The organism is Succinivibrio dextrinosolvens (genome assembly GCF_900116345.1).
Classification (GTDB): Bacteria; Pseudomonadota; Gammaproteobacteria; order Enterobacterales; family Succinivibrionaceae; genus Succinivibrio; species Succinivibrio dextrinosolvens_B.
Map to the genome: position 1 here is coordinate 1 of NZ_FPAH01000014.1, position 57,671 is coordinate 57,671.

General features: G+C 39.6%; 50 protein-coding genes and 1 tRNA gene (1 of these 51 running past the window's edge). 36 read left to right on the forward strand and 15 right to left on the reverse strand.

Annotated elements, in window-relative coordinates:
• The coding region (locus BM308_RS06045; protein ID WP_143075391.1) for a zinc ribbon domain-containing protein at positions 1-210 on the forward strand (210 nt) is incomplete at its 5' end.
• A 63-nt stretch (positions 211-273) separates the two neighbouring features.
• Here BM308_RS06045 and BM308_RS06050 read toward each other — a convergent pair.
• A complete protein-coding gene (locus tag BM308_RS06050) occupies positions 274-1,104 on the reverse strand; it encodes a transporter substrate-binding domain-containing protein (protein ID WP_074943721.1) in 831 nt (276 codons plus the stop codon).
• A 278-nt stretch (positions 1,105-1,382) separates the two neighbouring features.
• Between BM308_RS06050 and BM308_RS06055 the strand changes: the two genes are divergently transcribed.
• Both BM308_RS06055 and BM308_RS06060 read left to right on the forward strand, forming a co-directional pair.
• Positions 1,383-2,027 (forward strand): M15 family metallopeptidase, encoded by a 645-nt coding sequence (locus tag BM308_RS06055; protein WP_074943723.1) that lies wholly within the window; start codon positions 1,383-1,385, stop codon positions 2,025-2,027.
• 319 nt (positions 2,028-2,346) lie between these two features.
• On the forward strand, positions 2,347-4,053 hold the full coding sequence (locus BM308_RS06060) for an IS1634 family transposase (RefSeq protein ID WP_074943725.1): 1,707 nt from the start codon (positions 2,347-2,349) through the stop codon (positions 4,051-4,053).
• Between the two features lie 59 nt (positions 4,054-4,112).
• Here BM308_RS06060 and BM308_RS06065 read toward each other — a convergent pair whose 3' ends face one another.
• Positions 4,113-5,582, reverse strand: coding sequence for an alanine/glycine:cation symporter family protein (locus BM308_RS06065; protein ID WP_074943809.1), 1,470 nt, complete (start codon positions 5,580-5,582; stop codon positions 4,113-4,115).
• A 274-nt stretch (positions 5,583-5,856) separates the two neighbouring features.
• Here BM308_RS06065 and BM308_RS06070 point away from each other — a divergent pair, with 274 nt between their 5' ends.
• Positions 5,857-9,423 (forward strand): HD domain-containing phosphohydrolase, encoded by a 3,567-nt coding sequence (locus BM308_RS06070; RefSeq protein WP_074943726.1) that lies wholly within the window; start codon positions 5,857-5,859, stop codon positions 9,421-9,423.
• 125 nt (positions 9,424-9,548) lie between these two features.
• On the opposite strand, the gene BM308_RS06075 is transcribed toward BM308_RS06070, so the two are convergent.
• Positions 9,549-10,193 carry a DedA family protein gene (locus BM308_RS06075; protein WP_074943728.1) on the reverse strand — a complete coding sequence of 215 codons (645 nt, stop codon included), beginning with the start codon at positions 10,191-10,193 and terminating at the stop codon, positions 9,549-9,551.
• An 81-nt stretch (positions 10,194-10,274) separates the two neighbouring features.
• Positions 10,275-10,742 (reverse strand): tRNA (cytidine(34)-2'-O)-methyltransferase, encoded by a 468-nt coding sequence (locus tag BM308_RS06080; protein ID WP_074837864.1) that lies wholly within the window; start codon positions 10,740-10,742, stop codon positions 10,275-10,277.
• A gap of 237 nt (positions 10,743-10,979) precedes the next feature.
• Between BM308_RS06080 and BM308_RS06085 the strand changes: the two genes are divergently transcribed.
• The 8 genes from BM308_RS06085 to BM308_RS06120 all read left to right on the forward strand — a co-directional run bounded on the left by BM308_RS06085 (position 10,980) and on the right by BM308_RS06120 (position 24,013).
• Entirely contained in the window at positions 10,980-14,822 is a 3,843-nt protein-coding gene (locus BM308_RS06085; protein ID WP_074943730.1) for a DNA translocase FtsK 4TM domain-containing protein, read from the forward strand.
• Positions 14,823-14,831: 9 nt separating this feature from the next.
• Positions 14,832-15,443: an outer membrane lipoprotein periplasmic chaperone LolA gene (lolA, locus tag BM308_RS06090; protein WP_074943732.1), complete on the forward strand. Its 612-nt coding sequence runs from the start codon at positions 14,832-14,834 to the stop codon at positions 15,441-15,443.
• Entirely contained in the window at positions 15,424-16,851 is a 1,428-nt protein-coding gene (locus BM308_RS06095) for a replication-associated recombination protein A (RefSeq protein WP_083425476.1), read from the forward strand. Before lolA ends, BM308_RS06095 begins: the two co-directional genes overlap by 20 nt.
• A 391-nt stretch (positions 16,852-17,242) precedes the next feature.
• On the forward strand, positions 17,243-18,550 hold the full coding sequence (serS, locus tag BM308_RS06100; protein WP_074943733.1) for a serine--tRNA ligase: 1,308 nt from the start codon (positions 17,243-17,245) through the stop codon (positions 18,548-18,550).
• Entirely contained in the window at positions 18,550-19,056 is a 507-nt protein-coding gene (locus BM308_RS06105; protein WP_074943735.1) for a CvpA family protein, read from the forward strand. Before serS ends, BM308_RS06105 begins: the two co-directional genes overlap by 1 nt.
• A gap of 6 nt (positions 19,057-19,062) precedes the next feature.
• On the forward strand, positions 19,063-20,580 hold the full coding sequence (purF, locus tag BM308_RS06110; RefSeq protein ID WP_074943737.1) for an amidophosphoribosyltransferase: 1,518 nt from the start codon (positions 19,063-19,065) through the stop codon (positions 20,578-20,580).
• 257 nt (positions 20,581-20,837) lie between these two features.
• A complete protein-coding gene (locus BM308_RS06115) occupies positions 20,838-21,803 on the forward strand; it encodes a TAXI family TRAP transporter solute-binding subunit (RefSeq protein WP_074943739.1) in 966 nt (321 codons plus the stop codon).
• Between the two features lie 83 nt (positions 21,804-21,886).
• Entirely contained in the window at positions 21,887-24,013 is a 2,127-nt protein-coding gene (locus BM308_RS06120; RefSeq protein WP_218152538.1) for a TRAP transporter permease, read from the forward strand.
• Positions 24,014-24,112: 99 nt separating this feature from the next.
• On the opposite strand, the gene BM308_RS06125 is transcribed toward BM308_RS06120, so the two are convergent.
• From BM308_RS06125 to BM308_RS06140, 4 genes are all read right to left on the reverse strand, one after another.
• Positions 24,113-24,871 (reverse strand): L,D-transpeptidase family protein, encoded by a 759-nt coding sequence (locus BM308_RS06125; RefSeq protein WP_074943741.1) that lies wholly within the window; start codon positions 24,869-24,871, stop codon positions 24,113-24,115.
• A 54-nt stretch (positions 24,872-24,925) separates the two neighbouring features.
• Entirely contained in the window at positions 24,926-25,345 is a 420-nt protein-coding gene (locus tag BM308_RS06130; RefSeq protein WP_083425477.1) for a rhodanese-like domain-containing protein, read from the reverse strand.
• A gap of 201 nt (positions 25,346-25,546) precedes the next feature.
• Positions 25,547-26,842 (reverse strand): ATP-binding protein, encoded by a 1,296-nt coding sequence (locus BM308_RS06135; RefSeq protein WP_074943743.1) that lies wholly within the window; start codon positions 26,840-26,842, stop codon positions 25,547-25,549.
• A 564-nt stretch (positions 26,843-27,406) separates the two neighbouring features.
• A tRNA-Val gene (locus BM308_RS06140) sits at positions 27,407-27,484 on the reverse strand.
• A 221-nt stretch (positions 27,485-27,705) separates the two neighbouring features.
• Between BM308_RS06140 and thrS the strand changes: the two genes are divergently transcribed.
• From thrS to BM308_RS06215, 15 genes are all read left to right on the forward strand, one after another.
• A complete protein-coding gene (gene thrS, locus BM308_RS06145; RefSeq protein WP_074943745.1) occupies positions 27,706-29,676 on the forward strand; it encodes a threonine--tRNA ligase in 1,971 nt (656 codons plus the stop codon).
• A 94-nt stretch (positions 29,677-29,770) separates the two neighbouring features.
• Positions 29,771-30,268, forward strand: a complete 498-nt coding sequence (infC, locus tag BM308_RS06150) for a translation initiation factor IF-3 (RefSeq protein WP_037972402.1) — start codon at positions 29,771-29,773, stop codon at positions 30,266-30,268.
• A 73-nt stretch (positions 30,269-30,341) separates the two neighbouring features.
• Positions 30,342-30,554, forward strand: a complete 213-nt coding sequence (gene rpmI / locus BM308_RS06155) for a 50S ribosomal protein L35 (RefSeq protein ID WP_031491618.1) — start codon at positions 30,342-30,344, stop codon at positions 30,552-30,554.
• A gap of 17 nt (positions 30,555-30,571) precedes the next feature.
• The gene (gene rplT / locus BM308_RS06160) at positions 30,572-30,931 is read left to right on the forward strand and encodes a 50S ribosomal protein L20 (RefSeq protein WP_074837842.1); all 360 of its coding nucleotides are present in this window, start codon (positions 30,572-30,574) and stop codon (positions 30,929-30,931) included.
• A gap of 534 nt (positions 30,932-31,465) precedes the next feature.
• Entirely contained in the window at positions 31,466-31,933 is a 468-nt protein-coding gene (locus BM308_RS06165) for a type III secretion system chaperone (protein WP_074943749.1), read from the forward strand.
• A gap of 18 nt (positions 31,934-31,951) precedes the next feature.
• On the forward strand, positions 31,952-33,253 hold the full coding sequence (locus tag BM308_RS06170) for a hypothetical protein (RefSeq protein WP_074943751.1): 1,302 nt from the start codon (positions 31,952-31,954) through the stop codon (positions 33,251-33,253).
• A gap of 432 nt (positions 33,254-33,685) precedes the next feature.
• Positions 33,686-33,988 carry a hypothetical protein gene (locus tag BM308_RS06175; RefSeq protein WP_074943753.1) on the forward strand — a complete coding sequence of 101 codons (303 nt, stop codon included), beginning with the start codon at positions 33,686-33,688 and terminating at the stop codon, positions 33,986-33,988.
• Between the two features lie 140 nt (positions 33,989-34,128).
• Positions 34,129-34,392 carry a type III secretion system export apparatus subunit SctS gene (gene sctS / locus BM308_RS06180; RefSeq protein WP_074943755.1) on the forward strand — a complete coding sequence of 88 codons (264 nt, stop codon included), beginning with the start codon at positions 34,129-34,131 and terminating at the stop codon, positions 34,390-34,392.
• A 15-nt stretch (positions 34,393-34,407) separates the two neighbouring features.
• The gene (gene sctT / locus BM308_RS06185; protein WP_074943757.1) at positions 34,408-35,208 is read left to right on the forward strand and encodes a type III secretion system export apparatus subunit SctT; all 801 of its coding nucleotides are present in this window, start codon (positions 34,408-34,410) and stop codon (positions 35,206-35,208) included.
• Positions 35,209-35,226: 18 nt separating this feature from the next.
• Positions 35,227-36,411, forward strand: coding sequence for a type 1 periplasmic-binding domain-containing protein (locus tag BM308_RS06190; protein ID WP_074943759.1), 1,185 nt, complete (start codon positions 35,227-35,229; stop codon positions 36,409-36,411).
• Between the two features lie 129 nt (positions 36,412-36,540).
• Complete coding sequence (gene lgt / locus BM308_RS06195) at positions 36,541-37,257, forward strand: prolipoprotein diacylglyceryl transferase (protein WP_074943761.1); 717 nt, start codon at positions 36,541-36,543, stop codon at positions 37,255-37,257.
• Positions 37,258-37,399: 142 nt separating this feature from the next.
• Positions 37,400-37,747: an STAS domain-containing protein gene (locus BM308_RS06200; RefSeq protein WP_074943763.1), complete on the forward strand. Its 348-nt coding sequence runs from the start codon at positions 37,400-37,402 to the stop codon at positions 37,745-37,747.
• A 17-nt stretch (positions 37,748-37,764) separates the two neighbouring features.
• Positions 37,765-38,196: an ATP-binding protein gene (locus tag BM308_RS06205; RefSeq protein WP_074943765.1), complete on the forward strand. Its 432-nt coding sequence runs from the start codon at positions 37,765-37,767 to the stop codon at positions 38,194-38,196.
• Positions 38,197-38,256: 60 nt separating this feature from the next.
• Positions 38,257-40,221 (forward strand): SpoIIE family protein phosphatase, encoded by a 1,965-nt coding sequence (locus tag BM308_RS06210; RefSeq protein WP_074943767.1) that lies wholly within the window; start codon positions 38,257-38,259, stop codon positions 40,219-40,221.
• A 1-nt stretch (position 40,222) separates the two neighbouring features.
• The gene (locus tag BM308_RS06215; RefSeq protein ID WP_074943768.1) at positions 40,223-42,214 is read left to right on the forward strand and encodes a SpoIIE family protein phosphatase; all 1,992 of its coding nucleotides are present in this window, start codon (positions 40,223-40,225) and stop codon (positions 42,212-42,214) included.
• A 257-nt stretch (positions 42,215-42,471) separates the two neighbouring features.
• Here BM308_RS06215 and BM308_RS06220 read toward each other — a convergent pair whose 3' ends face one another.
• The 7 genes from BM308_RS06220 to sctU form a co-directional block, all read right to left on the reverse strand.
• The gene (locus BM308_RS06220; RefSeq protein ID WP_074943770.1) at positions 42,472-44,553 is read right to left on the reverse strand and encodes an IS66 family transposase; all 2,082 of its coding nucleotides are present in this window, start codon (positions 44,551-44,553) and stop codon (positions 42,472-42,474) included.
• A 278-nt stretch (positions 44,554-44,831) separates the two neighbouring features.
• On the reverse strand, positions 44,832-45,182 hold the full coding sequence (gene tnpB, locus BM308_RS06225; RefSeq protein WP_074943772.1) for an IS66 family insertion sequence element accessory protein TnpB: 351 nt from the start codon (positions 45,180-45,182) through the stop codon (positions 44,832-44,834).
• A 2-nt stretch (positions 45,183-45,184) separates the two neighbouring features.
• Entirely contained in the window at positions 45,185-45,820 is a 636-nt protein-coding gene (locus BM308_RS06230; protein ID WP_074943773.1) for a hypothetical protein, read from the reverse strand.
• 95 nt (positions 45,821-45,915) lie between these two features.
• Positions 45,916-46,701 carry a hypothetical protein gene (locus BM308_RS06235; protein ID WP_074943775.1) on the reverse strand — a complete coding sequence of 262 codons (786 nt, stop codon included), beginning with the start codon at positions 46,699-46,701 and terminating at the stop codon, positions 45,916-45,918.
• 531 nt (positions 46,702-47,232) lie between these two features.
• The gene (locus BM308_RS06240) at positions 47,233-48,024 is read right to left on the reverse strand and encodes a hypothetical protein (RefSeq protein WP_074943777.1); all 792 of its coding nucleotides are present in this window, start codon (positions 48,022-48,024) and stop codon (positions 47,233-47,235) included.
• Positions 48,025-48,231: 207 nt separating this feature from the next.
• Positions 48,232-48,708 carry a type III secretion system stalk subunit SctO gene (sctO, locus tag BM308_RS06245; RefSeq protein WP_074943779.1) on the reverse strand — a complete coding sequence of 159 codons (477 nt, stop codon included), beginning with the start codon at positions 48,706-48,708 and terminating at the stop codon, positions 48,232-48,234.
• Complete coding sequence (sctU, locus tag BM308_RS06250) at positions 48,708-49,754, reverse strand: type III secretion system export apparatus subunit SctU (RefSeq protein ID WP_074943781.1); 1,047 nt, start codon at positions 49,752-49,754, stop codon at positions 48,708-48,710. Before sctU ends, sctO begins: the two co-directional genes overlap by 1 nt.
• A 318-nt stretch (positions 49,755-50,072) precedes the next feature.
• On the opposite strand from sctU, the gene BM308_RS06255 reads away from it, so the two are divergent.
• The 9 genes from BM308_RS06255 to BM308_RS06295 all read left to right on the forward strand — a co-directional run.
• A complete protein-coding gene (locus tag BM308_RS06255; RefSeq protein ID WP_074943783.1) occupies positions 50,073-51,188 on the forward strand; it encodes a TyeA family type III secretion system gatekeeper subunit in 1,116 nt (371 codons plus the stop codon).
• Entirely contained in the window at positions 51,167-51,568 is a 402-nt protein-coding gene (locus BM308_RS06260; RefSeq protein WP_074943785.1) for a type III secretion system chaperone, read from the forward strand. Before BM308_RS06255 ends, BM308_RS06260 begins: the two co-directional genes overlap by 22 nt.
• Positions 51,558-51,938 carry a type III secretion apparatus assembly protein SctX gene (locus BM308_RS06265; protein WP_074943787.1) on the forward strand — a complete coding sequence of 127 codons (381 nt, stop codon included), beginning with the start codon at positions 51,558-51,560 and terminating at the stop codon, positions 51,936-51,938. The genes BM308_RS06260 and BM308_RS06265 overlap by 11 nt, the downstream gene beginning before the upstream one ends.
• Positions 51,939-51,946: 8 nt before the next feature.
• Positions 51,947-52,321: a hypothetical protein gene (locus tag BM308_RS06270; protein WP_074943789.1), complete on the forward strand. Its 375-nt coding sequence runs from the start codon at positions 51,947-51,949 to the stop codon at positions 52,319-52,321.
• A gap of 17 nt (positions 52,322-52,338) precedes the next feature.
• On the forward strand, positions 52,339-54,435 hold the full coding sequence (sctV, locus tag BM308_RS06275) for a type III secretion system export apparatus subunit SctV (RefSeq protein WP_074943791.1): 2,097 nt from the start codon (positions 52,339-52,341) through the stop codon (positions 54,433-54,435).
• Positions 54,436-55,054: 619 nt separating this feature from the next.
• The gene (locus BM308_RS06280; protein WP_083425479.1) at positions 55,055-55,582 is read left to right on the forward strand and encodes a SycD/LcrH family type III secretion system chaperone; all 528 of its coding nucleotides are present in this window, start codon (positions 55,055-55,057) and stop codon (positions 55,580-55,582) included.
• 15 nt (positions 55,583-55,597) lie between these two features.
• Positions 55,598-56,641, forward strand: coding sequence for a type III secretion system translocon subunit SseC family protein (gene sctE, locus BM308_RS06285; protein WP_074943793.1), 1,044 nt, complete (start codon positions 55,598-55,600; stop codon positions 56,639-56,641).
• A 17-nt stretch (positions 56,642-56,658) separates the two neighbouring features.
• Entirely contained in the window at positions 56,659-57,534 is an 876-nt protein-coding gene (locus tag BM308_RS06290; RefSeq protein ID WP_074943795.1) for a hypothetical protein, read from the forward strand.
• 3 nt (positions 57,535-57,537) lie between these two features.
• On the forward strand, positions 57,538-57,671 hold the start of the coding sequence (locus tag BM308_RS06295) for a type III secretion system chaperone family protein (RefSeq protein ID WP_074943797.1). 298 nt of this gene lie beyond the right edge of the window; only the first 134 of its 432 coding nucleotides appear in the window; the start codon lies at positions 57,538-57,540; its stop codon lies off the right edge, out of view.

Here is a 57,671-nt window from a genome sequence, read left to right on the forward strand (position 1 = left end):
AATACCAGCAGAACCTGTCCTAAGTGCGGTCATATCTCCAAAGATAACCGAAAAACTCAGGCTGTGTTCTGCTGCAAAAGCTGTGGATATACAGCCAATGCAGATGAAAATGCAGCGAAAAATATCCTAAGGGAAGGTCTATCCCGGCTAGCACAGGAAGTGAACTCCAAAAGGAGTCAGCACTGTGAACCCACCGAAGCTGAACAGTAATGTCAGCAGTAGGAATCCTCTTGTTTCAGCAAGAGGAGGATGTCAAGATTTCTAATCTGTACTCTATTTTCCAAGATACTCTGAGACCAGTCTTTCCAGGGTTCCGTCGTCATGCCACTTTCTGATGAGAGCATCTATGAATGTGGATAAATCTGAGCCCTGTCTTGTTACTATTCCATATTGCTGAGGGGAAAACTCTTCGTTCAGAAGTTTTAATTTATCATCTGTAAAGGAGCTAAGAATAACTTTGTCGCAGCAGAATGCTTGAACATGGTTTCGTTCCATTGCTTCTAAAACAGCCTGATTGCTCTCGTAGCATTCAAAGGCAATCTTATCGGTCCACAGTTCAGGCTTGAATGACCATTCATCAAACTGAGAGTCATCTATTAAGCCTTTTGATATCATGTATTTTACAAGCTCTTTTGCTGAGTTTGAGTTCTTGATAATTCCGACTTTTTTCCCAACTAAATCTGCAACAGAATTCAGGTCGGAATTCTTATGTACGAGAAGCGTAACATTTGATTCAAAATAAGGAGATGAAATATCGTATCTTAATTTTCTATCGTCAGAAATTGTATAGGTTCCGATCATACAGTCAGCATAGCCTGAATCAAGAATACTCTCTCTATTGGCTGAAGTGATGGTAATAAAAGTAACCTCAACATCCTCGCCAATCTCTTTTGCAATCATACTGGCGATAGTAGGTTCTATTCCTTTATATTCTCCAGATCTTTCATCCTGCATAGAAAGAAATCTTACATCATTTTTTACTGCAACCTTAAATTCTTCGTAATCTTTTATGGTTTGCAAATGACTTTCTTCAGCAAAGGAATGGAAACATAAAGTCAAACCTAGTAAACATGAAAATACAAGTGATACTTTTTTTTTAGACATTTTGGTTCCAGAAAAAAAACAAATACCTATTATTAAGTCTATGCCTCTATCGGACATATGGTAAATATATTTTCTGTGGATTGTGATTTATTGCAAATGTTAGTCTTAAGAATGAATGTATGATTTATCTGATTGATTCATGAGCTGAAAGTCTATGACTTTGTAGAATTCAATGAGGTATGACGAATATGGATAATCGTATAAAAAAAGCTTTGTCTGTTTTAATTTTGTCATGTGTCATAACTGCGTGTACTTCTAGGGAATTCAATAGTTCATCTATGAAGAACCTAAGAGCCGGTTCCATTGTTCTTTCCGAGAATATAGGAAAAAACAGGTTTAACGAACTGTTTTCCTATTCTCAGATCCCAGATAATATCTGGGCGGAAATGCAGGGGAAGACATATAAGGAAAATCCTTATATAAAACGAGAAGACTTAAGTTATATTAATTTTTTGCACCATGATTTTGATGGAAACATCCGAGTTGGTGAGATGATCTGCAATAAGGCTATTGCAAAAGATCTTAGTGAAATATTTTATGAGCTTTACTTAAACAACTACCAGATTGAGCGGGCTGTTCTTCCTGACTACTACGATGCTGATGATGAAAAACAGATGCAGGCAAATAATACTTCAAGCTTCTGTTACAGAGCTGTTTCTGGGACAACAGTTCTTTCCAATCATGCGAAGGGAATGGCTGTTGATTTGAATACTCTCTACAATCCATACTGCAAAGTTAGAAATGATGGCACTCTCTTTGTTCAACCTAAAACTGCTGCTCAGTACTGTGATCGTACCGCTGTATTCGGACATAAAATCGATAAGAATGATCTTGCCTATAAACTCTTCACCAAACATGGTTTTAGCTGGGGAGGTGACTGGAAATCCGTTAAAGACTATCAGCATTTTGAAAAAGAAAAGTGAGTCATAAATGAAGAATAATTAGGAAATAAGAAGGGAGGCGATTTGCCTCCCTTTAATGTGAAAATAAAAACGCTAATTAAATAAAATTAGTGAGTCAGTTCCTGATTCTTATTTCTTCTAGCTTTATGAGAATGTCTTCTTCTAGCCTCAACCTTAGCAAGTCTGCCGGTTAAGCTCTCTCCCGTCTTTGATACTTTAATTTAAAAAATGTTAAGTAAACCGCGATAGAAAGCGGTTTTTCTTTATAAATACGTGTTGTGTATGCGTAATGTATATGTTATAATCCAATTATCGCATATGGGTAGATTGGAATCGGCTTATGTTTATTCGCAGAATTAAAAGAGCTAATGGTCAGGTCAGTATTGTTCTGGTTGAAGGATATAGAGAAAACGGTAAGGTTAAGCAGCGTACAGTTGAGTATCTGGGAACAGAATCAGAACTTACTAAAAATGATCCGGAGGCTGTTAACAAACTCATCAATAAATATAAGAAGGCCCAGAATTCCAAAGATGCCTTTATCAAACTGACTATAAATCTGGCAGAAAAAATCTCTGATGAGAATACAGTTCGTAACTATGGATATTTTTACCTGGATAAAATGTTTATAGAGCTTGGTCTTGATAAGTTATGCGATGAGATTCAGTCAGGCTCAAAGATAGAATACTCTCTCAAGGACTGTCTTAAACTCATGTGCTTTATGAGAGCCCTAAAGCCTTCATCAAAGAAGACCTGTCAGGAGAAGGGATGTGATTACTTCTTTGAGGATTTCAATCTCAGACTTGAACATCTGTACAAATCACTAACCTTATTTGATGAGAACAAGCAGAACTTTGTAGACAGGATCCACTCCTCACTCTGCGAAAAATACAACAGAAAGACAGATATTCTTTACTACGATGTAACCAATTATTTCTTTGAAATAGATGCTGAAGATGAGCTCAGAAAGAAAGGCTGCTCAAAGGAGCATCGACCTTTGCCAATTGTACAGATGGGACTGTTTATAGATAATCAGGGACTTCCTGTTGATTACTATCTGTATGAAGGAAATCAGAATGACTGTACCACGCTCAAGCCATCCTTTGAAAAAATCAAGAAAACCTACAAGGCAGATAAAGTAATTATTACTGCGGATAAAGGCTTAAACAACGGACCAAATCTGGGATATATTCTCTCCAATGGTAACGGTTATATTGTCAGCCAAAAGATAAGAGGAGCAAGTAAAGCTCTTAAAGACGAAGTTCTGAATGAGAATGGCTGGCATACTAACCTCAGTGGGGACTTTAAATTTAAGGAATTCAACAGAACCATTGATGTTGAGGCACCTGACGGACAGAAAATCAAACACGAACAGAAAGTTGTCTGTATCTGGTCTAAAAAATATCAGCTCAAAGAAAAGTCAGCACGTGATGCCTTACTGGAAAAAATCACACTTCTGGCTAATGATCCGACAAAGTTTAAACAGAGCTGCCATAAAGGCATGAGAAAGTATATTGAAGAGGTCACTGTAGAGAAATCTACCGGTAAAGAAAATAAGAGCGTAAAAGTATCAACTTCTCTTAACTATGAAAAGATTGCCAAAGATGAAGCTCTGGATGGATACTATCTGATTGTAACCTCTGAAACAGAACTGTCTCTGTCTGAGGTTATAGAGAAATACCGTGGCTTATGGCGCATTGAACAGTCATTCAGAATTACCAAATCAGACATTCATGGCAGACCTGTATTCGTCAGAACACAGGAGCACATCAATGCTCACTTCCTTACCTGCTTTATTACTCTGACTATCTTAAGAATGCTGGAGATTAGACTTAATCGGAAGTACTCTGCAAAATCTATTATTGACGGCTTAAATTCAGCTGTTGCTGTTGATATAGGTAAAGATATTTATCAGATTAACAGAAGAGATGAAGTTGTAGATGAGCTTGATAAGCTTTATGGACTGGACTTTTCAAATAGATATGTCAGAAAAGAAAATCTGGCAATTCACCATTCTGAAATAATAAATTCTGTGTACACAACACCTTAAAAATCGATAAATGGCATCACTAAGCCATTTATCAGATTTAAGTATCAAACTCGGGAAAATTAGTGAGTCAGTTCCTGATTCTTATTTCTTCTAGCTTTATGAGAATGTCTTCTTCTAGCCTCAACCTTAGCAAGTCTGCCGGTTAAGCTCTCTGAAGGACCGTAAATTGGATCCTGTCCTGCCAGATATCTGTTCTCATAGTCATTTACAGCCTTGATAATCAGCTTGTACAGTCCGATAACGGCGATGATGTTTGGAATAACCATCAGACCGTTGAACATATCTGCAAGCTCCCATACAAGTTCTACCTTAAGCATAGAACCTGTCATCAGGAAGCAGAGTACGATAACAGAGAAGATATTGATGACTTTGTAGCCGAACAGATATTTTACGTTCTGTGCCGCAAAGAAATACCATCCGACGATAGTGGTGAATGCAGCGAAGAACAGACATACAGCAACGAAGCCTGAACCAGCATCACCCATACCCTTAACGAAAGCAGCCTGTGTCAGCATAATACCGGTGGTCTTACCATCTAAAGAACCTGTTACCATGATAACCAGAGCGGTTGCGGTAAGAACAACGAAAGTATCGATGAACAGACCAACAATAGCGGCAAGACCCTGTTCTACTGGATGCTTAACTCTGGCGACAGCGTGAGCATGTGGAGTTGAACCCATACCAGCCTCGTTAGAGAAAAGACCTCTTGCAACACCATATCTGATTGCTTCCTTTACAGTTGCTCCTATTACACCGCCAGTAGCTGCTGAAGGAGAGAATGCACCAACAAAAATAGCTTTGAAAGTTGGGATAATTTCAGCGTAGTTAGTTAGCATGATGTAGATTGCACCAAGCACATAAACAGAAGCCATCAGAGGAACTAATTTCTCAGTAAATCCTGCGATACGGCTGATTCCACCGATGAAGATGAAACCTGCAAGCATAATGATAAACAGACCAGTGATTTCGGTAGGAATACCAAAAGCAGAGTCAAAGGCAGTTGATATTGAGTTTGCCTGTACCATTACACCAATAAAGCCCAATGCAATGATGGTCAGAATAGAGAACAGAGCTGCCATTGGCTTGTTACCTAAGCCGTGCTTGATGTAGTAAGCAGGACCACCGGTAATTCTACCCTCTGTATCCTTAGTTCTATAAAGCTGACCCAGAATTGCCTCTGAGAAAATGGTTGCCATTCCGAAGAATGCTGCAAGCCACATCCAGAAAACAGCACCTGGACCACCCATAGCCATTGCAGTGGCAACACCAGCAAGATTACCTGTACCCACCTGAGCTGCGATAGCTGTTGCCAGAGACTGGAAGGAGGTCATTCCGTGGTTACCTGCTTTTTCACCGTTAAATGACAGGCCGCCGAATACGTGTTTAAAGGCGCGTCCAAATTGACGGATTTGCACTAAGCGAAGCTGAAAGGTAAAGAAGATACCTGCGCCAACCAGCACTGGAATAAGACACCATGGACCCCATAGGATAGAGTTGATGTCAATAATTATTTGAGTTAAATAATCCATGTTGATATTAGTCATTAGTTGAAATAAAAAGACACTGACGTGTCTTCACCGAAGCCGTATTGTAGCAAAAAATACTCAGAAATTACTATTTTTGGCGGTTTGATCACAGTCTTGCACTATAACTGTAATTTTTTGACTAAAAAGAAAACAAAAGGATAATCGACATCAAAGAAGCTAATTAAATTTTGTGAGAGCTGTTTAAACAATTGAATATGGCAATAAAATTTTTATCCAGAAATGGTATAAAACCCGTAGATAAATCGGGTGTTTGACCATGTCTAGAGATATAAAACCAACAAACTCTTTCAATTCACTTTTTGTAATTGGCTTTGCTCTTATAAACTGTGTGGGGATACTTTTATCCTCAAAGCTGAGTCTTCCTGTATGGCTCGATTCTGTGGGGACGATGCTCAGTGTCTATTTTTTCGGCGTTTACGCTGGACTGGTATGTGTCCTTGTTAATATCGCAACACAGTTTCTTCTGGATTCCTTAAATTTTGTCTCTCCTGCAGTGGGGGTGTTTATCATTTACGCCACCCATTTTTTTAAGAACAAGCATCGAATTGATTTGAATGCCATGATGCTTTTTTCGATATTCGTTATTTTTTTCTCCTTCCTTATCTCGTGTGGTCTCAACTTTTTTTACGAAGGTCAAATTCGAGCAAATCTGTGGGGAGATGCTATTCTTTCCTTCTGCAGAGACAATAATATTAAATATGCAGGATTACCTCTGGCAGCCTTCTATCTTGAATTTCTAGATAAGCTTGTGTGTGTCCTGATATTCTTTTTATTAACTCGCTTTGTCCTTTTACGATTAAGTTATTTCAAAACTGAAGATGACAATAATGAGACCTCTGAAGGATTCACTCAAGTAAACTTAATTCCTCTAGTTATTGGTGTATCTGTATTTTCTCTGTTTTCTTATCCTTCAGAAACTGTGGCATCAGAAACTGCTGTTACAGATATGGCTAAATCTCCTTTACATGATTTGTTGTCATATTCGGTACAGGAGACTGTATATAATCAGAAAAACGGTCTTCCATCCGGAAATGTAACTTCTATCTGTTCAACTTCAGATGGCTATGTATGGATTGGTTCCTATTCCGGTTTGCTCAAATATGATGGCAATAATTTCAAAAAAGAGAAGGGTTTTGAAAGAGTACGAAACATCAAGACCATGCATGCTCAGGGGAACAGGCTCTGGATTGGCACAACAGATCTGGGTGTTTATTTATTGGAAAATGGAAAAATTGTAAATCATCTTACTGTCAAAGACGATCTTCTTTCTGATTATGTTTCTGGAATTGAAAGTGATGATAAGGGGAATATTTATATTTCTACTCCTAGTGGTATGAATATTCTGAATAACAAAGACGGATCCTATAGAGTAAATTCTGTTTATAGAGCCGGTAACTTCTCATATCTAAGCCACGGACAGGAATATATACTGGCGGTTGATCTTAAAGGCGTTATTCACTGTTTTTACGATACTGAGGAAGTTATAAAAATTACTCCTCCAGAACATGTCCACTATACCTCTGCTTTATATTGTGAGAATGGATTCTTATATGCAGCAGACAGTTCCGGCAAAATCACTCGCTATAAAAAGAAAGACAATTCTTTTGTAAAGGTTGATGAGCTGTACAACAGAAAACTACATGGTGTTGAGTCTATGTTCTACAGTTCCATAGGCGATAAGAGAAATACTGTCTTTATCTGTTCTGATTCCGGAATATTCTATCTTCAAAGAAATTCAATTAAGAAAATTCAAACCGACTCTTTCAATGATTCTATCGATCAGGGCATAAGAGATTTTCAGGGAAATCTATGGTTCTCCTCAAGCAGACTTGGACTTCTAAGATTATATATTCCACCTGTTGTGATGGTTCCTGCTCTTAAAAATCAGGTTGTAAACTGTATTACCAAGTGGAGAGATCATTACATAGTCGGAACTGACGCCGGCTTAAAGGCCTATACCTCGAATTTCAGCGATCCTATATCATATGATTTTACTAATCTTCTAACAGGTATCCGTATCCGCGATGTATATGTAGACAGAAATGATTATCTGTGGATCTGTACTCATGGCAATGGAGTGTACAGAATTAAAGATACAATACAACATTTCACTGAAGAAAACGGACTGTTTGGTAACAAGGCAAGATCGGTACTTGAGATAGATGATTCAAGAGTAATGCTGTCTGGTACCTCTGGTCTGTCATTTTTTGATAAGAATTCTGGAATTATCCAGACGGAGAATATTCTTCACAAAAACGTAACAGTTTTGTGTTCTGCCTTAGGCTACGAGGGAGAAATTTACGCTGGAACCAATGGTAACGGAATCTATGTTATCAACGATTACAAGCTTGAAAAAATCATAACCAAGAAAGATGGTCTTAATTCAAATACCATTCTAAGGCTTTATTCTCTTGATGATAAAAAAGGACTTATAGCTGTAACTGGCAATGGTCTATGTTACATCGATGAGAACTATGAGGTAAGAGAGCTCAAGAATTTTCCTTTCTTCAATAATTACGACATTATAAAAATAGGAACCGATAAAGTTGCGGTAACAGGAAGTAATGGTGTCTATATTGTATCTTTAACTGACCTTATTGCTGATAATCCTGATTATCCTACAGAGCATTTGGATGAGAGTTATGGCTTTATTGAGATTCTGACTGCCAATTCTAGAAATTATCTGGATGACAAAATCCTGTTTCTTTCCTCAAATGCCGGCGTATTTGCCATGAATATTGATAACTATCAGAATAAGAATAATATCTTTAAACTTCAGATTGGCAGCATTAAAGTCGATGGTGAAGTCTATGAATCCAGCCCTGAGGAAAAGCTTGTTTTCCCTCGCTCTTCAAAGAGGTTAACCATTCAGCCTGCTGTTTTAAATTTTACTCCTGAAAATCCGTATGTAGGAATATGCCTTGAAGGTGTAGATGATGGATTTACATATACCAGACAGAAAGATTTAACGGATGTAAACTACACAAACCTTGGTCCTGGTGACTATGTGTACACCATGGCTCTGTTTAATTCAGATTTTGAAAGACGTTCTGATATCCTAAGAATGCCTTTCACAAAAGCCTCTGCCTTCTACGATAGTAAATTATTCATTACCTATTTTATTCTGGTGTCTTCGCTGATAATTGTTTATTTCACTTTCTTTATTGTTAAGCTCTGGATGCAGAAAGTGATTGATGAAAAGCAGTTGCAGCTTGAGCTTGCTGAACAGCAGATTAAGATGGGCGATGAAACCATTCTGACAATTGCTCAGGCTTTAGATGCCCGTGACCCTAGAACTAAATCTCATTCGATGCGCGTTGCAGAATACTCTGTAATGATTGCAAAGCAGCTTGGTTTTACTCCTAAACAATGTGAAAACCTCAGAAAGGTTGCTCTTCTGCATGATATCGGAAAAATCGGTATTCCAGATCGTATCTTAAACAAGCCTGAACGTCTCACTGACGAAGAATATCGTATTATGCAGTCCCACGTAACCATTGGTGCGGAAATTCTAAAGAATTTCAAATCAATTGATAACCTTGCGGACGGTATCAAATATCATCATGAAAGATATGATGGTAAAGGTTATGTTCTTGGTGTTAAAGGCGAAGAGATTCCTCTGATTGGAAGAATCATTTCAGTGGCTGATGCTTTTGATGCCATGTCGGCAAACAGAGTTTACAGAGACAGTCTTGATTTGGAACGTGTTATTCATGAGATAGAGAAGGGCAGAGGTTCTCAGTTCGACCCTAAGTGTGCAGATATCATGCTGGATCTAATCAGGTCAGGGAAACTCGATGACTATCTATACGATTCTCTTTAAATGACAGCTCCTCGAATCCATTTGGGTAAAAGTGAAGGATGCTGTTTTCTTAAAGATGAGATTTGAATTTGCCTGTCCTGAGAGCAAACAAGAAAATCACAACCTAATCGTGACATCAAATCTAACTAGATGCTCTTGTCTTTTGCTTCCTCAGCCTTTTCATCCTGCATCTTAGAGTGGAATTTTTTCTTGAAATAGATAACGGCAATAATTACAGCTAAAAGACCTAATGCAAGGAAGATTGCTTTCTGCACGTCGTGAACGTACTCCATCAGAATATCAAGATTATCTGCAAAGAAGTAGCCAAGATAGATCCATACAGGAACAGAGATCAGCGCTGCAAGACCGTCCATCACGATGAATGTGATGTATGAAATACGATGACTCATACCTGCAACAAGGTAGATAGGAGAACGCAGTCCAGGAAGGAATCTTGCTACGAACAGTAAGCCTAGACCGTGTTTTTTGAACTTGCGCTGAATCTGAGAGAATCTCTGAGGACTTACCACTTTACGGAAGAACTTGAGTCTCTGAACACGGTAACCGAAGATTCGTCCTGCAAGAAACATTGTACTGTCACCTGCAAGCACACCGGTTAGACCGATAGCGCACATAATATGAGGATTTGCCAACGCCAGACCTGAGATAACACCACCAGAAACCAGTGTGATATCCTCTGGAACAGGTACACCGAGACCGCAGAGAATTAAACATGCAAAAACTGCAATATATCCGTATTCTCCAAAAAATGCGACAAGTGTATCAAGCAACTTAATTTTCCTCTGTTTTTAATTTTTATTTATTATCTGAGCCGTATATATTAGCAGAATATTGTAAAAATGTCGTAACTTTTACACCAGGGCGTTTTCAAAACCGAGCTGTCTCCAGGCTTCATAAGCCACAACTGCAACTGAGTTTGACAGATTCAGACATCTGCTGTTTGGTGCCATCGGAATTTTTATTCTGTGCTCCTGTGGTACAACATTGTACACCTCGTCTGCAAGACCTTCCTTCTCACGTCCGAAGATTACGTAGTCTCCGTCCTCAAATTTGAAATCCACATGGGATAAGTGGGCTTTTGAAGTTGAGGCAATAAGACGCTTAGGCTTCTGTGTTTCCATAAAGGTCTGGAAATTGACATGGACTGTAAGATTGCAGAGCTCGTGATAATCAAGACCAGCTCTCATAAGGCGTTCATTATCCAGGTAGAACCCCAGTGGTCCTATGAAATGAAGTTTGGCCCCGCAGTTTACTGCTAGACGGATGATGTTGCCGGCATTACCTGGCATTTCTGGCTGATAGAGGACAATATTGATCATAAATTTCGTAGTTCTGGTTCGTTAATTTTTTTCGAGGTAATTATACTCATTCAGTTTTTTAATTCCATGTTTTTAGAAAAAACGAAAAAAAAGCGGATTGTGAGTGAATGCTCTCGCATTCTAATTTTTCTCAAATTGAACGAGTTTACGATAAGTGCTAACATTGTGAAGTTCAAGATTAACACACGAAAATACAAGAAGTTTAAGATAGACAAATAATCAATTGCGGAGGCTAAAATGCAGTTTCGCCCATTTAACGGGACGAGTTTTTCTAAACCAGTAGGTATGGTTCGTAAAGTTTTATTCGCAATTGCCTGTCTGATAAGTTTTATCTGCATCTGTTCTCTGATTTCATTCAGAAATACATCTGTAAATGCAATGAATGGGGAACTTTTAACAGAGCAGAGCTCATCTCCTTTTATCTCAAACTCCCAGGACACTTTCTTTGGAGTTATCTTTGATTACTTTGGAAATGTAACCTATTTATTTCCACTGGTTATCATTTATATAGGCTATAAGCTTTTCATGAAAAAGGTCTCCATAAAGGAGGTGGACTTTTTCATTATCGGAACTCTTATTCTGGGATTTAATCTGCTGGTTATCGGCTGCTGTGCTCTTTTCTCCTCAATTTCATCCGATGCTCAGATTGGAGCTGGTGGTATTTTAGGTGACTTCTTTACTATTTATCTGCACAGACTGCTGCCATCACAGATTGCTACATTTATACCTATCCTTCTGACTCTTATTGGTCTTTTCCTATTTACCACCAAGTCTCCATTATGGTACTGCGACAAGATTGGAGAACTGGCAGGTGCACTGTATGACAGAATTACAAATAAGCCTCGTACAGAGGAAAATAAGGAAGAGGAAGAGGATCATAGAACATCCGGAACCATGTCTGTTTTCGACACTGTTAATACCCAGAAGGCAACAAACGGTATCAGTTCAGTAAAGAATCCTGTAAAACCTCATGTTACCTTAAGCGGTCCTTTTGGTGAGCTTTCAAAGACAGAGCCAACCTTTAACACTCAGAATCGTGAGCCTACGGTTGCCCCAAGATTTGTTCCAAATGATATGCCTAAATTTGGTCAGTCCAGTCTGAATACCGGCTTTGGATCTTCTTCTCCTGCAGCATCATCCTTTGGTGGAAACAGAGATAGTTCCATGCGCAAGGAAAGCAGAGCTCGTACCTCTGATCATCGTCTTTCCTTCAGAAACAGCAGATCTGAAAGACCTCAGCAGAGAATAGAGCCTCAGTTCGGCCCTATCAGTGAACCACCATCAGTACCTAATTATCTGGTAGGATCCGCCACTTCAAATACATTCTCTGAGACAGCCTCCTCAGCAGTATCTGCAAGTGCTCCTGCTGATGATTCTCCTGCCACCTATATTACAGGCGCAGCATATTCATCAAATACTGCTACTGCACCAGACTATAACCGTTATACTGATGATTCATCATCTCAGTCAGAAGGTTCTTCAACTATTATCAATGGAAACGGATACTCTCAGCGCAACTCTTCTGTAAGCGAAGATTCCTCAAGAGAGCAGGTCCAGAAAACTATTATTTCAAGAGTGAGCGTAACACCATCTAAGAATGAACCTGTACGTTCCAATTATGATGACTCATATTCATCCTCATCCAAGACTGATTTAAACGAGCCATCAAAGAATTCAACCATTATCTATAAGGCTGGAGCTGACCATCTGCCTCCAACCCAGACTATCGGAAGCCCTTCAAGAAAGTCTGAGGTAAGTACTGTTATTACCCGTACTACTACCTCTACTCTGAACTCTAATGTAAATCTGAAGAGCTCCACGAAGAATTCTCTTGCAGGAGAGTTTTCTGAGAAGCCTGTATCTGAGATTAAAAAGCTTGAAGATGAGGAAAAGGCTTACGAGAATACGACCACAACCTCATCTATGTTCCCAACTGCAGCTCAGCTTGAAGAGAATGTAATTGATTTTGCTGATCTGACCAGTAATGATGTTCCTTTACTAAAGAAAAACGGAATCAAGATTGATTCTCTAAGCTCATCTTTCATTCCTGCAACAGAAAAGAACGACGGCAGACTTGATGTAAATCAGTCTTCCCCAATCAAGGAGTCTGATGAGATTTTTGAGAGGTATTCCCGTGGTTCAAGAGGGGTTACCCAGTCAGGCGAAATGAAGCATGAGCCCGCCTCTGTAACCTCAGAGATCTCCTCTGTAAACAGAATGAATGAATATCAGAATGAAGAGAGTGCTCCAGAGCCTAGTTCTTTTGCAGGTATTTCTTCAAACACCACAGAAAAGTCAGATAACGAAAAGACTTTAGGGGATATTAACTCTTCTAATATTTCCAGCATTGCATCAGAACTTATTGATAATGCCCCTGCTGCCTCCTCTGTAGATAACAGTGTTGAGGATTCAGTTTCTGAGAATACATTGATTCAGACCTCATCTAAGATTCCTTTTGATGATATGAGTTCTATCAACGGAGCTGTTCCTTACGGAATGAAGGTTGAGCCAAAGCGAAATCCAATAACTTCTATGCCAACCGTATCCTATGCAGTTGCTACTGAAACAACTCCAAAGAAGCTTTATGACAACTGGCGCCCTGCTTTATCATTACTTGCCCGCTCAAATCAGGAAGTTTTCAATAATGATGAAGAGATTGAAAATAAGATTAACGTCATCAACAAGTTTATGTCAGACTACAGTGCCAAGGCTACTGTTGCTGATTTTGTAAGCGGTCCTGTAATCACCCGTTTTGATATGGCCCTAGAGGCAGGTGTTAAGTCAAATTCAATCATGAGTCTGAGCACCGATCTTCAGAGAAGTCTGATGACAAACAAGATCAATATGATTGCAGCTGTGCCTGGAACTCCTTACATGGGTATTGAAGTTCCTAATGACCATCGTCAGATGATTACTCTAGGTGATGTTGTTGAGTCTAATGAGTTCTTAAATACCAAAGCAATTCTGCCAATGTGTCTTGGAGTTAATACCGTAGGCAATCCTGTGGTAGCTGATCTGACCTCAGCTCCTCATCTGCTTATTGCCGGTACCACCGGTTCAGGTAAGTCTGCAGGTCTGAACTCTATGCTGGTTTCTCTGCTGCTTGCAAGATCTCCTGCTGAGCTAAGACTTATCATGGTTGATCCAAAGACTGTAGAGTTTACCCAGTACCAGGGGCTTCCTCATCTGTTAACTCCTATCATTACCGATCCAGAGTCAACCTCTGCTGCACTGGCATGGCTGATCAAGGAGCAGGAGAGAAGATACAAGCTGATTTCTATGATGAATGTATCCAACATTCATCAGGTTAATAGTCTTATCCGTTCTGAGAACGCTAAGGGCAATGTTGTTTATGATCCTATCTGGACAGCAGATATGGGCGGTGAGCCTCCTGTACTAAAACCAGTTCCTTATATCGTACTGGTTATCGATGAGTTTGCTGATTTAATGGCTGTCGCAAGTGTTGGTAAGAAAGGCGGTAACAGTCCTGAGGCTATGATTGGACGTCTGGCTGCAAAAGCTCGTGCTGCCGGTATTCACCTGATTCTGGCTACTCAGACACCTCGTGCTGAAATTGTTACCGGTCCTATCCGTGCCAATATGCCTTCAAGAATTGCCTATACCGTTCAGAATTCACAGGAATCAAGAATTATTCTGGATGAAAACGGTGCTGAGAATCTGTTAGGTAACGGAGATATGATCGTTAAATATCAGAAGCTGAACAATACCCAGTCCTTCCGTGCTCATGGTCCATACGCAAGCAATGATGATGTTCATGCAGTGGTTCAGGCCTGGATTGACAGAGCTGGAGAGCCTGAGTATGTTGAAGGTGTGACCGAGTTTATTGACGAGGAAGAGGCAGAAGAGACCGTAAATGCTAATGATGCAGGTTCATCCGGTTCCTTAGATGCTAAGTTTGATGCTATTGTAGACTGGATTAGAAACGATCTTGGAAATACCACCAAGCTTTCTATTTCTGAGATTCAGACTACCCATTCAGTAGGCTACAATAGAGCCAAGAGAATTCATCGTCAGCTTCAGAATGAAGGCATTATTGATGCAAAGGGAAATATCCTGTAACTAATTATTATGAATAAATTACGTTTATTAAAACTGATATCAGCCTCTGCTGTATTTTTATGTTGTTCTGTATATGCTGATGCGGTTTCAGAACTGCAGCAGATATTTGCAAAACACAGCTCAATGTCAGCCTCTTTTAATCAGCAGGTGACAAAATCTAACGGTGAGGTTGTCTCAACTGCAGAAGGCAGTTTAGCAATTAAAAAGCCTGATTCTCTGATGATGCATACCTTGTCTCCTGATGAGCAGGTTTTATTTACCAGAGGCAAGGACGTATATTTCTACGATCCGTTTATCAATCAGGTTACTATTTTTGATAAAAAGGACCTGTATACCTCTCCATTCCTGCTTTTAACCTCAAACCGTTCTGATATCTGGAATCAGTACAAGGTTACTAAAGAGTCCGGCATGTACAGACTTGTTCCAAAAAAAAAGGCAGATATTAAGGAACTCTCCTTAAAGTTTAACGGAGATGATATCAGCTCAATTGCCATTCGTCTTATGGATGGAAACCTCAATACCTATAATCTTAACGGAATTAAATATACTGTTGAGAATGATGCATTTTCCTACACCATTCCAGAGGATGCACAGATAGACGATGAGCGCAAATCAAACTGATCTGTTTGCTGCCATAGAACAGGAGCAGAAAGACAATGAATCTCAGGCTGGTTCTGAGCAGATTGATGCTTTTGCTCCTTTAGCCTCAAGATTAAGACCTCAGTCGGTGGACGAATACATTGGTCAGAGTCACCTTATTGCCAAAGGTCGTCCTCTTAGAACAATCCTGGACAAGGGACAGTGCTATTCCATGGTACTGTGGGGACCTCCTGGTGTGGGCAAGACAACTCTGGCTCTGCTTTTTGCAAAATCCTGCAATGCCTACTTTGAGCAGATCCCTGCCGTAACCTCAGGTATCAAGGATATCAGGGAGGCTGTGGACAGAGCTCTTTTAAGAAAGCAGCGCGGAGTTAAAACTTTACTGTTTGTGGATGAGGTTCACCGTTTCAACAAGACTCAGCAGGATGCCTTTCTGCCTCATATTGAAAACGGAACCATTACCTTTATCGGTGCCACCACCGAAAATCCGTCATTTTCTTTAAATTCAGCTCTGCTCTCCCGCGCCCGTGTGTATGTGCTGCAGAAACTTAATGAGGAGGAGTCTAGGGCTCTTATTCATTATGCTTTGACTTCTGAGCGCGGACTAAAAAAGGAAGAGATTCATTTAGCTGATGGCGTTGAGAAAGCCATAGTTGATCTTGCAGGCGGAGATGCAAGATATCTTCTGAATATTCTGGAGATGTCTTCCGATCTTGCAGCCCCATATAAAGAAGGCGGCAAGATTTTAACCCTGGCCATGGTTGGGGCCGTAGCCGGTCGTAAGCTGATTAACTATGACAAGAACGGTGATGCCTATTACGAACTTATCTCCGCTTTTCATAAGTCGGTTCGAGGCAGTGCCGCGGATGCTGCTCTGTACTGGTATTCAAGAATCCTCGAAGCCGGAGGTGATCCTCTTTATGTAGCAAGACGTCTGCTTGCAATTGCAACTGAGGATATCGGTCTTGCTGATCCTAGAGCTATGACAGTCTGTCTTAATGCGTGGGATATCTTTGAGCGTGTAGGTCCTGCTGAAGGAGAGAGAGCTATTGCAGAAGCTACTGTCTACTGTGCGTTAGCACCTAAGAGCAATCATCTTTATGAGGCTTTTGGCAAGGCCCGTGAAGATGCAAAGGCACATGGCGATCTTGAAGTGCCTATCTATCTTAGAAATGCTCCTACCAAACTCATGGAGGATATGGGCTATAAAAAAGGCTACCGCTATGCTCATGATTTTGAGGGGGCTTATGCTGCAGGTGAGAGCTTCTTCCCTGAGGAGCTGACCGGCACTGTATACTATCATCCTTCTGACAGAGGCGCAGAGGTAACTTATACCAAAAAGATTGAATATTTAAGACAGAGAGACGCTGTTGAACAGGATAAACGCTATCCTGAAGGCTTTGTCGGCAAGAAAGTTACTCATAGATAATAATATTCTTCTTTTGTCAGGTATTCCTTCCTGACAGAACTTTTCTAACTGTTCTTCTGAGTCCATTTCGTGCTAATTCCTTATTTGTAATCCTTTTTTCTTTAACAGTAGGATTGTACTGATTATTATTTTACATACAGTTTTTTGAGCAACTTTTAGCTTAATATGCTAAAATTACCGCCGTAAAAATTGCAATCAAAGTCTCAATCTGCTCGTTCTAATCGAGAAATAAAACACTCTGATTGTTATGTATATAGGTTTAATTCCTTTCGTTTTCAGAGTTAATTCCTTTTTTAATCAATTCTTTAGACGATAAAAAAGATAAGGACCTCTCCTGAGAGGGTCTTAGGTAATAAGATTTTTTTGTTTACTATAACTGTGGCGTTTATTCATGCTAGATTCAAGATATTTACGCGCTGATATTGAAGAGGCTGCTCAGCGCCTTGCAACTCGTAACTACAAATTAGACGTAGAAAAGATTAACCAGCTAGAGTCATTACGTAAAGAGTACATGACTAAGACTCAGGACCTACAGGCACAGCGTAACTCCCTGTCCAAGAGTATCGGTCAGGCTATCAAGGCTGGTCAGGATGTTGCCGAGATTAAGGCTAAGGTTGCTGCAATTGGTGAAGAGCTTTCCTCAGTTAAGGTAAAACAGGATGAAGTTTTAAAGCAGTTAAATGATATCGCTTTAACCATTCCTAATCTCCCTGATCAGTCATGCCCAATCGGACCAGATGAGACTGCTAATGTTGAAGTAAGAAAGTGGGGTACTCCACGTCAGTTCGATTTTGAGGTAAAGGATCACGTTGCCATCGGTGAAGGCCTGGGCATGCTCGATTTTGAGACTGCAAGAAAGGTTTCCGGTGCTCGTTTCGCATTCATGAAGGGCGCCATCTGCAAGCTTCACAGAGCTCTGGTTCAGTTAATGCTGGATCTTCATGAGGAGCAGGGCTATACCGAAATTTATACTCCATACCTTGTTAATATGGATTCTCTGTACGGTACCGGTCAGATGCCAAAGTTCTCAGAGGACTTATTCCACACCAACCTGGATGGCAACTGTGACGGTGACGGTGTAAATCACCACTTCTGTCTGATTCCAACCGCAGAGGTTCCTCTAACCAACATGGTTCGTGATGAGATTATTCCTGAGCAGGATTTACCTATTAAGATTACTGCTCATACTCCATGCTTCAGATCAGAGGCTGGTTCAGCTGGTCGTGATACCCGCGGTCTGATCCGTATGCACCAGTTCGACAAGGTGGAGATGGTTCAGATTGTTAAACCTGAGGATTCATGGCAGGCTTTAGAGCAGCTTACTGCTGACGCCGAGGCTGTTCTTCAGGCATTGGAGATTCCTTATCACGTTGTTACTCTGTGTACCGGTGATATGGGCTTTGGTTCTGCTAAGACCTATGATATTGAGGTTTGGCTTCCTGCTCAGAACTGCTACCGTGAGATTTCTTCATGTTCTAACTGTGTTGATTTCCAGGCTCGTCGTATGCAGGCCAGAGTTCGTCGTAAGGATGGCAAGGTAGAGCTTCTGCACACATTAAACGGTTCAGGTCTTGCTGTAGGCCGTACCCTGGTTGCAGTTTTAGAGAATTACCAGAATGCTGACGGTTCTGTAACAGTACCTAAGGTATTACGTAAGTACCTTGGTGGACTGGAAGTTATTTCTGCTGAGACTAAATAATGGCAGTTCTTACCGCTCTTGATTGGGTAATTTTAGGCGTGGTTGGCTTATCAGCCATCATGTCTATATTCAGAGGCTTTGTCAAAGAAGCCTCTTCAATATTTTCCTGGGTTGCAGCCTTCATCATTGCCAGTCGCTTTTATGAACAGGTTGCATCTCTGATTTCTTTCTCAAATGATCCTCTGACAAGAAAAGCAATTGCAAGTATTGTTCTTTTCATAGGAAGCCTTATTATTCTTGGATTTGTTTCAACTGTAATAAGCTCTTTAGTGAAGAAGGCTGGTCTTTCCGGCTTTGACAGACTGCTTGGTGTTGCTTTTGGTGTTGCACGAGGTATTCTTATCGTCAGTGCTGTTCTTGCGCTGGTTCAAATCTTGGGCAAACTTCATATCCTTTCTTTTATCCAGGATTATCCATGGTATAAAGAATCTTTGTTTATACCTGAATTACAACGAATCGTTAACTGGTTCTTCATTTATATGGGAACAACTGAAACCGGAGCATAAAATTAAATGTGTGGCGTAGTTGGTATCGTAGGTACTTCTCCTGTCAATTTAAAACTATATAACGCTTTGCAGGTTCTGCAGCATCGTGGCCAAGATGCGGCGGGCATAATTACCGTTGATGAGGATGATAATTTCCATCAGAGAAAATCTAACGGTATGGTAACGGAGGTCTTTCAACAGCGACATATGCTGAGACTGACGGGAAACATCGGAATAGGCCATACAAGGTATCCGACCGCGGGATCATCCTCAGCTGCTGAAGCTCAGCCTTTCTATGTTAACTCTCCATACGGCATCGCCCTCGCCCATAACGGCAACCTCATCAATTCAAAAGAATTAAAAGAAAAGTGCAAAAAAGCACATCGTCACGTAAATACCCAGTCTGATTCTGAAGTCCTTTTAAACATCCTTGCCTGGAAAATTTCCAAAATCAATAAAGATGTGCCTTCTCATGATGATATCTTTGAGGCAATTTCAGGCGTATACGATGAGATCAAGGGCGGTTTCTCTGTTGTCAGCGTAGTGCTTGGTATCGGTATGATTGCCTTCCGTGACCCATACGGTATCCGTCCACTGGTATTAGGTGAGAAGAAAGATGAGAACGGCAAGTCTCAGTATATGGTTGCATCTGAGAGCGTTGCTCTTGATGTTATCGGCTTTAAGATGATTCGTGATGTAAAACCTGGTGAGGCTCTTCTTATTACTAAGGATGGCGAACTGCATTCACGTATCTGTGCTAAGGATCCAGTATTAAATTCCTGTATCTTTGAGTATGTTTATTTTGCCCGTCCTGATTCAGTAATCGACGGCGCTTCTGTATATGCTACCCGTGTACGTATGGGTACTAAGCTTGCAGAACAGATTAAGCATGAGCATCAGGATCTCAAGATTGATGTGGTTATTCCTATTCCTGATACCTCAATTGATATCGCCGTTCAGATTGCAAGAACCTTAGGCGTTCCATACAGACAGGGCTATGTAAAGAACCGCTATGTAGGCAGAACCTTTATTATGCCAGGTCAGAAGGAGCGTAAGAAATCAGTTCGCAATAAGCTAAACCCAATTCCTTCAGAGTTTGCAGGAAAGAATGTTCTTTTAGTTGACGATTCCATTGTTCGCGGAACCACCTCACTGCAGATTGTTCAGATGGCAAGAGAGGCAGGTGCCAACAAGGTATACTTCGCTTCTGCATCTCCAGAGATCCGTTATCCAAATATCTACGGTATCGATATGCCTACCTCTAAGGAACTTATCGCCTATGGCCGTACCAATGAGGAAATCTGCAAGGCAATTGATGCTGATGCTCTGATTTATCAGAAGCTTGAAGATCTTGAGGCATCAATTACTGAAGAGAATCCAAATCTGACCAGATTTGACTGCTCAATCTTTACTGGAAAGTATATTGTTCCTCCTGCAGCTGATTATTTCTCAGATATTGAAAATCAGCGTTCTGATGATGCCAAGGCAGATAAGGCCTGGAAGGATTCCGAGGGAGAGAACCTGGATATCTTCAACAACATCTAATACTTTTTCTCTCAGTCTTATCTAATAAAAAACTGGTATTTTTATAAGAAATACCAGTTTTCTCACCAATACAATGCATTTTCTGCACAAGAAAATGTAAAACCTGCACAAAAAATAAACAAAATTCGCATTTGTTGACTACAAATTTAACACTGTGATAAAAATTTGATCAGATAAATTCTGAATCGTTATATCTAGGTTCGACGGATCTACCTAAATAAAAGATCTGTTACTCAAGTAAATAAGGGGACTTTGTCATGAAAAAATTTGTAAGATTATTTTCAGCCGCAGTGCTGGCAGCTGCATTCTGCACTAATGTAAATGCTGATGGCTTGCCTGATGGTTCAAAACTTATTTTTTCAACAGGTGGTGCCCAGGGTACTTACTATGGATTTGGCGGTGTTTTAGCAGGTAAGGTTAGTGAGAATACCAGTACTTCTGTAACCGCAATCACCTCTGGTGGCTCTGCAGCTAACATTGAGGCTATGCTTGATGGCGATGCTCAGTTAGGTTTCGTTCAGACTGATGTTGGCGCTTATGCATACAATGGCACCAGATTATTCAAGGAAAAGATTGATAACATTTCAACTGTTGCCAACCTGTATATGGAACAGGTTCAGATTGTAACTTTAGATCCTGCAATCAAGACTGTTGCAGATTTAAAGGGCAAGAATGTATCAGTTGGTGCTGCTGGTTCTGGTGTTTTCTTCAATGCTGTTGATGTCTTAAAGGCATATGGTCTTGATGTTGAAAAGGATATCAAGCCAACCTATCAGTCATTCGGTGACAGTGTTGATGCTCTAAAGGACGGTAAGATTGATGCAGCATTTATTGTTGCAGGTGCACCTACCACAGCAATTACATCTTTATCAACTTCAAAGGAAGTTCGTCTTGTAAGTCTTGATAAACAGCATGTCGATGCTTTAATCAAGGAATCTCCTTACTACAGCTCATACACCATTAAAAAGGATGTATACGGAACCTCTGATGATGTTTCAACTGTTGCTGTAGGTGCCGTTGTTGTTGCTCAGGATGAAGTAAGCGAGACCGACGTATATAACTTCCTGTGCGGTGTTTACAATCACCTTGATGAAATCAAGGCAGCTCACGCAAAGGGTAATGAATTAGATGTTAAATTTGCTGCTTCATACGAAGCTGTTCCTTACCACAAGGGTGCAGTAAAGTTCTTCAAGGAGAAGGGCATTACTGTTAAAGGTAAGTAAACCCGTACATCATAAGACTAGAGAAAATCTCGGTTTTCTCTAGTAATTTCACAGTGATGTATAAATAGAATAATGGGAATACGATGAAGACAGAAAAATCAACTTATATGGATGCAAACTTTACTACGCTGAAGGAGACCCCTTCAGCATTAGACGTTTCATCCGTTGTAAAGAAATACGATAGATCTAGTAATCAGAGAATCTGGACAGGATTGCCTTCTCAGGTGATTACACTTCTGTGTGCTGCATTTTCTCTGTACTGCATCTATGTAACCATGTTCAGTACTGCTATTCCAGAGGTTAGATTAAATATCTTTATTGCTCTGGTTATTGTAATCGGATATCTGCATTATCCAATTCGCAGAAACAATTTTGACGAAAACGATGATGAGAATGATTCAAGATTCCACATCAATTTTGGTCTGAACACAAAATCTCATATCAACTCTATTCCTTGGTACGATATTGTACTGATGTTTATGGGAGTTGTGCCTCTGGTTTATTTTGCAATCAATGCAGAATCAATCATTCAGCTGGCCTTAAAGGTTACAAGCCCAAGAAATCCTGATTACTATCTGATGATTTCTCTTGCGGTTATGACTCTGTTATCACTTATGGAGTTATGTCGCCGTTGTGTGGGTATTCCTATTCTATGTGTTGTAGGCGCTCTTCTGGTTTATGCCTTATGCTCTGTTCGTTTCGGAAAGGTTATTTATGATCTTTTCTATTCAACAGGTGATGGACTGAGAAGTACTCCTATTGATGTCTGTGCCAAGTACATTGTTGTATTTATTATCTTTGGCGCATTCTTAGAGAGAACCGGTATTTCTGCTTTCTTTATCGATCTTGCCAATATCATCGCAGGTGCTTCTGCCGGTGGTCCAGCAAAGGTTGCTGTTATCTCTTCAGCCTTATGCGGTATGGTATCTGGCTCATCTGTAGGTAATACCGTAACCACAGGTTCTATTACTATTCCGATGATGAAAAAGGCTGGCTACAGACCTGAGTTTGCTGGTGCTGTTGAAGCTGCATCATCAACAGGTGGTCAGATTATGCCTCCTATCATGGGTGCGGCTGCCTTCCTGATGGCTGAGTATATGGGAGTTCCTTATATTCAGGTTGCAGTGCTAGCTATTCTGCCTGCTGTACTTTACTTTGCCGGTATTTATGTTTCAGTTCATTTAGAGGCTAAGAAGCTTGGATTACAGGGTATCTCCCGTGAGAATCTTCCTAAGTTCAGAGAGCTTCTTCCAAGAATGTATCTGCTGGCCCCATTGGTAGTGCTGGTATCTCTGGTTTCTGCAAATGTATTTACAATGCAGTTCTCTGCTACCGTATCTATTGGCGTGGCAATTCTGGTTGGTGTTATCAATAAAGATCAGAGAATTTCTGTTAAGAAGTTTATTGAAGCGTTAGAAGCTGGTGGCAAGAGCACTATTACCGTAGCTGTAGCCTGTGCTATGGCAGGTCTGGTTGCAGGCTGTATTACTACTACAGGTCTTGCATCTGAGCTTATTGCTATGGTTGTACACTTATCTGCAGGCTATGTTCTGCCAGCTCTGGTTTTAACCATGATCTGCTGTATCATCCTGGGAATGGGGGTTCCAACTACAGCCAACTACTGCATTATGGCAGCTGTATGTGCTCCTATCCTGACTTCACCTGCAATCGGTATCCCAATTATCTGCGCACACTTCTTTGTGTTCTACTTTGGTATTGTTGCAGATATTACTCCTCCGGTTGCACTTGCAGCCTATGCAGGTTCTGCAATTGCCAAGGCCCCTCCAATGAGAACCGCCTTCAATGCAACTAAGATTGCTATTGCAGCGTTTATTGTGCCATATATCTTTGCATTCAATCCTGCACTGCTGTTCTCAAATGTTGAGCCTATAGTTCAGATTGAAAATGCAAGTCCATTTATGATTCAGTGTCTGCAGATTATGGAGATTGCTCTTATCTGCGTAACTTCATTCATTGGTATCTTTGGTGTGGCTGCAGCTTTGAACGGATATCTGTTCTTCCATATCAAGCCATTATTCAGAGTAATTCTGGCTTTAGGTGGCTTATGTATGATGGTTCCAGGAATAACAACCGATCTGATTGGACTGTCTGTGCTGGTTGCCATCTGTACAATGCAGCATTTTCAGAAAAAGAAAATGTTATCAGATACTCAGGATATTGATGAGGCAGAAGCTTTAGCTTCAAGATAAATGAATTGAGGAGAGTAATAATTTAGATTATAGAAATTGTTACTTTCCACTTTTTTTTTAGAAAGGGCAGGACATTGTTCCTGCTCTTTTTTTATGCTCCTAAAGTCCCCATTTTTTGTAGGTTTCAGGACTTATATTCTTAAGCTCATCGATAACTACCACGCAGTCCTTACGCACATTCTGCATTACAGTTATCATATTGCGGTGAGGAATAGAAATACAGCCTCCTGTATATGGTTTCTGGTCTCCAACACAATGCAGGAATATTGCTGAACCAAGACCTGCAATACCTGCCTCGTTGTAATCTATATTCAGAGCATACTGATACTGATATAGATAATCTATTAAATGCTCGCTGTCATCTTTATTCAGATCAGGGAATTCTTTGATGCTGACCATCTGATTGTATTTGTAGTTTTCTCTTGTATCTCCAGACCAGTAGTCGTTATCACCAACTTTTTTGTAGGTGAATGCCTTGCAGCCTGGGTCATCGGCAATGCCAAAAGCATAGTTAAAGTGGAAGGAGCCAACAGGTGTTTTGGCATCACCTTCCTTGGTTTTACCAAGTCCGTTCTTGCCTATAAAACCAGGTGTACTTGTAATCTGAACCCAGCTGCCGTCTGCTTTTTTCTCATGCATTGATACATAGGCAGTAGTCTTGCCAACCCCTGCTACAACGAAGAGCTGAGTAGCCTGATTCTTTTCTCCAAGCTCCTTTACCCACTCAGGAGATGAAGCCATACGAGGCTCATCAAATCTTGTTTTTTTATCCTGGTTTTGTGTGCAGGTACATCCTGCAAGCATAAGCATCGAGCAAAGCCCAAGTGTCAGAAGATTCAGTAGTCTAGTTGATCTCATTGTTTTTTTTCCTTTGTATGTTTTCGGCTTTAAAATAACGTTAACTATTTAGGTTTACTCTTGGGTGATTTCACCTGTCCAGGTGTTGATTCCTCCAAACTCATAAATTTGAGAATAGCCCATTGCTGCAAGTTTTGCTGCCGCCTGTTTGCTTCTATTTCCACTTCTGCAGTAGACAAGAATAATCTGATTTAAGTCCTTTAGTTCATCTGGAGGTGTTGCGCCGATGGTTTCATTTGGAATCAGGATGGCTCCGGGAATATGACCTCTTGAGTACTCATCTGGTCGTCTTACATCTAAAATGATATGACCATCGCTTCTGGTCATCATCTGCATTGCCTCTTCCTGAGTAATCTGTGTGTAGCTGTTCATCTTATGAATTTCCAGTCTGTCTGATGTTTGTTCCTCAGTGGACACAACCTCAAATGAAGTGAACGCAAGGAGAACAATTCCAAAAATGCATTTGATTTTCATATTAATTTCTTTATAAAAAACAACGTAAATACGTTATGTGTTTTATTGATGGGATACAAAGATAAGTATATTTAAACTCTTATAAAAAAAATCTGTTCAGTTTAATGTTACTGAAAATAACAATATGATGAATGTTCAACTTTTTTAAAAAAGAGATTGGATTGGAAAAGAGGATCTTTTTATAAGGCGAATAAGGTAATCTTATTCGGCCTGTTCAATCCATTCTGCCACAAGATATAAAGGAACATTAATCATCCAATCCTGTTCTTTATAATCTGACATGGAGAATCTGACTGGTTTTAACTTATTATTTTCTGTGTATATCGTTCTAAGAGATTTTGATTTTAGGTTTTCTTCTGCCTTCACTTCAATTGGGTAAACATTATATTTTTGAACTATAAAATCAAGTTCAAGTTCGGAACGTTCTTTAGAATGGTAATAAATTTTTTGGTCTAAGGCCTGTAATTCTTGCAACACATACTGTTCAGTAAATGCACCTTTGTATTCTGTAAAAGCGTTATTATTTACAAGAACATCCTTTGCATCCACGTCTGTTATTGCTCCAAGTAACCCTAAATCTAGTATAAAAAGCTTGAATGCATCGAAATCTTCATAAAATTTCAATGGTTTTTCAACTTTTGAAACCCTAAGTACTTTGTAGACTAGATCTGCATCGACAAGCCATTGGATTGCATTTTCAAATTCTTTTGCTCGTGCTCCTTTTTTTATTTTACTGTATATAAATTTTTTATTTTCTTTTGCGAGTTGTGCAGGAATAGAATCCCAGACCATATTAACTTTTGGAAGAATATCGGATGGAACATGTTTAGAAAAATCTCGTCTATAATCAGCCAAAATCTGATTTTGGATTTTTCTGACTTCAAATATGTCGTGGCTATCTGTATATGCCTTTACAACGGCCGGCATTCCTCCAACATAATAGTACTGTCTGAGCAAATCAATAAAAATAGAAGATAATGCGGATAGTTCTTCCCATCTATGCTCCTGAATCGCACTAATAATTTGTTGTTTTTCAAGAGCTAATAAAAATTCTTTAAAGTTTAATGGATAAAGATTTATCTCATCAACTTTCCCAACAGGAAAACCAGTGCCCTCGTGTAATCCAATACCAAGTAAACTACCAGCAACTGCTATATGGTAATCGGGGGCATTTTCACAGAAATACTTCAGAGATGTTAATCCTATAGGAATGATCTGGATTTCATCTAAAACAATCAGAGTTTTTTCTTTTTTTATGTTTACGCCTGATATGGCTGTAAATGCTCGTATTAACCTATCAGTATTAAAATCACTAAAAACAACTCTCGGATCTTCTATTTCATCGCAGTTTATGTAGGCTATAGTCTCGTACTCTTTTTCTCCGAATTCTTTTAATAGCCAGGTCTTTCCAACCTGTCTTGCTCCGTTCAGTATAAGAGGTTTTCTGTTTTTATTGTTTTTCCATTCGAGTAACTTTTGGTAGGCTAATCGTTCCATTTTATTTCCCCCCCCCCATTATGTTTATAATAATACATTTTTACTGACGAAAATAAAGTGTTTGTTACATTTTTACTGACGAAAATAAAGTGTTTGTTACATTTTTACTGACGAAAATAAAGTGTTTGTTACATTTTTACTGACGAAAATAATGTATTTGTTACATTTTTACTGACGAAATAACAATAAGTTTGTACTAGAAAAGTTCTCTTGCAATCGAGGTCTGAGTCAGCTCACTTAATCTAGCAAGTTCTTTATGTGAAATCTTGATCGCTTGCCTTTTCTTAATTACCGTGCCAATAATCTTTGAAATTTCCTCTATCTCTTCTAGATCATTTGTTAATGATTCCTTTGTCTTTTTTTATCGAGTTTTGAATCTACACCAATCGTCCATAATAATTACTCCTATTGCAGTATTCGGCCTTCTTGGGACTTTTTTATATGACCTTATTATAGAGATTTATCTATATATTGGTATTTGTTTAAACGGATGGAGATGATGGATAAATAATATATAGGAGGGGCCTTTTCAAAAAAAAGCAACCAATAGGTTGCCTTCTAGGATGGTGCGTCGTAGTGGACTCGAACCACCGACCCCCACCATGTCAAGGTGATGCTCTAACCAAGCTGAGCTAACGACGCAAAAAGTGGTTCACATTATAGCAATAAATTCAAACTAATCAAGTAGTTCGTGAATAATATTTTTTTTATGCGATATAAGTCGAAAATAAGAGTATAATCTTTCCCTGTTCGTTGCTCTATGCAAGGCCTTGTCGAGTGGTGCAAGGATAGTCATAGGGGACAATTTCTTTCTTTTATTATATGGAGCCTAGAGATGCAGGGTATGCATCGAGGTTTAGAAAATGCCAAAAATTACACTTCCTAACGGCGATATCAAAGAGTTTGATAAGCCAATCTCAATTTATGAATTAGCATCAAGTATCGGTCCTGGTTTAGCACGTAACTGTGTTGCAGGAAAGATTGACGGTGAGTTACATGACGCATGTGATTTAATTGAAAATGACGCTACTGTTTCAATCATTACCCCAAAGGACAAAGAGGGTATTGAGATTATCCGTCATTCATGCGCTCACCTTTTAGGTCACGCTATCAAGCAGCTATGGCCTAATACTCAGATGGCCATCGGTCCTGTTATCGACAATGGTTTCTACTATGATGTTGATATCGACCACAAGCTGACTGCTGAAGATCTTGAAGCTTTAGATGCAAGAATGCACGAGCTTGCAAAGACAGATTATCAGGTTATCAAGGAAGTTGTAGACTGGCAGAAAGCCTATGATACCTTTGAGTCTCGCAATGAGCCATATAAGAAACTGATCCTTGAAGAGAACATCGACAAGTCAGATAAGACCATTGGTCTATACCATCACAATGAGTATATTGATATGTGTCGTGGCCCTCATGTACCTCACATGGGCTTCTGTCAGCATTTCAAGTTAACTCACTTTGCCGGTGCTTACTGGCGTGGTGATTCCAAGAACAAGATGCTGCAGCGTATCTATGGCTGTGCATTTGCTTCTAAGGATGAATTAAAGCTATACATTCAGCGTCGTGAAGAGGCTGCAAAGCGTGACCACCGTGTATTAGGCAAGAAGCTTGATCTGTTCCACTTCCAGCAGGAAGCTCCTGGTCTTGTATTCTGGCACAATGATGGCTGGACCATTTACCGTATCGTTGAAAACTTCATGAGAGAGATGCTGCATAAGTATCAGTACATCGAAGTTAATACTCCACAGATCATGGATCGTGTTCTATGGGAGCGTTCTGGTCACTGGGATAAATATGCAGAGAACATGTTTACCACCAAGTCAGAGAACAGAGATTACGCAATTAAGCCTATGAACTGCCCAGGTGCAATTCAGATCTTCAATTCTCGTACCCGTTCTTATCGTGATCTTCCAATCAGAATGGCTGAGTTTGGTAAGGACCACCGTAACGAACCTTCAGGTTCATTGCACGGTCTATTACGTGTAAGAGGTTTTGAACAGGACGATGCTCATATCTTCTGTACCGACAGTCAGATTCTTGATGTTGTTTCAGACTGTATCCGTATGGTATACGAAGTATATGATGTATTTAATTTCCATAATGTTGACATTAAGCTGTCAACTCGCCCTGAGAAGCGTATCGGTTCAGATGAGATCTGGGATCGCGCTGAGAGCGATCTGATCAAGGCTTTAGAGGCAAATCACCTTGAGTATGAATTACAGCCAGGTGAGGGTGCATTCTATGGTCCTAAGATCGAGTTCACTCTGCATGACTCCTTAGACAGAGCATGGCAGTGCGGTACTGTTCAGCTAGATTTCTCATTACCAGCAAGACTAGGTGCAGCATATATCGGTGAGGATAATCAGGAGCATGTTCCTGTTATGATTCACAGAGCTATGTTAGGTTCGCTAGAGCGCTTCATCGGTATTCTGACTGAGGAATACGCTGGTTCATTCCCAACCTGGCTGTCACCATGTCAGGCAGTTGTAATGTCCATTACCGATGATCAGGCTGATTACGCAAAAGATGTTGTTAGAAAGCTTGATGAAGCTGGCTTACGTGCTAAGTCTGATTTACGTAATGACAAGATTGGCTTCAAGATCCGTGAACATACCTTAATGCATGTTCCTTACCTTGTAGTCTGCGGTGCAAGAGAAGCAGAGCAGGGTAAAGTTGCTGTACGTACCAGAAAAGGTGCAGATTTAGGTTCTATGTCAATTGAGGACTTGATCAATCTTGTAAAATCAGATATCATACAGCGCAAAAATATGCCTGATGCAGACGTAGAGATTGAAAAATCAAGAAAAGCTGCTCAAGCAGATTAAGAAATTCGTTTCTTAATCATGGTCTTAAACTTATTTAGGAGTACTTGCTATAAACAACAACAAAAAAACCGGTAAGACTTTACAGAAGAACCGGATTAACAGTGACATTAGATGTCGTGAAGTGCGTGTTTTAGATGCTGACAATGAGCTATTAGGTGTTATGCCTACAGCCGATGCATTAAAGATGGCTCAGGAACAGGGTATTGATCTTGTTGAGATCAGTCCTAACGCTGAACCACCTGTGTGCAAACTCATCGAGTATGGCAAGTATCTTTATCAGAAGAGTAAAGATCAGAAGAGTAAGAAACAAAAGGTTGTTCAGGTTAAGGAAATTAAATTCCGTCCTGGAACAGATGAAGCGGATTATCAGGTTAAACTACGCAACCTAATTCGCTTCTTAGAAGAGGGCAATAAGGCTAAGGTAACTCTGCGCTATCGCGGTCGCGAAATGGCTCATCAGTCCTTAGGTTTAGATGTTCTCAAACGTGTAGAGAAAGATCTATGCGAAGATAGAGGCATTGCCAGTGTAGAGTCTGCATCACGTGTTGAAGGCAGACAGGCTACTATGGTTTTAGCCCCTAAAAAGAAATAGTTACAGGGTTACAAAGTCCTAGTAATAGGCTCCTGTATCGTGTTTATATATATGCAATAATGCGGAGTATACAATGGCTGGAAAAGTCAAGGTCAAGATGAAGACCGATAGAGGCGTTGCAAAGCGCTTCAAGAAGACTGGTAGTGGTCACTACAAGTGCCGTCACCAGAACTTACGTCATATCCTAACTAAGAAAACCTCAAAGCGTAAGCGTCAGCTGCGCAACATGGTTTGTGTAAAGACTTGTAACCTACGCGCAATTGCACGTCAGTTACCATACGCATAAGTTGGAGGATTTGACAAATGGCTAGAGTAAAACGTGGTGTTACCGCACATGCTCGTCACAAGAAGGTTTTAAAGGCTGCTAAGGGTTATTACGGTGCAAGAAGCCGTACTTACCGTGTTGCTGTTCAGGCTGTAACCAAGGCTGGTCAGTATGCATATCGCGATCGTCGTCAGAAGAAGCGCCAGTTCCGTGCTCTTTGGATCGTTCGTATCAATGCTGCTGCTCGTCAGCATGACTTAAGCTACAGCCAGTTAATCAATGGCTTAAAGAAGGCTAACATTGAAATCGATCGTAAGGTTCTTTCAGATCTTGCTATCAATGACAAGGCTGCTTTCCAGGCTATTGCAGAGCAGGCTAAAGCTGCTTTAAATGCATAAGCTTACAGCTTCTGTATAAAATCTTAAATCTTGGGTTATCCTTAACTCAAGATTATATAAAGCGCCCTTCGGGGCGTTTTTTGTTATAATCGCTTTCCTTTTTCTAGTTTCTCCTCTTTTCCTCTTCTTGTAAATTATTATTCTGTAGTTCTAAAAATAATAAAATTTGTGACTACATAATCATTTTTTAATAAAAAAACAGTTATTCTAATGTAGAGGAATAACAAGTTACAAAAATTAAGCTATACTTAGAGAAAAGTTAATCTTTGGAAGATTTACTTTTGAAAAAAAAACAAGAGAAAAACTTGTAGTTAATACTCATAACTAACTGATAATTCAAGGTAATTAAGATTAATCGTTTTTTTTAATAAGAACTTTATGTAGGTTCTTATTTTCAGTAAAAGGCAGGACCGAAAGATGATTTTAATTTGTATAGTATTATCACATTTTCTTCTAAACATGAAGGCAAAGAAAAATAAAAAATTAATTTCTTCTTATAATAAAGAAAGAATACCTTGTGTTTAGGAGTTTTTTATGAGTATTCAACAATGCAGGCTTATCTTTGCGGAAACCTTGAGGACTCTGCAGGTTGAGGAAGGAGATCTTGGCGATGACGGTATGTGTCAGATGCGTCTGAAGTATGACTGGATGCCATCCTTAAATTTCTGTTACATAGAGCCTAAGGATTCATTACTTATTTTCGCTGAAGCAGGATTTATAGATACTGATGGAGAGTCTGATGTCTTCAAGGATCTTATGCACCGTCAGTTTCTTTTTAACAAAAGTAAAGGAGTTACCTTTTCTCTTGCAGGTGACAACAATGCTCTTACTGTTCAGCTGATGCTTGATGTTCCTGGCCTGACTGTATCTAATCTGGCGGATGCCCTTCAGGATTTTATTGAGGAAGTGCGTTTTGCAGTCTTCAGAATAAATGATATTCCTGAGGAGGATTACGGTTCAGACTATGGTGCAACTTATTCAAATTCAATAATAGTTGGATAACTGTTTCGGAGGTGGAATATGTCCGATCCAATTGGAAGAGTCAGCGGTTCTGGAATTATTGATACAGGAAGTAATAATATTCAGAACGACTCCAACAGAACACAGGGTAATTTTGGTCCTAACAGAGCTCCTAATCCTGCAGACAGAAACTCTCATCTCTCTCTTAGGGGCGCTACAGTTTCCCATAATTCTCCTATTCCGGATAATTATAAAACTGCAATTGAGCAGATTAAACAGCAGAAGGCAAGCAATACCATCTTACATAAGCTTGGTAGAGCTGTTTTATGGGTGGTTAATCTTTTTAAAGGTGTAAAATCCTCAAGTACTCTTTCATCCAATGAAAAGCTTCAAGTTCTAAGAAACAAGCAGCCTTCACCTCTGCCTGACAATGTAGAGAACAAAGGTCGTCCTTATATTTTTGGGCTTCATCAGTATGCAAATCTACTAGGTTATGATTATAAGGGCATGAAAGTTGATTTCTTTTACAACTTAGAGAAAGAACCTAATAAGGATTACAGGCAGGTTCTTTTCCCTCAGGGTGAACCTAGATTAGCTGATATTAAACAAAATCCGGAACTGCAGGATTGCTGGTTCCTTTCTGCAATTTCCGGTACTCTGCAGTCTCAGGGAACAGAGTCTATTGACAGATTATTTTCGCAGAGTAAAACTCCTGGCAACGTCCTGGTTCGTTTAGGCACTAATGTCTATGATGTTCCAATGGGAAGAATAACTTCAGCAAGTGGAGATAAGTTCGGAAGTGAAAGTGCTCCTTGGGTTGTCGCTCTTGAAAATGCAATGCTGATTCATCTGGCCTTATCTGCTGATAATCCTGACTTAAAGGATCCTGCATCTCTTCAGGACTATAAGAAGAGTATTGATATGCCTCAACGTTCAACAACTGATGGTCTTGTAGCATTGGGGGGATACAAAAAAGGTGGTCCTAATACGGGGTATAAAGAGATTGTCTTAACCTTTGATCATTCTCAGGATGGATATAATGTTATCTCAAAACTATTAAGTCTTGGAAAGCCTGTGATCATCGGACATAATAGAATTAACTCGAATAAAATTGCACTTAGAGATGGTATTGCTCCTGGTCATGCAGTTACAGTTCTTGAAGCTATTCCTAATGGGTATAAGATTCTTGATCCATATGGTCAGGTTAAGACAATATCTAAGGAAAGTATCGTTGATTACACAATGTATTCAATCAGAGATTCCAATGAGTCAGATGATAAATATGCCTTTGCAAGACCTAAGGAGGTCAAGTTTACTGAGGAAATGAATGAAATGATGAAAAACGATGAAAATGACTTCTAAAAGAACATTATGAATGTAAAAAAACAGAGCCTCCTATGAGGCTCTATTTTTTGGAGATTGAATCGCATTTTGTTTTGCCTCACGATAAAACTCATTAAGTGACCTATTTCAATTTTTTGAAAGAAAAAATGAAATTATTACAACGAACTCTCATTTTTTTAAATGTAATTATCGTCAGATATTTTTTTTTATCTAAAATGTAGTTATAGAAGAAATTGTTGGGAATTGATTGTAAATATTGGATTAGGCATTATCCTAACTCAGTTTTTATGAATTAACTGCATTACAGAAGATTTTCATAACTAATATCAGAAAATATTGCTTTATTTAAGGTTCCCGGTTTTTCTTCGTTCTTGCAGAATTTATCCTGGATAGTTTGTGCAGGCGTGGGGAATAGGATTTGTTGTTTTATTTTTAGTAAGGAAATAAAAGATGTTTACTGAAGAAGAGCTAAATGAGAGCATTGCAGAATTAAATGAAATCGAACAAGAGTTACAGCGTCTTGACGCTCTTTATGATTCTGTAAAGTCACAGCTTCCTAAGGAAGTAGCTGATTTTGACACCAGAAATCTTCCTCATGATGCGATGCTGGATAAGATGATTGAAGAAGCTAAGCGTAAGGCTGAAGCTGAAGGCAGACAGCGTGCTGCTGTTTATGAGGACAAGCTACGTTCAAAGAAAGGTGCAAGTGCTACTGGCAGTAAGCCTGCTCCAAGACGTGGCATGATGGCCTAATAAGATTCGTCTCTAGTTAAAAATCAGGGGCTCTGCCCCTTATTTTTTTTACCTTAATCAAATAGTTGATTGAATATATTAAGTATAACTCAGGCGTATTGCTATACTTGAAATGTAAGTGTAGGTTTTAAGGTGAAAAAATGGATCCATCTGTTATCGAACTGATTAGACAATCAATGTTTCTGGTTTTGATGCTGTCTTTGCCTCCAATCTTTGTAGCATCAATTGTTGGTCTTATGTTCAGCTTATTTCAGGCTATTACTCAGTTGCAGGAGCAGACTCTTTCCTTCGGTATTAAGCTGATTGCCGTGTCTATCACTCTGTTTCTGGCCGCAGGTTGGATGACCGGTCAGATCCTTCAGATTGCTCAGACTATCTTCGAGAAATTCTACCTGCTGCAGTAAAAGACTATGGATAATATGATTAGCTTGCTATTGGAATCAGGAAACAGAGAGCTGGTTATCTTTGTTCTCTTGGCCATGGCAAGACTTATTATCCTAATTTCTTTTACTCCTTTCTTTGCTCCAAAGATTGCAACGATAGTAAAGTTACCTTTATGTGTGGTTTTTATTCTGCCAGCCTTTCCGATATTCATGTCACAGGCGGAGCTACATCATAATCTTGATTTAACAGCCTCTCTGATTTGTGCTCTGCTATTTAAAGAGGTTGTCATCGGCTTTTTGATAGCTTTTATCTCAGGAGTGTTTTTCTATGCGGCTATGGCTGCCGGTATGATCATTGATAACCAGAGAGGTGCGAGCCAGGCACAGGGCGGTGATCTGCTAGATGAAATGCAGAATTCTCCTTTTGGTTCTGTACTGATGCTTTCGCTGGTGATTCTTTTTTATTCTACCGGTGCAGTTGTCGCTTATCTGACCTTTATTCTTAGTTCATATACCGTCTGGCCTGTATATGAAGTGCTTCCTGGGGTAACTGCTGCCAAGGTTGCTGAATATGCTGGATACGGTCTGAATACTCTTATGGCCACAGCGATGGTGATCTGTTCTCCTTTTGTGATTGTGGCCCTGATGACGGATATTTCCTTAGGTCTTATCAATAGATTCGCTCCACAGCTGAATGTATTCATTCTGTCCATGCCTATCAAGAGTGGACTGTGCGCAACCCTGATTGTGCTGTTTATTCAGCCTTATATGGAAATTGGTGAAATCTATCTGAATAAGATGAGCAATATGCTGATGTATCTTACTAAACTGTTTTAAATGAGTAGGAGCTGGATTATGTTTTATGAGGTAAAGGATCATAACTTTTTACAAAGCTGGTTTATATGCATTTTTAAACTGGTTCTGGTCTTTACAATCTGCTTCTGCTTCATACCTGTATCAAAGGCAGCTCTAAAAGGTGATGCCTGTATGAATAAACCTCCTCTGAAGGTTGCTGTTCTTTCTGCCGGTTTACAGAAAAATACCATGACTTATTTTTCTCAGATTCTTAAAAAGCTTGGAGAGGACGGTTTTGTTGCACAGAATGATATTCCCAAAACAGTTGATCTCAGAAAAAAATCTGACTACAAGAAATATCTTTCTGATGCACTGAAGGGAAGGTGTCTGGAGTTTCCTCCTGAACTAGGGTTCTTTTATAACTGGGAGGCTTCTGTTTTAAAGGATGCTATTGATGATCTGGGGGTCAGAGTCGAAAAAAAAGAGGTAGATGTTGTATTTGCCTTAGGTGATCTTGCTGCCAAGTTCATGATTGAGGATGAGATAAATATTCCTGTAATCAGTTTTGACACAAATTCTACAGAAATACTCAAAACTCTGGCTAAGAGTAAAAAGAATATAGCAATTCTGGATGATTCAAGAAATATCAAAGATGACATTGAGCTTTTCCATACCATGTTCGGCTATTCCGGATTCGGATATTTAAGAGACAGGAATCATATCTTTGATCTGTACAATGCTTATGAGGATGTAATTCGTTTCGGCAAAAAGAAAAACTTCCAGATAAAGGTTTGTGAAGGTTCTTTCTTTGTACCTGATCTGGAGCTTTCCCGCTCTGAGTTTTCTCGTTGTCTTGTTGAACTGTCTAATGAACGAATTTCTGCAGTTTTTATTCCTGAAGTTGGAAATGGTATAGACATGAACAATTTCTATACTCAGTTAAGACCTCTTCTTTCCAAGAAAATACCAACCATATCCTATGACTCCAAATCGCAGGTTGAGGCAGGAAGTCTTCTGAGTGTTTATGATCCTGATGAATTTACACGTGGTGCCTATGCTGCAGATATTATTGAGGATCTGGTTTTAAACAATTTTGACCTAAAAGTTATCGCCGAAAAAAAAGAGCTTTCTGTACCTCTGTTTTTTGGTGTAAATCTAAAGACTGCTTCCATTGTTCAATGGCGTCCTGCATTTGATGTGCTGGTGGCGGTAGATGATATTTTCCATACTATCAAGAGCAAGTAGACAGTGTACTGGCATAAAAATAGTAAAAGAAGGGGATTAAATAAACAATTTTTAAGCAGTAGTGCCGTCAGGCGTGTTGTCTTACGGGGCGGATTCATAAAACAGATTATAGGAAAGTAATAGAGGAATATGGATATAGGCTCTTTAGCATATGGAGGCGTTTATCTTTTGGGGTTTCTTCTATATGTGCTGCTTCCCTCTGCTGTTTTTTCCATAAGTCAAAGAGTTATCTTTGCTCTATTTGCCGCAAATGGAGCAATTATCGGTGGGCGCCTGGGATATATATTTTGTTATGAGCCTCTTTACTATTTGGAAAATCCTATAGAGGTATTTGAACTGTGGAAAGGGGGGATGTCTTTTCATGGAGGAGTATTTGGCCTTGCTGCAGGCTGTTTTTTGTGTGCTTATCTGACAAGACTTGGTCAAAGGGCTTTTATGAGGGCCGTAGACCGTGCCTGTCTGATTGCTCTTGTTATCATTCCTCTGGGAAGATGCTGTAATTTTTTAAACGGAGAGCTGTGGGGCAGGGTAACCTCAATGCCCTGGGGAGTGGTTTTTGAAGGTGCAGATGAATATCCACGTCATCCGGTACAGCTCTATGAAGCCTTTTTTGAAGGTCCGTTACTGGCTGTTATGCTGGTTATGCTTTATCAGCGAAAGTATCTGTCAAAACCTATGATGATTTCCTGCTGGTATCTTATAGGATATAGCTTTTTCAGGTTCTTCACTGAGTTTTTCAGGGAGGCCGATGCAATGGTTGGTTATTTTTACGGTTTTACTTTAGGTCAGTTTCTTTGTCTTTTCTGTATTCTGATCTGTTTTTTGTGTATGAAAAAAATACGGTGATCGTGACATAGGGAACTCTACTAATATTTTGATCTTAAATCATTTGTTGCATTTCACATTTACGGAAATATTAAAGAGGCTTAGGTGATAGGACACCTATAATCTAAGTGTATTTAGCTTTTTTAGTTAAGAGGGGATAAAAGTGGAAATTGGCATTAACACTTCTCCTGATAATGGCGGTATTGCTATTATTGAGGTTGAGGGAAGAATGGACGCTCTAAGCGTTGGTGAGTTTGAAGAAAAGGTTATTCCACAGTGTTCTGCTGAAGGTATAACCGGATATATTATTGATTTTGCCAAACTGATATATATCAGTTCTGCCGGCCTTAGAGCTATTCTGAAGGTTGCAAAGCTGTGTAAGGAGCAGGGGCGTAAGGTTGCTATCTGTAATCTGGCTCCGGAGGTTCATGAGGTTTTCAAGATCTCAGGATTCGACTTGATTATTACTGTTTGTGAAAATCTGGACAGTGCCAAGTCAGCAGTTGCTTAACACAGAGGTAATTTGCAATGATATCTATCAAACTTCCTGCAAAAATCGAACAGCTTGAGACCATAAATGAGAAACTCAAGGATTACCTGACCGGTGAGCTAGAGCCCCTGCTGATGAAAACCCAGCTGGTTGTTGAAGAGCTCCTAGCTAATATCTGCAACTATGCATATGACGGCAAAGGCGGTAATGCAGAGTTTTCATGCGGAGTAGTTACCTTTGACGGTGAACCTTACATCCGAATCTCTTTTATTGATAGCGGAAAACCATTCAACCCTTTCAAAGAAGAAAGAGATCCTCATACCGAGGATTCTGTTGAAGCTCGTCCTATTGGTGGCTTAGGCATTCATTTCGTGAAAAACATGTCTAATCACTATATCTATTCCCGTATGAAAGACTGCAATGTTGTGGATATTTTCATAGAGGCCAAGGGCTACAGTGGAAAGAAGTAAATATTCCTTATCCGCACTATGAAAAAACATGAAGCTTTTCTTTTTTATTGGATTAGGTAAATGAGTAAGCCTGCAAAGAACGCTGAACGCAGATTCAGATTCAAGACAAAGGTAATGTTCTTGTCTTTGTGCTTGCTTATTGTGCCTTTGCTTCTGTTCTCATACTATTCCTATGATGCTCTAAAATCCAATATTATTCAGGAGCAGAAGGAAGCCTTATCCTCTGAGTCCCGGGTCCTCAAGGAATTTGTCCATGAAAACTTCCAGTGGGTATTAAGCGAGTCTGTTGTTCCTCTTTTCTCAATCAGAAAAACCAATGAAGAGCAGCTTTTCATTATCAAAAAAGGCATTACTCAGGCAATATCCTTTAATGATGAAAATCTGATGGAAATCGCTGAAGACTATATTCTCGGTGCTGGTAATACAGACAAGGAATACACATTTATCTCCAATACTACCAAGCCCTACAAGGGAATGTTTATTTCTGATAAAGCCCGCAATCTCCTCGAATCAAGACTTGGAACAGTAACCGACAGGACCCTTGCAGATATTATCAGGACCAGAGACCTTGAGCCAGGTAAATACTATCATTACTATTTTATTCACGGTACCAGACATTTTCTTGGCTCTCTTACCAGACTCAATAAGGATCATGTAATCTGTCTTCTGCATGATATATCAACAATAAAGCAGAATTACGATGAGAATTATCTGGAGAAAGCTTTTGCTCTTGATCTGGTTGGTACTATTTCCGCCATTAACCGAATAGATCCCGTTTCAACCAATATTTACGTATTCACGGAAGAGCGTAAGTCTATCATCAGAAAGCTGGCTTACAAGCTGCCCGATGCTCTGAATGAGTCCTTTCTTGAAAAGGCCAAGCAGGATGAGGTTTGGGAAGGCTATCTGGACAAAATGAACTATGCCTTTATCTTTTATTTCAAACAGACAGGCTGGTTCTTCATGTATACGATTAATCTTGCCAACAGTGTTTCTGCTCTGAATGATTCAATGGAAATCATCTGGGTGATAACTGTTCTGCTTGCCGGTACCTGTATTTTCCTGTGCTCCTTAATTTTAAGAAAGCCTTTGAGCTCACTGACCAGCATTGCTAAAACCGCTGAATATATTGAGCATGCAGATCTGACCAATAAGGAAGAAATTGAAAAAATTGCTCAGATGCTCCCTGAGAAGTCTAATGATGAGATTGGTATGCTTTCAGAAACTATGAAGGAAATGTCCCGCTCTGTTTCTGATAAAGCTATTGAACTGCTTTCAGCCAATGCTCAGAAGCGTCAGCTTGAAGGTGAGCTTAATGCTGCAAAGGAAATCCAGATGGGTATTCTTCCTGAATCTTTAGAGTTCAAGGAGTTCAGTCCGCTGAAGCTTTCTGCGATGCAGGTTCCTGCAAAAGAGGTTGGTGGTGATTTGTATGATGCCATTTATTATGATGAGGATCATGTGGCACTGGTAATAGGCGACGTTTCTGATAAGGGCGTACCTGCAGCTCTGTTTATGGCAATGACTGTTATCCTCATAAGAGAATGTGTTTCTTTAAAGATGCCGGTTGAAAAGATTGCACTTGAGCTAAACAAGAATCTGTGTCAGCACAACCCTAACATGATGTTCGTAACTCTGTTTGTGGGAATCCTGAACAAGAGAACAGGGGAGTTCTCATATGTAAACTGCGGTCACTGTGTGCCTTATGTATTCTCCTCGGGCAAAGTGGATACTATTGAAGGCCTCAGCGGTCCTGCTATTGGTGTGGCTCCTGGATTTGAATATAAATCTTTCTCGACTACGTTGCCCCTTAACAGCAATCTGTTCTTCTTTACCGATGGTGTAAGTGAAGCTCAGAATCCTCAGCAGGAATTGTATGGGGAAAAGCGTATTGAGTATTTCCTTGAGAATCTCAAAGAAACAGATCCAGCCCAAGTCTGCTCAAAGATGATGGGCGAGCTGGTTTTATACAGAAATAAGGCTGCTCAGTCTGATGATATTACGATTCTTTGTGTAAGAAATTAGTATGATAAGACGTTTAAGAATGTTTTCCGATCTGAGTTTTAAATCAAGGCTTTTAGCTTTGATTCTGGTATTTGCCATGCTGCCTATTCTGGTGGTAGTGGCTGTACTTTATTACACTCAGGCTCAGGCAGCTTTAGCAAAGAATAATTTTTATCAGGCATCCAACAACATTATGTTCTCTGAGATCTTCGACAGTTACTATTACCGTACTGTAGTTTCTGATCTTGAGGTGTTAAACGGTAGACGTGAGAAGTTAAAGCTCATGTCCAAGGCTATTATTAAAGCCTATTCTCTTAATGATGAAGAGTCGGGGTTAATCGGAAGCAGTTCAATTATCCGAAACATCATGTTTGAGAGTACCAGATCCTCCGGAATGATGCCTTTTATCTTTGACATAAAGAAGCCTGAATCATCTCATTTTGTCAGAGCAGACTACAGACGTCTTTTAAAATACACAACAATTCTGGGAATTTCTCTTCAGGAATTTTTAATGGAGGGTAAATTTCATAATCCAGGAACCTTCCATGTTTTAACTGATAAGAAAAACAGTGAAGTCTATCTTCTGAATATTACAGCTATGGATGACAGACACATTCTGGTAATAGGTGAAAGGCAGAATGATCTGAAGACAGAGTTCATGAATGTAAAAAAACAGATTATTGAAGCATTGAATAATGTTATGAGACCTGAAGGCAGAGAGCTGTCTTCAGACAGGAGGCTTTTCACCTTTATCCTGGATTCGGATGGAAAGCAGGTAGCGCCTCTAGTTAGGGATGGGTATGAACCCATGTTTCTTGAGAAGAAACAAAGGGAAGAAGTCAAAGCCGGGTTTAATCAGAACTCCAGTGCCACATACCAGATGAGCCTTAACAACGTTGACTATCAGATGGTGATTTCCTATTACAATCAGATGGGAATGTATATTGTTTCGGCTACTCCTATAACTGATATTTTGCATGCCCAGAGAGAGGAGACCAGCAAGTTTATTATAATTGGCTGTATCGTTGCTTTTTTTGCTATTCTGATTGCTATGGTACTGGTTTCAGATCTTGTAAAGCCTCTATCTGCAGTAACACTCAACACCAGAAAAATCGCCACTCTGGATCTGAGAGACATTGTAAGCGTCAGACGTTTTATTAACAGGTTCGACAGAAAACGCACGGATGAGGTAGGAGAGATTTCCAAGGCCATCTCAAAGATGACTACCAACCTTTCCTCGAATATCTGCAATCTTCTGGAAACTCAGGACCGCCAGCGTAAGATTGAAGGTGAGCTGAATACTGCCAAGGACATTCAGCTGGGTATTCTACCGGATAATCTGGATAGTCCGATTTTTTCACCTCTTAAGATTAACGGTAAGATGATCCCTGCCAAGGAAGTTGGAGGCGATCTGTATGATGTCATTGAGCTGGATGAAGACAATGTTGCGTTTATTATTGGAGATGTCTCTGATAAGGGCGTGCCTGCGGCTCTGTTTATGGTTATGACCGTTACCATTATAAGACAGTGTTTTTCTCTTAAGATGTCCTCTGCCGAGGTTATGAACGAAGTCAATAAGGTTCTGTGTAAACACAATCCTAATATGATGTTTGTAACTCTGTTCCTGGGGGTACTTAATCGTAAAACCGGAGCCTTTACCTATGCTAATGGCGGACATTGTCAGCCTGTACTATGTCATAACAACTCCGTAAGTGTCCTTGAAGGTCTGAGCGGTCCTGCTCCTGGAGTTGCAGATGGCTTTGAGTATAAGGAATTTAGCTGTTTAATTGATAAGAATACCAGAATCTTCCTGTACACTGACGGTGTCAGTGAAGCTCAGAATGAGGAAAAGCAGCTGTTTGGTGAAAACAGAATCAACCTTGCCGTAAGTAAATTTGCTTCACTGGATGTGAAGGAGTTCTCTGAGAGTATGCTCAATGAGATTCTATCCTACAGAGGAACAGCACCTCAGTCTGATGATATCACTATGCTGGTTGCAGATTATCCGCAATAGCAGTCTTTTGTCTTTTGCTTTAAAAAATCCTTTCGTCTCTTTTTTCTCCGACCTGGTTACTTTCAAACGAAAAAAAAGGAGCGATATTTCTATCACTCCCTTTTGGATTATAAGTAGATTTCCCAAACCTGTTTTTAGATAAAATATTCTGATTACAGTTACGATTTAAGTAAAAAGCTAAAAATATAATGTGTCTACTGTACGCGTACAGTGGAATTTTCAAATTTCCCATATACGCGTAAAGTGGACAGACAGGATCAGCGTTTGATTATCTGGTATTTACTGAAATCAAATCCGTCTGACAGGGATACCATATTCCAGGTGAGGATTTTCTTTGTAAGAGATTTACCTTCTCTGATGTAGGTTGTCCACTGTTTCTGTAGACAATACCTATATAAATCTCGACAGTAGGTTCTTAGCCAGCCGTATACATCATCAATACCATTTTTCTTTGCACTCATGAATACACTGTAAAGCATACATAAATCTTCCATATATGAGATTGTTGCTTTCCAGTTTGCATTCTTTCTGAATACGGTGATCGGTCTTATTGCCTGCTCAACTATATTAGTGTCAGGAGGAACCTGCGGATCATTGAGGAATTCTTTTATAAAAGGTTGCTGCTGATACCAGTATACACATGCTCTGGAGTAGATATCTCCCTTTTTACCAACCAGACTGGTATTATTCTTGTTCGTAACCATGTGACGCTTAATCATTTCACTCATGACGATATCTGCATTTTCTAGAAGCTCACGGGATTTTTCTCTGACAGAGTTTATCTGTTCCAGATAGTTATCTTTTGAATAGTCAACATTGTCCTCTAGGGCATAGATTTTATTGATAGCGTTGAAGGCGGAGTAAATCAGATACTTGTCTGATGCCTCTTCTATATCCTTCACTACAAAGGCTCTGCATTCCTCATCATCTAGGACATCCAGTTTTTCACAGTAATTCTTAAAATCAAAGGCAACTATCAGATATCGTCGCAAATGAACCAGACAGTGCTGCAGTTTTGCTCCCGGATGCTCGTCCAGTAATTGCTCATATCCACTGAAGCCGTCAGTAACCAGAGTCTTAAATTTATAATCTGGAGTTATGATTTTTCTGATGGAATCGAAATTGCGTTTCTCCAGATAACCGTAGGCGGTAAACTGAACCTTGGCATGAGCAGGTGCAGCCATACTCAGAATGTAATTGGACTTGCTTACAGTTACCTCCTCAGGCTTTCTGTCTTTACTCTTTCTTGAGCCCTGAGATTCAAGGCATTCAAAGGGAGTTCCATCTAGCAATAATACTGGAGCGTCTTTTGCTGCTCGTATGATGCCGTCATATAAAGGCTTGATGTATATGCCAACAAAATCATGCAGGTTATAGCTGATGGTGTCATTACCAATCTCAAACATATCTCTGATTGGTGAAATATAGTTATTCAGAGCCATGCCTCTGCAGATAAAATCAGAACAGCCTAACATGTAATCAATTCCGATTTCTCGGTTTGGCACCACTGGTACATCCTGATTATCAGCAATGGCAATTGAGACCTGACCACACTTTTCGCAGACCTCAACTTCATGGATATTCTTTATAACTCCCAGAATCTCGTTAAGTTTATGGTTGGCACCGATAACTTTGTCTACAAGCTTTCCTGTCTCATAAGGTACAGTGTTACCACCACAGGATTTGCAGACATGACTTTTTAAAGATGCGGATACGGTCTTGGTAGTAGCTCTGTTCTTTGCAATTCTTCCTTTCGATTTCTTTTTATCTTCATCTTTTCTTGCAGGTTCAACAAAGGAATTTATAGCTGCTGCAGCTTTTCCATATGTGGTCTTATCAATTCCTGCCATTGCAGTTACGGCTTCCGCTATAGTTTTTGCTACGCGCTTAATGCTTCTGCCTGCATTATTAATTGACCCATTTAGCTTTTTGGTTGCGGCTTCTGCATCATCAAGCTTCTTCTTACTGCCTTTGACGTCAGAGCCTTTATTAAAAGGAGTCTGATTAAACAGGCTTCTGGCATTCTGAATCCATTCCACCTGTTCTGCAAATGCAAACTCCAGCTGACCTTTAAGACTCTTTGACAGTACATCATCCAGAATGAATACTCTCTTATTTAGACTATTAGTCAGCTCAGACAACTGAGTTAATCCTTCTGCTGTAACTTTCTGAACGCCTGTTAACTGCTCTTCTAACATTACGTTCTTTTCATTACTTTTTTTGAGCTCGTTCCTGGTATTTTCCAGTTCCTCCTTTGTTTCTGTCAGTTCAGATTGAGACTGCAGAAGCAATTTTAGTAACTCGTCTTTACTCAGATTCTGGAGATTATTTTTTGTCATTTGCTTTCTTGTTTATTACATCTTTAACTATCATTATTTTACCTTATTAAAAACACTCTTTAAACCGCATTAGATTGCGGTATAGAGCTATACAGAGAGACTTTTGTTATGCTGTAATAGGGGGAGATACCTGAGGTCATTTGGAGATCTCGGTCGATCTGGATCGATCGATACGAGGTATTTTTAAGTGGAGGTATATCTGCTGATTTCTTATGCAAAAACAGGCAGTTTTTAATGATTATTTTGTTTTAAATCTGTGAGTTATCTCAATAAATAATTTAGCCTTTAAGTACAGATGTGCGCTTTATTTCCAAAGGTTCTCCATCTAGATAAGACTCTAATTCCCGTGCTGTTAAAGGTTCAGCTGCAGGACCGTTAGCTCGTGCCAGTAAAAGCTGAAACTTGTTCTGATGCAGTTTTCTTGTAATCAGCAAATTTCCTTTGGTATCAGAGTAAATGATTTTGGCTATGGATCGTTGTTTTGAAATAAACACAACATAGTCCTGACCTTTGTTTATATCAATATGCAGTAGCTCTGCTGAGATCTGTGCCAGACGATAAAATCCATACCTTAAATCAAAAGGTACTATTACTAGAGTTATCTTTCCATTATTGAAGTCTATTTTCATGGTTACATCCTTCCTGATGTTGCAATGATTTTTGCCACAGAATATTCAGGATTAGAGCTTTCAAAACTAATAGAAGCACCGCATGTTAAATTGACTGTTACGGTTACAGGCTTCTTAGGAGAGAGAGATACTTGTTCGGAGAGTGAGGGGGTTCTCTGTGTCTGTGAAAGTTGTGGAGACTCAATTGTAACAACATCAACTCTTTTCTCATTAGAATCTAAATTCATCATTTTTAACCTCTCCTGCTTAATTCTGAGCATCCGTTTGTAAAAGCCACTTCTTGCACATTTCACATTTCCTTTTATATATTTTTCAAAAAATGAATTCATACTCAAACCAGATGAAACCAGTTCATCATAAATGTTATTCCATCTCTTATAATTTGCTATTCCTCTTGTTTGCCGTATGTAATTATCCTTGCCGTCTTTTTTTATTTTGAAAATATGTTTATTAAATGTCGTTATTGAAGGAATATAGCCATCTGGCATGAGGTTCTTTATGAGAGAGGGAAATACCTGTTTGTAGAAGGTTCTGTATGACAATTTAGATTCCACATATGCATCATATATTTCGAGCCAATCAATAATAGATGTGAATGATTGGTACTGAGATGTTATTGCAATTTTTGGAGCATCCATATCTGATCCTTTTTCTTAAATCGATATGGATATTTTGCAATTTTAAATGGAGGCTGTCAGTTCGGGCTTGGGAAAGTTACGATTATAATGAAATATTAGTTTCTTAGGATGCTCTGCTGTAGCTGGGCTCCGGTCTTAATCATATCAGATGAACCTGATACGAATGCATTGTACTGTCCCATCTTATCCTGCAGTTTAACCATCTGAGTCTGATTGTCAGAGTTGCAGTTCTCAGCCTGATGCTGCAGTGAGCTCAGAAGAGAATCAATTCTTGTGGTATCAATCTTACCGTTAAAGTCAGTTGATGAAAGACCTCCGGTTTCCATTGCTGCAACAGCAGCAGTCAGCACAGCCTTGTATTTTGCAAGCTCATTCAGACCGCCCTTAAGCTCATATTCCATATGAATATTGTCATCGCCACGAGTCATATCAGGAAAATTCTTTTTACCTACGCGGTCGGTCATAGCCTTCAGATCCTTGTAGACATCATTTGGCAGGTTGTAGCAGTCATCATTGCCATGTTTGTATGGCTTTAGCTTGCCATCCTTAATATCGCTCATCATCTGCTTGTAGGTGTTTTCAGCCTTAGTGATAGTTTCAATCTCTTTCTTCATAGCTTCAAGATTGCCTGGAAGTTTGTAATCTGCAATGCTCTTGTCATCCTTGAACTGTTTTAGCTTATCAGCTGCAGCAAGTAATTGTTTTGCACGATCGTTTGCAGCTTTCATGTCACCAATATATCTTGTAGCAGAATCCTTGTTTGTCTTTGCGATTTCCAACTGAACCAGAGCAGCTGCTGCAAATGGACTCATTTCCTTGATATTGACGCCATCAATCTTTAAGTTAGTGTTTGCCTGAGATACGCCGTTAATCTGTGTCATAATCTGTACCTTCCTAGTTGTATGAGAGGTTGTAGCACCTGAAAAAAAATAACCTTTGACTTTAGTATAGGATTAATATTTTTTTTGTAAAGTATATTTTTTACTCTACATTATTAAATACTGTTTTTTGTTTATTTTTGTGATTTATCTCGTATTTATACCCAGTGTTTACCTAAAATTATCTGAGTAATCTAAACTGAATTAAAATATTGTTTTTTCTTTTTCTATGATAAGAAAATCAACTCGTTTCAATATAGTATTTACTTTTTGGAATGTCCTAATCTTTTCCTCTATTTATGACCTTTATAAAAAAAAAAACTTTCACTAATGTTTTGATATTTTTAAAGTTATTCTTTTTTATTGGATGGAGAAAATTTTCAGCATGAATTTTGTTTTTCCTGCCTATCTTTTGTTGTCGAATATGCCTTGCGTCGGGGAAGTAATGGCTAATATATCGTTAAAACATAAAAAACAAAGGCCTCACCATATGGTGAAGCCTCTTTTACTCGATCATTTCTGTAGGTGCTGCGCTTAGTTTCTCAGAATGCTCTGCTGTAACTGTGCGCCTGTCTTAATCATGTCTGATGAGCCTGATACGAATGCATTGTACTGACCCATCTTATCCTGCAGTTTAACCATCTGAGTCTGATTGTCAGAGTTGCAGTTCTCAGCCTGATGCTGCAGAGAAGAAATAATACTGTCAATGGTTGCTGTATTTAATGTTTTGTTCTTACCCAGCATATCCTGAGGAATGGTTCCATTTTCAGTAGCCTTAATCATTGAAGTTAAGAACTCTTTGTACTGCTTGATTTCCTTCAGACCGTCATCTAGCTCATACTTGAAGTGCAGATTGTCGAAAGAGCCGTCTGCGGTTCTGACAATATTAGGGAAATTGTCGTGACCTGCTTTGTTTACAAAATCATGAAGCTTGTCGTCAGAGGTTTTATCCATTGTATATAAACCGTTCTTATCTGGTTTAAGGGTTCCATCTGCAATCTGAGACTCCATTTTCTCGTAGGTGGCCTGTACATATTCAACATCTGCCAGAGTTTTCTTCATTTCTTCAAGATTTTCTGGAAGCTTGTACTTTGCATATGCTGGATTGGTATTAATTGCTTTTAAAGCATCAGCCTGCTCCAGATACTTTCTTGCCTGATCATTCTGAGCCTTCATTTCACTAATATATCTTGTAGCTGAATCCTTATTGGTTTTAGCAATTTCAAGCTGAACCAAAGCTGCAGCTGCGAATGGACTCATTCCCTTTAGATCAATGCCATCAAGATTCATTGAATTTGTGCCGTTAACGCTGTTAATCTGTGTCATAATCTGTACCTTCTTTACTTAACTGTTGTGGTTAAAAACCAGAATTCATTTACCTTTTAACCGAAGTATAGAACTAATAAATTTTTTGTAAAGAATAGATTTTACTCTACATTAAAAAATTATGAAGACTGTCAAATAAAATCTTAATAAGACATAAAAACTATATGATTTAAATCAAAAAAAAATATATACAAATTATCTGCTGTTCTAGAATTCATTTTTCTTAGTATGGAAATCTTCAAGCTCGCTTTCTTCTTTTCTTTCCAGTTCAATACGCTGCATTTCAAGCCAGATTTTCTTATGTTCTTCAAGTTTGTTCAGATCAGCCGTTGCCTGTTTTACGACTTCTTTTGCTTTTTCAAGCTCAGTTTTAAGCGTTTCTTCATCCTTTTTAAGAACTCTTAGTTCATCCTCAAGCTTGAGTTCACCGATATTCAGATTTGCAAGATCCTGCTTAAACTTTTCAAATGCCTCGTTGCTTAACTCTTTGAACATCACGCTGTCATATCGTCTTACGGTTTCCTCTTCCTTCCAGATCTTGTAATCCTCAATTTCCTGGATTTTCTTCTTGATGGCGGTCTGTGCCTGTTCCACCTTCTTCTGTGCAAGCAGACGAGCTCTCTGCGCCTCATCAACACGATGAGAACGAAGTCCTATCAGTTTTGCCAGCGGATATGTAGCCATCAGATCTTCTTTAATGCCTCAACATAACGCAGTACCTTGGCAACCGGGATTAGCAGATCTTCAGGGATCTGCTCACCTTCATTGCCTTCTGCATAAAGAGCTCTAGCCAGAGGAGGTTCTCTCATAACAGGAATCTTTTCCTCTTCAGCTACCTTGATCATACGTCTTGCAACATCATCTTTACCTTTTGCAAGAATAACCGGAATTGGCTGTTTTTCTTTGTCATAGTCTAAAGCTACTGCATAGTGGGTAGGGTTTACCACAACCACTTTTGATTTTTTTGTCTGACCTAGGGTATTAGAATTTAAAAGCTCCTGATGCAGCTGTTTTCTTTTTGATTTAATCATAGGATCACCTTCAGACTCCTTGAATTCTCTTTTTACTTCATCAGGAGACATCATATGATCCTTGGTGTATTTAACTCTGGTGTAGAGGAAATCTGCCAGAGCTACCACCAAAAAAGCGCCGATTGCAAAGAAAGCAAGCTCCTTGAGCATAACTCCCATCATGATCCATACATGAGATACATCAAGATAGGGGAGCACAAAAAGCTGTCGCAGGTTATTTAAAAGGGCGATCTTTACCGCGTAGGACAGAACCACTACTTTTACCACGTTTTTGGCAAAGTCAAACATATTCTTTTTAGAGAAAACCTTCTGCACCCATTTTTTAGGATTAAGGTTTTCAAGTTTTGGTGCTGCCGCCTTAGGTGCAAATAGGAAACCGATCTGTCCCATGTTGGCAATCAGGGCTGCACTCATGGCAATCAACACCACAGGCGCCGCTATTTTGAGCATGACTAAAAGAGTAAATGCGCTTAATCGTGGCCAGGCTTCATCAAAAGGTAGTTTAAGGGTGTCTTCGATTATTTTGCTGACCAGTTCACTTAAAAGGGTAAAAACATCTCCTGATGCAACCAAAAAGAAGGCTGCAACACATGTAACAATCAGAGCAGAAGGCAATTCCTGGGATTTTGGTACGTCGCCTTTCTCTCTGGAATCCCTCAGTCGTTTGGGGGTCGGTTGTTCTGTTTTCTCGTCTGCCATAACTCAATCCGTTTTCTGATTATTTTAGAAAGAAATAACTATTTAATATAGATAGGCGGTTAAAAGTAGTGAAATTACGCAGAAAAATAGTTGTTTTATGCAAAATTATGTGATCAGCAACTATTTTTTATATATAGAGCAAAAAAAGTAAGAAATTTTTGTAGTATATTGACTATACTTTAAAAAAAATTTAATAAATTTTTAAATTTGCAATAAGCGTTTGGTTTATTGAATTTTTTAACAGTTAATATTATTTATAGAGGTCTCATTTTTCCTCAAATTGGAAAAAGGACCTGGAAAAAGAATTCGAGGTGCTTTATGTCAGATATTAATGGTATTCGCAACCCTTCCGGTTTTGATCAGCAGAATGTACCTGGCAGTACCAGTACTACAGGTCCTGCCTCTGGCGGCATGATCAACGGGGTATCTGTTGAGCCTGCTGATATTGAGAAGTCATTATTTGAAGATTCCATGGAGGAGATGACCTTCTCTAAGGATAATTCCAAACAGACAAAACTTGCTCTTCGTAAGCAGAAGAATGCTGACGCCCGACTTGCAGAGCTGCTCAAGAAGATGCAGGCGGCTGTTTCAGAGAGAGTTAACGCTAAGTCCAAGACTGAGGATATTCTTAAGAGAACTTCCCGCGTAGGCTGTACACCTCGTGAGATTGTTGATTCTCTGAAGGCTCAGGGCGGTCATGATGCAGAAAACTATGCATTACTGCTGCAGCTGATTTCCAAGGAACAGGATCCTGTCAAGCAGAAGCTGATGCAGGATGCTGCCAATGAGATTTTCAAGCAGAATGAAAAAGGCATTAAGGCTGTTATAAATGCAATTGATGTTTCTGAGGAGAACTATGCCGGTTTAAGCATTCTGGATAATGCTGAGAACTATTCTGATGCTCTGCTTAATTTCAAGGATGGCATGTCAATGCTGACCTTCATCCATGAAAAATATGGTGAGAAGTTTGAAGAAGGTCTGGACTTTATCAACAAGGCTCTAAGTGCCGATCTTGAAGCTGCTCAGAGAAGTCATGAGCCAGCCTTCTTAAGATCAGTAGCTGAAGGTCTGGAGCAGACTAAAGTCCTGTACTCCTGCTTTGCCCATGAAGAGGTAATGCTGGATCGTCTGGATAAGGTTCATGGTATTGACATTTCAAGCATCAACAAGATCGAATTTGTAAAGAAGCTTGGTGAGCTTATCAAGTCAACCTTCGTATCTCCAGGTGATGTCAGAAACCTGTTAATTACCATTAACTCAAAGGATCCTGCTCAGGAGGTTGTTATCTGTCAGGAGCTGAGCAAGACTCTTAGAGATTTGTCTGATATCTTCTATGAGACTCCTGAGGCTCGTGAGCGTATCAATGAAGCCTGCTCTGTCTTGATTGACAATAAGATTCGTGCGGAGGATGAATGGCTGGAATCACAACAGTAGTAGATCCTGAAGTCGTCAGGAGAGAACTACTTCGTTTCGGCAGTCGCATCGGCATGACAAACATGCCGATGTTTGATGAGGATAAGGCTTTGACCTTTGGTGTAGAAGGGGCAAAGCTCTCCTTTGAGCTGAACGCCGACAGAACATACCTTGCAATAAGCTATGCAGTTACTCCTGAAATATCAGAGACTGACAATTATCTGAAGAAAGCACTGGAAAAAACCAGATACAGTGGTGGTTTTGTATACAGTGCAACTTATGTGGATCCTCTAATCATATTTACAACATCTCTGCCTAATCCATCAATTTCAGCAGAGATTTTTGAGAAAATCCTTTTTGGATTTATAAAACTTTGGAATGAGGTAAAGCATGGCCACTAGAATTAATGGAAGCTCAAGCCTTCTAAGTTCCAATATTGGTCTTGATCAGGTTCTTGAAAGACCAACGACCCAGTCGCATCTTCCAAAGAACATGTCTTATGTTCCAGTGGGTAATCCTAATATCCGCCTGGAGAACATGTATAAGAAACGTTCTCTTGACAAGAGAATGATGTCAAAGGCCAAACCTAACATTGATAACCCTGATGAGCTTGATCCAGCTAACTTTTCAATGAATTTTGAAAGTGCAGTGGAGAAGCTTGCAGAATTTGATACTCCTGCAACCAATGACTTTTCTCAGGAAGTTGCAAATCCTCTTCTGGAGAATCAGCTACTGCTCAAGATCTACAAAGGCTTTATGGTTGGGGGTTAATGTCTTAAATGCAAAAGAAGACTCTCAACAAAAAAGAAATCAGAGCTCTTGAGATGATAGGCTTTCTTTTCCTCAATCTTGGAGTAGTAAGGAAGGCCGAAAGTACTATTAATGCGATCTTGGTTGTTGATCCGAACAATTCATGGGCCTTTTATGCCCGACCTATTCTATATTTTCTAAAAGAGGACTATGAAACTGCAATCTATTATGCAGATATAGTCCTGCAGCTGAAGAATTTTGATTACGATCTACTTGAAATAAAAAAATTGAAGGCAAGATCTCTGTTTATGCTTAACAGGCAGAAGGAATCTTCAAAACTTATTGAAGAAATAAAAAAAGAAATCGACGAGCGTATCGAAGTCGAAGAAGAGCCTGAAGCTTAATTCTATAAGGATTACCAATGTCACTAATCAATACTGCAAGAACTTCTGTGGGTATGGTAACCAAGCACGCCGACATTATGCTTGTGGGTGCGGTTATTGCGGTTATTGCCCTTATGATTCTGCCAATGCCTACTCCTTTGGTGGATTTACTAATTTCTATGAATCTTGCGGTATCCTTCATCATTATGATGATGAGTCTGTATACTCCGTCGGTGCTGGGATTTTCATCATTCCCAACGGTTCTGCTGTTTACAACTCTTTTCAGATTGGGCCTTAACATCTGTACAACCCGTCTGATTCTTCTGCAGGCTGATGCTGGTGAAATCATCTTTACTTTCGGTGAATTCGCTGTTGGCGGTAACTTCGTTGTAGGTGCAGTGGTCTTCATTATTATTGCTATCATTCAGTTCCTGGTTATTGCTAAAGGTTCTGAACGTGTATCAGAAGTTGGTGCAAGATTCTCTCTGGACGCTATGCCTGGTAAACAGATGTCCATTGATGCGGACTTAAGAGCCGGAACCATTGACGGTGAAGAGGCTCAGAGACGCCGTGATGAAGTAGGTCTTGAAAGTAAGCTGTATGGTTCCATGGATGGTGCCATGAAGTTCGTTAAGGGCGATGCGGTTGCGGGTCTTGTGATTGCTGCGGTTAACGTTATTGCCGGTACCATTATCGGTTCAAGTATGAATGGTCTGGGACTTTCTGACTCTCTGAAACTGTACGGTATTCTTACCATTGGTGACGGTCTGGTATCTCAGATCCCTTCACTTCTGATTTCAATTTCTGCCGGTATTCTGGTTACCCGTTCTGGCGGTAAGGTTGATAACGTCGGTGAGCAGATCGGAGGTGAAATCTTCGCCCGTCCTAAAGCAATGAAGGTTGCATCTGCAATGGTGTTCCTCTTTGCTCTGGTTCCTGGCTTCCCTAAGCCACAGCTGTTCTCTCTGTCTATTATTATGTATCTGATTTCTTATGGCCTTGAGAAAATGTCCTATCAGCCGAGTGCTGCTGAACCGGATATCAAGACACAGCTTGTGGATAAGACACTTGCTCCTGCGGTAAAAGGAAATGGAAAAAAGGCAAAGCGCAGTGCCAACGCAGAGGAGTTTTCTCCTATTGTGCCGATTATTCTTGACCTGTCCAATGAGCTTTATGAGTCCTTGGATTACGCTGCACTTGATGATCGTATGATTGACCTTAGAAGTGCACTTTACTACGATTTAGGTGTTCCTTTCCCTGGTATCAATCTGCGTAATAATCCGGGGCTTCCTGGTCTTTCCTATGCCTTGAATCTCGATGAGATCCCAATTGCAAGAGGTGTACTTATCAAGGGTAAGCTTCTGGTTCGTGATCAGCCTGAAAACGTTAAGATGCTTGGTATCGATCTGGAGCAGGGTGAGGATTTCCTTCCTGGCGAGAAGTCATGGTGGGTTGATAAGAAATACAGATCGGATCTTGACAAGATCAATATTACTGCTCTGGATTTTGAGGATATTATTACCCTTCATACCTCGATTCTTCTGGCAAAGCACGCCGGTGACTTTATTGGTATGCAGGAGAGTAAGTATATTCTTGACAAGATGGAGGAGCGTGCCCCTGATCTGGTACATGAGGCTACTCGTCTGTTGCCACTGCAGAAGATTGCTGATATTTTCAAGCGTCTGGTACAGGAACAGGTTTCTATTCGTGATTTAAGATGTATTCTTGAGAATATCATCTCCTGGGCACCTCGTGAAAAGGACATCATTATGCTCTGCGAGTACGTGCGTGTCGGTCTGAAGCGTCAGATCAGCTATCGTTATACAGCAGATCAGAACCTTCTGCCTGCGGTGCTGATTGACCCTAATGTAGAAGAGGTGATTCGAAAGTCCATCAGACAGAGTTCGGCAGGTTCCTTCTTAGCTTTAGATCCGGACAGTACCAAGAAGTTTATTGAAGAGCTAAAGCGTATCAGATCAAATACTAACAAGAGGACTGTTATTATCGCCTCTATTGATATCAGACGTTATGTTCGCCGTCTGATTGAAGGTGAGTTTTATGATGTTCCTGTACTGGATTATCAGGAGCTTACCCCAGAGGTTTCTGTACAGCCTATTGAGAGAATTCGATTCTAGTTTGAGTATTTTCTGAGCTGATTCTGTTTATAAAATTTTTTTTCAGCAAAATCTCCTTTTTACCTATGTGTAGTAAGGAGATTTTTTTATTTTAAGTATTTTGTTTTGTTAAAAGCCCCGAGGCGAACAAAATTATAAAAAAAAATATTTTTCTGACATAAAGCTTCTTTATTATTAGAAGCCACGCACTTTATTTATCAGCTTGAATTTAAAACAGAAAATTCGAATTTTGTCACATTTTGATAAATTTTTTTCACTATTGTATTTTTGCTATTCTGTTTATTTATTATTTAATAAATATTCGGAATATTTTTTTTTAACATAAAACTAAGAAATAAGAATATCAATAAAAAACAATAAGTAAAATAAATAATGGTTTAAAAATGCATCTACAAAAAATAAAGTGTGATCTAGTTATAATATTTAATATTATAGTACCAAAATTAGTTGCAAACATTTAGTTGATATTTATACTAGTAAATAAGAAAACAGTTTTTTGACAAATACAACGATTTTTTCCTGACTTATGAGATAAATTTAAATAGTGAGCATAACTTAAATTTGTTAATGCTCTGTCAGACATAGATCGTTAAGTTGTCAAAATAATTAGGAGCTAATTATGGCAGTAGAAATCGATAATGCAGATGAATTAAATTTCCTCTTTGAAAGCAATGAGCAGAAAGAGGCTGTATTAAGCGCATATAGACTATTAGAGAAAGGTTCAAGTCTTGGTGATTTGGTTGGTCTTGATTCAGATAAATTAGAAGTTATGTATGCATATGCTTACAATCTTTATTCATCTGGCCAGTATGCCGATTCTGAGAAAATATTCAGAGCTTTAGTTGTTTATGACGGCTCAATTACCAAATACTGGGTTGGTTTAGCTGCCTGCCGTGAAAACCAGAAAGCTTTCCAAGAAGCAGCAGAACTTTATGCAATGGGTGCAACCATGGGCGGATTACAGGATCCTGAACCTATGTACTATTCTGCATTATGCCGTCTCAAGGCAGATCAGAAAGAGAATGCTATTGCAGCTTTAGAGTTCATTGACCTTATGGGAAAGGGAAACAGCCCTCACGATTTACAGATCAAGGCAAAAGCAAAAGCTTTGCTTGAAACTTTAAAGAACGTTGAAAAAAATGAGTAACTAGGAGCGTATATTATGTCTGACAGTGCTATTAACAAATATGGTTCTCAAGGTGTAAGTTATGAGACACAAATATATAACCTTACACAGGATTTTGCTGCTGGTAAGATTTCTATTAAAGAATATGCCCAACAGCTAAAAGCACTTGAGCTTGCCGAGTTGCAGAAAAAATCAGATGTTGATTCTAATAAAGTAAAACTTGAGACTCCATCTGACAAAGCTTTAGGTGATTTAAAAGGTATGGGTCTTGAGGCTCTGCTTCAGTTTATTACAGGTGAGAACAGAAGTTCTCAGCTGAAATCTGCAGAAAGCAGAATTGAAAACAACAAGCAGGAAAAAGAAGCAAACTACCAGCAGACTATGGATAAAATCAATGAGGCTATTAAGAAAGCCGAAGAAGAAAAAGAGTCTGGCTGGTGGAAAAAAGCCTTTGGCTGGCTTGCTAATATCGTTACTGCTGTTTTATCAGTTGCAGCAATTGTCGTTGGTGCAATGCATGGTAACGTTGCTCTGGTTGCTGCCGGTGTCGCTGGTTTGTACTTCCTTTCATCAAATATCACAGAGCAGGTTACAGGAAAGGGGCTTACAACGCGAATGCTTGAACCAATGATGAAAGCTATGGGCTTTTCAGATACAACAATCGCTATTACCGGTATGGCTATCGACGCAATCGGCGGAATCATAGCTGGTATTTGTACCGGAAATGGTCTTGCTCACGCTGCAAAGCTTGCTGATATTGGTACTAAGTGTGCAATCTTCTGTGCAAGACTGTCCTACGGAGGTGCATTCCTTAACGGTCTATCTTCTGTAGGTCAAGGTGCAGCCGGTATTGCAAATGCTGTCTACAAATATGATGGAGCTATGCTTAAGGCTGATGAGCTGGAACTTAAGAAAGCTTTAGAAAAACTCCTTATCGAGGATCAGGAGACACAGAAGGCTGTTAAGGCTATCCTTGAGTTCTTCCAGAAGATGACTGAAGATGCTTCTCAGGTTGTTAAGGACAAGGCTCAGGCTCAAATGAATGTGATGTCTATGGCTCCAAGCGGCGGAATGGCTTAATTATATAGAGGTGTGTTATGAAAAGATTTAATTTTGAAGACGGAATTTTTGAGTTAGATTCATTATTACTGTGCAATATTTCTGTTCCTAGCGCAACCGCAGGAGCTCCAGCTACTGTTCAGGACCCAGAGACTGATTCAACTGTAAATGGTGCGGACAAGACTAAGAAAGCCGACGGTGGAGATACTGTTCCTGCAGCTGATGATACAAAGAATAAAGAGGACCCTAATAAAACTACGCTGCAGAAGCCAACCAAACCAATTACTCCTAAGAATACTCAGGATCTATTTGCTCAAATTGGTAAAGTTGACACTGCTGTGACAAGTATTACAGAGCTTCTTATGGCAATCATCAAAATGAACCGTGACCGTAAGGATATGGAAGTTAAGATGATGTGGGCTGAGTGTCAGAATATCTGTAATAATATTCAGACTCAGGCAGAGAATATGAGAGCAGATGCCAAGAGAGCTCTTATTATGGGAATTTGCTGTTCATGTGTATCCATAGCTGCTGGTGGTCTGTCGATGTTTTCTGCTGGAAGGAGTTTAAAGCAGCTAAATTCTATATCTAGTGAGCTAAAGGCAGGAACAATGGATAAAAATGCTTTCGATCTCGCAAAGGATGTTGTTGATAATAAATCCAAGTGGTGGAACGGTTTTACTGAAGTCGTGAAAGGTATCGGACAGCTTGGAGGTAACGTTAACGAGTATTTATCTAAGTTGACAGAGGCTGAAAACAAGGATATTGATGCTCAGACAGAAGTATTACGTACAGCTATGGAAGAGATCAAGAAGGCTCTTGATGATGCTCGTAACGCAATTACAAGCTGTCAGTCTAACGTCAACGAAATGTATCAGACCAACCGTCAGACCTTGAATAAGGTTATGGGTTAATCTATGGAAATTCATAATCCAAAAGAGGCATTCGACTTCATCCTGAAATTAACAGGATGGAGTCCTGAAATCGGTGAACACGGAGAATACCTTGTCGAACTCGACAGTGGTGTTCTCTCTTTTTATTCTCCAGATGC

Bases quoted from the DNA above. Each gene is read 5' to 3' on its own strand.
- BM308_RS06050 (WP_074943721.1), bottom strand. From the start codon at position 1,104: ATGTCTAAAAAAAAAGTATCACTTGTATTTTCATGTTTACTAGGTTTG.
- BM308_RS06055 (WP_074943723.1), top strand. From the start codon at position 1,383: ATGAAGAACCTAAGAGCCGGTTCCATTGTTCTTTCCGAGAATATAGGA.
- BM308_RS06060 (WP_074943725.1), top strand. From the start codon at position 2,347: ATGTTTATTCGCAGAATTAAAAGAGCTAATGGTCAGGTCAGTATTGTT.
- BM308_RS06065 (WP_074943809.1), bottom strand. From the start codon at position 5,582: ATGGATTATTTAACTCAAATAATTATTGACATCAACTCTATCCTATGG.
- BM308_RS06070 (WP_074943726.1), top strand. From the start codon at position 5,857: ATGTCTAGAGATATAAAACCAACAAACTCTTTCAATTCACTTTTTGTA.
- BM308_RS06080 (WP_074837864.1), bottom strand. From the start codon at position 10,742: ATGATCAATATTGTCCTCTATCAGCCAGAAATGCCAGGTAATGCCGGC.
- BM308_RS06085 (WP_074943730.1), top strand. From the start codon at position 10,980: ATGCAGTTTCGCCCATTTAACGGGACGAGTTTTTCTAAACCAGTAGGT.
- lolA (WP_074943732.1), top strand. From the start codon at position 14,832: ATGAATAAATTACGTTTATTAAAACTGATATCAGCCTCTGCTGTATTT.
- BM308_RS06095 (WP_083425476.1), top strand. From the start codon at position 15,424: ATGAGCGCAAATCAAACTGATCTGTTTGCTGCCATAGAACAGGAGCAG.
- serS (WP_074943733.1), top strand. From the start codon at position 17,243: ATGCTAGATTCAAGATATTTACGCGCTGATATTGAAGAGGCTGCTCAG.
- BM308_RS06105 (WP_074943735.1), top strand. From the start codon at position 18,550: ATGGCAGTTCTTACCGCTCTTGATTGGGTAATTTTAGGCGTGGTTGGC.
- purF (WP_074943737.1), top strand. From the start codon at position 19,063: ATGTGTGGCGTAGTTGGTATCGTAGGTACTTCTCCTGTCAATTTAAAA.
- BM308_RS06115 (WP_074943739.1), top strand. From the start codon at position 20,838: ATGAAAAAATTTGTAAGATTATTTTCAGCCGCAGTGCTGGCAGCTGCA.
- BM308_RS06120 (WP_218152538.1), top strand. From the start codon at position 21,887: ATGAAGACAGAAAAATCAACTTATATGGATGCAAACTTTACTACGCTG.
- BM308_RS06125 (WP_074943741.1), bottom strand. From the start codon at position 24,871: ATGAGATCAACTAGACTACTGAATCTTCTGACACTTGGGCTTTGCTCG.
- BM308_RS06130 (WP_083425477.1), bottom strand. From the start codon at position 25,345: ATGAAAATCAAATGCATTTTTGGAATTGTTCTCCTTGCGTTCACTTCA.
- BM308_RS06135 (WP_074943743.1), bottom strand. From the start codon at position 26,842: ATGGAACGATTAGCCTACCAAAAGTTACTCGAATGGAAAAACAATAAA.
- thrS (WP_074943745.1), top strand. From the start codon at position 27,706: ATGCCAAAAATTACACTTCCTAACGGCGATATCAAAGAGTTTGATAAG.
- rpmI (WP_031491618.1), top strand. From the start codon at position 30,342: ATGGCTGGAAAAGTCAAGGTCAAGATGAAGACCGATAGAGGCGTTGCA.
- rplT (WP_074837842.1), top strand. From the start codon at position 30,572: ATGGCTAGAGTAAAACGTGGTGTTACCGCACATGCTCGTCACAAGAAG.
- BM308_RS06165 (WP_074943749.1), top strand. From the start codon at position 31,466: ATGAGTATTCAACAATGCAGGCTTATCTTTGCGGAAACCTTGAGGACT.
- BM308_RS06170 (WP_074943751.1), top strand. From the start codon at position 31,952: ATGTCCGATCCAATTGGAAGAGTCAGCGGTTCTGGAATTATTGATACA.
- BM308_RS06175 (WP_074943753.1), top strand. From the start codon at position 33,686: ATGTTTACTGAAGAAGAGCTAAATGAGAGCATTGCAGAATTAAATGAA.
- sctS (WP_074943755.1), top strand. From the start codon at position 34,129: ATGGATCCATCTGTTATCGAACTGATTAGACAATCAATGTTTCTGGTT.
- sctT (WP_074943757.1), top strand. From the start codon at position 34,408: ATGATTAGCTTGCTATTGGAATCAGGAAACAGAGAGCTGGTTATCTTT.
- BM308_RS06190 (WP_074943759.1), top strand. From the start codon at position 35,227: ATGTTTTATGAGGTAAAGGATCATAACTTTTTACAAAGCTGGTTTATA.
- lgt (WP_074943761.1), top strand. From the start codon at position 36,541: ATGGATATAGGCTCTTTAGCATATGGAGGCGTTTATCTTTTGGGGTTT.
- BM308_RS06205 (WP_074943765.1), top strand. From the start codon at position 37,765: ATGATATCTATCAAACTTCCTGCAAAAATCGAACAGCTTGAGACCATA.
- BM308_RS06210 (WP_074943767.1), top strand. From the start codon at position 38,257: ATGAGTAAGCCTGCAAAGAACGCTGAACGCAGATTCAGATTCAAGACA.
- BM308_RS06215 (WP_074943768.1), top strand. From the start codon at position 40,223: ATGATAAGACGTTTAAGAATGTTTTCCGATCTGAGTTTTAAATCAAGG.
- BM308_RS06220 (WP_074943770.1), bottom strand. From the start codon at position 44,553: ATGACAAAAAATAATCTCCAGAATCTGAGTAAAGACGAGTTACTAAAA.
- tnpB (WP_074943772.1), bottom strand. From the start codon at position 45,182: ATGAAAATAGACTTCAATAATGGAAAGATAACTCTAGTAATAGTACCT.
- BM308_RS06230 (WP_074943773.1), bottom strand. From the start codon at position 45,820: ATGGATGCTCCAAAAATTGCAATAACATCTCAGTACCAATCATTCACA.
- BM308_RS06235 (WP_074943775.1), bottom strand. From the start codon at position 46,701: ATGACACAGATTAACGGCGTATCTCAGGCAAACACTAACTTAAAGATT.
- BM308_RS06240 (WP_074943777.1), bottom strand. From the start codon at position 48,024: ATGACACAGATTAACAGCGTTAACGGCACAAATTCAATGAATCTTGAT.
- sctO (WP_074943779.1), bottom strand. From the start codon at position 48,708: ATGGCTACATATCCGCTGGCAAAACTGATAGGACTTCGTTCTCATCGT.
- sctU (WP_074943781.1), bottom strand. From the start codon at position 49,754: ATGGCAGACGAGAAAACAGAACAACCGACCCCCAAACGACTGAGGGAT.
- BM308_RS06255 (WP_074943783.1), top strand. From the start codon at position 50,073: ATGTCAGATATTAATGGTATTCGCAACCCTTCCGGTTTTGATCAGCAG.
- BM308_RS06260 (WP_074943785.1), top strand. From the start codon at position 51,167: ATGGCTGGAATCACAACAGTAGTAGATCCTGAAGTCGTCAGGAGAGAA.
- BM308_RS06265 (WP_074943787.1), top strand. From the start codon at position 51,558: ATGGCCACTAGAATTAATGGAAGCTCAAGCCTTCTAAGTTCCAATATT.
- BM308_RS06270 (WP_074943789.1), top strand. From the start codon at position 51,947: ATGCAAAAGAAGACTCTCAACAAAAAAGAAATCAGAGCTCTTGAGATG.
- sctV (WP_074943791.1), top strand. From the start codon at position 52,339: ATGTCACTAATCAATACTGCAAGAACTTCTGTGGGTATGGTAACCAAG.
- BM308_RS06280 (WP_083425479.1), top strand. From the start codon at position 55,055: ATGGCAGTAGAAATCGATAATGCAGATGAATTAAATTTCCTCTTTGAA.
- sctE (WP_074943793.1), top strand. From the start codon at position 55,598: ATGTCTGACAGTGCTATTAACAAATATGGTTCTCAAGGTGTAAGTTAT.
- BM308_RS06290 (WP_074943795.1), top strand. From the start codon at position 56,659: ATGAAAAGATTTAATTTTGAAGACGGAATTTTTGAGTTAGATTCATTA.